Source organism: Enterobacter cloacae complex sp. 2021EL-01169 (assembly GCF_020733125.1).
Classification (GTDB): Bacteria; Pseudomonadota; Gammaproteobacteria; order Enterobacterales; family Enterobacteriaceae; genus Enterobacter; species Enterobacter roggenkampii.
Map to the genome: position 1 here is coordinate 115344 of NZ_JAJFTC010000003.1, position 56657 is coordinate 172000.

Annotated in this window: 56 protein-coding genes, 1 other RNA gene and 1 pseudogene (2 of these 58 cut by a window edge); 32 read left to right on the forward strand and 26 right to left on the reverse strand. The window is 56.1% G+C overall.

Annotated features, from left to right (window positions below; translation table 11 throughout):
* The 9 genes from infB to mtr all read left to right on the forward strand — a co-directional run.
* Positions 1 to 1436 carry the 3' portion of a translation initiation factor IF-2 gene (infB, locus tag LLF79_RS11700; RefSeq protein ID WP_063435747.1) on the forward strand. It extends 1252 nt beyond the left edge of the window, so only the last 1436 of its 2688 coding nucleotides appear in the window; the start codon falls outside the window, past its left edge; the stop codon is at positions 1434 to 1436.
* A gap of 89 nt (positions 1437 to 1525) precedes the next feature.
* Positions 1526 to 1930, forward strand: a complete 405-nt coding sequence (gene rbfA / locus LLF79_RS11705) for a 30S ribosome-binding factor RbfA (protein ID WP_003024988.1) — start codon at positions 1526 to 1528, stop codon at positions 1928 to 1930.
* On the forward strand, positions 1930 to 2880 hold the full coding sequence (gene truB, locus LLF79_RS11710; RefSeq protein WP_058655019.1) for a tRNA pseudouridine(55) synthase TruB: 951 nt from the start codon (positions 1930 to 1932) through the stop codon (positions 2878 to 2880). Before rbfA ends, truB begins: the two co-directional genes overlap by 1 nt.
* Before the next feature lie 154 nt (positions 2881 to 3034).
* Positions 3035 to 3304, forward strand: a complete 270-nt coding sequence (rpsO, locus tag LLF79_RS11715) for a 30S ribosomal protein S15 (RefSeq protein WP_003861789.1) — start codon at positions 3035 to 3037, stop codon at positions 3302 to 3304.
* Between the two features lie 242 nt (positions 3305 to 3546).
* A complete protein-coding gene (gene pnp, locus LLF79_RS11720) occupies positions 3547 to 5685 on the forward strand; it encodes a polyribonucleotide nucleotidyltransferase (protein WP_008501475.1) in 2139 nt (712 codons plus the stop codon).
* A gap of 108 nt (positions 5686 to 5793) precedes the next feature.
* Positions 5794 to 6678, forward strand: a complete 885-nt coding sequence (gene nlpI, locus LLF79_RS11725; RefSeq protein WP_008501476.1) for a lipoprotein NlpI — start codon at positions 5794 to 5796, stop codon at positions 6676 to 6678.
* A 107-nt stretch (positions 6679 to 6785) separates the two neighbouring features.
* Positions 6786 to 6866: a protein YrbN gene (gene yrbN, locus LLF79_RS27050; RefSeq protein WP_100122156.1), complete on the forward strand. Its 81-nt coding sequence runs from the start codon at positions 6786 to 6788 to the stop codon at positions 6864 to 6866.
* Entirely contained in the window at positions 6859 to 8754 is a 1896-nt protein-coding gene (locus tag LLF79_RS11735; RefSeq protein ID WP_021242253.1) for a DEAD/DEAH family ATP-dependent RNA helicase, read from the forward strand. The genes yrbN and LLF79_RS11735 overlap by 8 nt, the downstream gene beginning before the upstream one ends.
* A gap of 142 nt (positions 8755 to 8896) precedes the next feature.
* Positions 8897 to 10141 (forward strand): tryptophan permease, encoded by a 1245-nt coding sequence (gene mtr / locus LLF79_RS11740; protein WP_227879552.1) that lies wholly within the window; start codon positions 8897 to 8899, stop codon positions 10139 to 10141.
* 86 nt (positions 10142 to 10227) lie between these two features.
* Here mtr and LLF79_RS11745 read toward each other — a convergent pair whose 3' ends face one another.
* The 3 genes from LLF79_RS11745 to LLF79_RS11755 all read right to left on the reverse strand — a co-directional run bounded on the left by LLF79_RS11745 (position 10228) and on the right by LLF79_RS11755 (position 13195).
* Entirely contained in the window at positions 10228 to 11235 is a 1008-nt protein-coding gene (locus LLF79_RS11745) for a luciferase-like monooxygenase (RefSeq protein ID WP_227879553.1), read from the reverse strand.
* Between the two features lie 78 nt (positions 11236 to 11313).
* The gene (locus tag LLF79_RS11750; RefSeq protein ID WP_021242250.1) at positions 11314 to 12192 is read right to left on the reverse strand and encodes a U32 family peptidase; all 879 of its coding nucleotides are present in this window, start codon (positions 12190 to 12192) and stop codon (positions 11314 to 11316) included.
* 7 nt (positions 12193 to 12199) lie between these two features.
* A complete protein-coding gene (locus tag LLF79_RS11755) occupies positions 12200 to 13195 on the reverse strand; it encodes a peptidase U32 family protein (RefSeq protein ID WP_045415306.1) in 996 nt (331 codons plus the stop codon).
* A gap of 211 nt (positions 13196 to 13406) precedes the next feature.
* Here LLF79_RS11755 and LLF79_RS11760 point away from each other — a divergent pair, with 211 nt between their 5' ends.
* Both LLF79_RS11760 and LLF79_RS11765 read left to right on the forward strand, forming a co-directional pair.
* Positions 13407 to 13931, forward strand: coding sequence for an SCP2 domain-containing protein (locus LLF79_RS11760; protein ID WP_008501482.1), 525 nt, complete (start codon positions 13407 to 13409; stop codon positions 13929 to 13931).
* On the forward strand, positions 13925 to 14428 hold the full coding sequence (locus tag LLF79_RS11765) for a GNAT family N-acetyltransferase (protein WP_021242248.1): 504 nt from the start codon (positions 13925 to 13927) through the stop codon (positions 14426 to 14428). The genes LLF79_RS11760 and LLF79_RS11765 overlap by 7 nt, the downstream gene beginning before the upstream one ends.
* Here LLF79_RS11765 and LLF79_RS11770 read toward each other — a convergent pair.
* Positions 14415 to 14744 carry a GIY-YIG nuclease family protein gene (locus LLF79_RS11770; RefSeq protein ID WP_008501484.1) on the reverse strand — a complete coding sequence of 110 codons (330 nt, stop codon included), beginning with the start codon at positions 14742 to 14744 and terminating at the stop codon, positions 14415 to 14417. The genes LLF79_RS11765 and LLF79_RS11770 overlap by 14 nt on opposite strands.
* A 14-nt stretch (positions 14745 to 14758) precedes the next feature.
* Between LLF79_RS11770 and LLF79_RS11775 the strand changes: the two genes are divergently transcribed.
* Entirely contained in the window at positions 14759 to 15193 is a 435-nt protein-coding gene (locus LLF79_RS11775; protein WP_008501485.1) for a YhbP family protein, read from the forward strand.
* On the opposite strand, the gene LLF79_RS11780 is transcribed toward LLF79_RS11775, so the two are convergent.
* Positions 15173 to 15691, reverse strand: a complete 519-nt coding sequence (locus LLF79_RS11780; RefSeq protein WP_008501486.1) for a type 1 glutamine amidotransferase domain-containing protein — start codon at positions 15689 to 15691, stop codon at positions 15173 to 15175. The two genes, LLF79_RS11775 and LLF79_RS11780, sit on opposite strands and share 21 nt — an antisense overlap.
* Positions 15692 to 15819: 128 nt before the next feature.
* On the opposite strand from LLF79_RS11780, the gene LLF79_RS11785 reads away from it, so the two are divergent.
* Both LLF79_RS11785 and LLF79_RS11790 read left to right on the forward strand, forming a co-directional pair.
* Positions 15820 to 16464 carry an NAD(P)H-binding protein gene (locus tag LLF79_RS11785; RefSeq protein ID WP_227879554.1) on the forward strand — a complete coding sequence of 215 codons (645 nt, stop codon included), beginning with the start codon at positions 15820 to 15822 and terminating at the stop codon, positions 16462 to 16464.
* A gap of 39 nt (positions 16465 to 16503) precedes the next feature.
* Positions 16504 to 17541, forward strand: coding sequence for a permease (locus tag LLF79_RS11790; protein WP_227879555.1), 1038 nt, complete (start codon positions 16504 to 16506; stop codon positions 17539 to 17541).
* Between the two features lie 65 nt (positions 17542 to 17606).
* On the opposite strand, the gene dolP is transcribed toward LLF79_RS11790, so the two are convergent.
* From dolP to LLF79_RS11810, 4 genes are read right to left on the reverse strand one after another with little or no spacing between them, the layout of a single operon-like run.
* Positions 17607 to 18182 (reverse strand): division/outer membrane stress-associated lipid-binding lipoprotein, encoded by a 576-nt coding sequence (gene dolP, locus LLF79_RS11795; protein ID WP_008501489.1) that lies wholly within the window; start codon positions 18180 to 18182, stop codon positions 17607 to 17609.
* Positions 18183 to 18191: 9 nt separating this feature from the next.
* Positions 18192 to 18782, reverse strand: coding sequence for a DnaA initiator-associating protein DiaA (gene diaA / locus LLF79_RS11800; RefSeq protein WP_003861754.1), 591 nt, complete (start codon positions 18780 to 18782; stop codon positions 18192 to 18194).
* A 21-nt stretch (positions 18783 to 18803) separates the two neighbouring features.
* Positions 18804 to 19199, reverse strand: a complete 396-nt coding sequence (locus LLF79_RS11805) for a YraN family protein (RefSeq protein ID WP_021242244.1) — start codon at positions 19197 to 19199, stop codon at positions 18804 to 18806.
* Complete coding sequence (locus LLF79_RS11810; protein WP_227879556.1) at positions 19157 to 21322, reverse strand: penicillin-binding protein activator; 2166 nt, start codon at positions 21320 to 21322, stop codon at positions 19157 to 19159. The genes LLF79_RS11805 and LLF79_RS11810 overlap by 43 nt, the downstream gene beginning before the upstream one ends.
* A 62-nt stretch (positions 21323 to 21384) precedes the next feature.
* Between LLF79_RS11810 and rsmI the strand changes: the two genes are divergently transcribed.
* Positions 21385 to 22248 (forward strand): 16S rRNA (cytidine(1402)-2'-O)-methyltransferase, encoded by an 864-nt coding sequence (rsmI, locus tag LLF79_RS11815; protein WP_023294650.1) that lies wholly within the window; start codon positions 21385 to 21387, stop codon positions 22246 to 22248.
* 155 nt (positions 22249 to 22403) lie between these two features.
* On the opposite strand, the gene garD is transcribed toward rsmI, so the two are convergent.
* On the reverse strand, positions 22404 to 23975 hold the full coding sequence (garD, locus tag LLF79_RS11820) for a galactarate dehydratase (protein WP_227879557.1): 1572 nt from the start codon (positions 23973 to 23975) through the stop codon (positions 22404 to 22406).
* A gap of 373 nt (positions 23976 to 24348) precedes the next feature.
* Between garD and garL the strand changes: the two genes are divergently transcribed.
* The 13 genes and pseudogenes from garL (at position 24349) to LLF79_RS11885 (ending at position 39166) form a co-directional block, all read left to right on the forward strand.
* The gene (garL, locus tag LLF79_RS11825) at positions 24349 to 25119 is read left to right on the forward strand and encodes a 2-dehydro-3-deoxyglucarate aldolase (protein ID WP_023326156.1); all 771 of its coding nucleotides are present in this window, start codon (positions 24349 to 24351) and stop codon (positions 25117 to 25119) included.
* Positions 25120 to 25140: 21 nt separating this feature from the next.
* The gene (gene garR, locus LLF79_RS11830; protein ID WP_227879558.1) at positions 25141 to 26031 is read left to right on the forward strand and encodes a 2-hydroxy-3-oxopropionate reductase; all 891 of its coding nucleotides are present in this window, start codon (positions 25141 to 25143) and stop codon (positions 26029 to 26031) included.
* A 59-nt stretch (positions 26032 to 26090) separates the two neighbouring features.
* Positions 26091 to 26467: RNase P RNA component class A (gene rnpB, locus LLF79_RS11835), an RNA gene on the forward strand.
* Between the two features lie 372 nt (positions 26468 to 26839).
* Positions 26840 to 27121: pseudogene (locus LLF79_RS11840) on the forward strand (pentapeptide repeat-containing protein); the annotation flags it as partial.
* A 24-nt stretch (positions 27122 to 27145) separates the two neighbouring features.
* Entirely contained in the window at positions 27146 to 28033 is an 888-nt protein-coding gene (wcaA, locus tag LLF79_RS11845) for a colanic acid biosynthesis glycosyltransferase WcaA (RefSeq protein ID WP_227879598.1), read from the forward strand.
* A gap of 754 nt (positions 28034 to 28787) precedes the next feature.
* Positions 28788 to 29708 (forward strand): transcriptional regulator TdcA, encoded by a 921-nt coding sequence (gene tdcA, locus LLF79_RS11850; protein ID WP_008501504.1) that lies wholly within the window; start codon positions 28788 to 28790, stop codon positions 29706 to 29708.
* A 100-nt stretch (positions 29709 to 29808) separates the two neighbouring features.
* Positions 29809 to 30798, forward strand: coding sequence for a bifunctional threonine ammonia-lyase/L-serine ammonia-lyase TdcB (gene tdcB / locus LLF79_RS11855; RefSeq protein ID WP_023326154.1), 990 nt, complete (start codon positions 29809 to 29811; stop codon positions 30796 to 30798).
* Between the two features lie 9 nt (positions 30799 to 30807).
* Positions 30808 to 32139 carry a threonine/serine transporter TdcC gene (gene tdcC, locus LLF79_RS11860; protein WP_008501506.1) on the forward strand — a complete coding sequence of 444 codons (1332 nt, stop codon included), beginning with the start codon at positions 30808 to 30810 and terminating at the stop codon, positions 32137 to 32139.
* Positions 32140 to 32169: 30 nt separating this feature from the next.
* Positions 32170 to 33378, forward strand: a complete 1209-nt coding sequence (tdcD, locus tag LLF79_RS11865) for a propionate kinase (protein ID WP_227879599.1) — start codon at positions 32170 to 32172, stop codon at positions 33376 to 33378.
* Positions 33379 to 33393: 15 nt separating this feature from the next.
* Positions 33394 to 35688 carry a formate C-acetyltransferase gene (gene pflB / locus LLF79_RS11870; RefSeq protein WP_069598815.1) on the forward strand — a complete coding sequence of 765 codons (2295 nt, stop codon included), beginning with the start codon at positions 33394 to 33396 and terminating at the stop codon, positions 35686 to 35688.
* Between the two features lie 152 nt (positions 35689 to 35840).
* Positions 35841 to 36251, forward strand: coding sequence for a Spy/CpxP family protein refolding chaperone (locus LLF79_RS11875; RefSeq protein ID WP_008503131.1), 411 nt, complete (start codon positions 35841 to 35843; stop codon positions 36249 to 36251).
* A 261-nt stretch (positions 36252 to 36512) separates the two neighbouring features.
* Complete coding sequence (locus tag LLF79_RS11880) at positions 36513 to 37844, forward strand: amino acid permease (protein WP_227879559.1); 1332 nt, start codon at positions 36513 to 36515, stop codon at positions 37842 to 37844.
* A 20-nt stretch (positions 37845 to 37864) separates the two neighbouring features.
* The gene (locus LLF79_RS11885; RefSeq protein WP_227879560.1) at positions 37865 to 39166 is read left to right on the forward strand and encodes a serine dehydratase subunit alpha family protein; all 1302 of its coding nucleotides are present in this window, start codon (positions 37865 to 37867) and stop codon (positions 39164 to 39166) included.
* A gap of 61 nt (positions 39167 to 39227) precedes the next feature.
* Here the strand turns inward: LLF79_RS11885 and LLF79_RS11890 are convergent, their stop codons facing one another.
* A complete protein-coding gene (locus tag LLF79_RS11890; RefSeq protein WP_039265423.1) occupies positions 39228 to 39929 on the reverse strand; it encodes a pirin family protein in 702 nt (233 codons plus the stop codon).
* A gap of 104 nt (positions 39930 to 40033) precedes the next feature.
* On the opposite strand from LLF79_RS11890, the gene LLF79_RS11895 reads away from it, so the two are divergent.
* Entirely contained in the window at positions 40034 to 40936 is a 903-nt protein-coding gene (locus LLF79_RS11895; RefSeq protein WP_227879561.1) for a LysR family transcriptional regulator, read from the forward strand.
* Positions 40937 to 40977: 41 nt separating this feature from the next.
* Here LLF79_RS11895 and LLF79_RS11900 read toward each other — a convergent pair whose 3' ends face one another.
* The 11 genes from LLF79_RS11900 to LLF79_RS11950 all read right to left on the reverse strand — a co-directional run bounded on the left by LLF79_RS11900 (position 40978) and on the right by LLF79_RS11950 (position 48340).
* Positions 40978 to 41343 carry a DUF805 domain-containing protein gene (locus tag LLF79_RS11900; RefSeq protein ID WP_008503136.1) on the reverse strand — a complete coding sequence of 122 codons (366 nt, stop codon included), beginning with the start codon at positions 41341 to 41343 and terminating at the stop codon, positions 40978 to 40980.
* Between the two features lie 106 nt (positions 41344 to 41449).
* A complete protein-coding gene (locus LLF79_RS11905; RefSeq protein ID WP_023326148.1) occupies positions 41450 to 42436 on the reverse strand; it encodes a glutathione S-transferase family protein in 987 nt (328 codons plus the stop codon).
* A 71-nt stretch (positions 42437 to 42507) separates the two neighbouring features.
* Positions 42508 to 42900, reverse strand: coding sequence for a DoxX family protein (locus LLF79_RS11910; protein ID WP_023309292.1), 393 nt, complete (start codon positions 42898 to 42900; stop codon positions 42508 to 42510).
* Positions 42901 to 43151: 251 nt separating this feature from the next.
* Entirely contained in the window at positions 43152 to 43448 is a 297-nt protein-coding gene (locus tag LLF79_RS11915; RefSeq protein WP_045415271.1) for a YqjK-like family protein, read from the reverse strand.
* Positions 43445 to 43843, reverse strand: coding sequence for a phage holin family protein (locus LLF79_RS11920; protein ID WP_014885329.1), 399 nt, complete (start codon positions 43841 to 43843; stop codon positions 43445 to 43447). Before LLF79_RS11920 ends, LLF79_RS11915 begins: the two co-directional genes overlap by 4 nt.
* 1 nt (position 43844) lies before the next feature.
* Positions 43845 to 44150 carry a YqjD family protein gene (locus tag LLF79_RS11925; RefSeq protein WP_008503141.1) on the reverse strand — a complete coding sequence of 102 codons (306 nt, stop codon included), beginning with the start codon at positions 44148 to 44150 and terminating at the stop codon, positions 43845 to 43847.
* A gap of 29 nt (positions 44151 to 44179) precedes the next feature.
* Positions 44180 to 44548 (reverse strand): DUF1090 domain-containing protein, encoded by a 369-nt coding sequence (locus LLF79_RS11930; RefSeq protein ID WP_008503142.1) that lies wholly within the window; start codon positions 44546 to 44548, stop codon positions 44180 to 44182.
* A 143-nt stretch (positions 44549 to 44691) separates the two neighbouring features.
* On the reverse strand, positions 44692 to 45075 hold the full coding sequence (gene mzrA / locus LLF79_RS11935) for an EnvZ/OmpR regulon moderator MzrA (protein WP_023294631.1): 384 nt from the start codon (positions 45073 to 45075) through the stop codon (positions 44692 to 44694).
* A gap of 2 nt (positions 45076 to 45077) precedes the next feature.
* Positions 45078 to 45740 (reverse strand): DedA family general envelope maintenance protein YqjA, encoded by a 663-nt coding sequence (gene yqjA, locus LLF79_RS11940; RefSeq protein ID WP_008503144.1) that lies wholly within the window; start codon positions 45738 to 45740, stop codon positions 45078 to 45080.
* 344 nt (positions 45741 to 46084) lie between these two features.
* On the reverse strand, positions 46085 to 46861 hold the full coding sequence (exuR, locus tag LLF79_RS11945; RefSeq protein ID WP_008503145.1) for a transcriptional regulator ExuR: 777 nt from the start codon (positions 46859 to 46861) through the stop codon (positions 46085 to 46087).
* A 180-nt stretch (positions 46862 to 47041) separates the two neighbouring features.
* Entirely contained in the window at positions 47042 to 48340 is a 1299-nt protein-coding gene (locus LLF79_RS11950) for an MFS transporter (protein WP_008503146.1), read from the reverse strand.
* A gap of 474 nt (positions 48341 to 48814) precedes the next feature.
* On the opposite strand from LLF79_RS11950, the gene uxaC reads away from it, so the two are divergent.
* Together uxaC and LLF79_RS11960 are read left to right on the forward strand one after the other, a co-directional pair.
* The gene (uxaC, locus tag LLF79_RS11955; protein ID WP_227879562.1) at positions 48815 to 50227 is read left to right on the forward strand and encodes a glucuronate isomerase; all 1413 of its coding nucleotides are present in this window, start codon (positions 48815 to 48817) and stop codon (positions 50225 to 50227) included.
* 17 nt (positions 50228 to 50244) lie between these two features.
* Entirely contained in the window at positions 50245 to 51732 is a 1488-nt protein-coding gene (locus LLF79_RS11960) for a UxaA family hydrolase (RefSeq protein ID WP_227879563.1), read from the forward strand.
* Positions 51733 to 51818: 86 nt separating this feature from the next.
* Here LLF79_RS11960 and sstT read toward each other — a convergent pair whose 3' ends face one another.
* From sstT to LLF79_RS11980, 4 genes are all read right to left on the reverse strand, one after another.
* A complete protein-coding gene (gene sstT, locus LLF79_RS11965; protein ID WP_008503149.1) occupies positions 51819 to 53060 on the reverse strand; it encodes a serine/threonine transporter SstT in 1242 nt (413 codons plus the stop codon).
* Between the two features lie 255 nt (positions 53061 to 53315).
* Positions 53316 to 54281: a TerC family protein gene (locus LLF79_RS11970; protein WP_021242367.1), complete on the reverse strand. Its 966-nt coding sequence runs from the start codon at positions 54279 to 54281 to the stop codon at positions 53316 to 53318.
* Positions 54282 to 54532: 251 nt separating this feature from the next.
* Positions 54533 to 55531: a Gfo/Idh/MocA family protein gene (locus tag LLF79_RS11975; RefSeq protein WP_021242366.1), complete on the reverse strand. Its 999-nt coding sequence runs from the start codon at positions 55529 to 55531 to the stop codon at positions 54533 to 54535.
* A gap of 70 nt (positions 55532 to 55601) precedes the next feature.
* Positions 55602 to 56105 (reverse strand): YgjP-like metallopeptidase domain-containing protein, encoded by a 504-nt coding sequence (locus LLF79_RS11980; RefSeq protein WP_023294628.1) that lies wholly within the window; start codon positions 56103 to 56105, stop codon positions 55602 to 55604.
* Between the two features lie 83 nt (positions 56106 to 56188).
* Between LLF79_RS11980 and rlmG the strand changes: the two genes are divergently transcribed.
* Positions 56189 to 56657: the 5' portion of a 23S rRNA (guanine(1835)-N(2))-methyltransferase RlmG gene (gene rlmG / locus LLF79_RS11985; RefSeq protein WP_008503153.1), read on the forward strand. It continues 668 nt past the right edge of the window; the window shows 469 of its 1137 coding nt (coding positions 1-469); it begins with the start codon at positions 56189 to 56191; its stop codon lies off the right edge, out of view.

Sequence of the window (56657 nt, forward strand, 5' to 3'; positions counted from 1 at the left end):
CTACCAAGGTTGCCTCTGGCGAAGCGGGTGGTATTACTCAGCACATCGGTGCATACCACGTAGAAACTGACAACGGTATGATCACCTTCCTGGATACCCCAGGCCACGCCGCGTTTACCTCCATGCGTGCTCGTGGTGCTCAGGCGACGGATATCGTTGTTCTGGTTGTTGCTGCAGACGACGGCGTCATGCCGCAGACCATCGAAGCTATCCAGCACGCGAAAGCAGCGGGTGTGCCGGTTGTGGTTGCGGTGAACAAGATCGATAAGCCAGAAGCGGATCCCGATCGTGTTAAAAACGAACTTTCCCAGTACGGTATCCTGCCGGAAGAGTGGGGCGGCGAAAGCCAGTTCGTACACGTGTCTGCGAAAGCGGGTACCGGTATCGACGAACTGCTGGACGCGATCCTGCTGCAGGCCGAAGTTCTGGAGCTGAAAGCCATCCGTAACGGTATGGCGAGCGGTGCGGTTATCGAATCCTTCCTGGATAAAGGACGTGGCCCTGTTGCTACCGTTCTGGTTCGTGAAGGTACGCTGCATAAAGGCGATATCGTTCTGTGCGGTTTCGAATACGGTCGCGTTCGTGCGATGCGTAACGAACTGGGTCAGGAAGTGCTGGAAGCAGGTCCGTCCATTCCAGTGGAAATCCTGGGTCTGTCCGGCGTTCCGGCTGCTGGTGACGAAGTGACCGTTGTGCGTGACGAGAAGAAAGCGCGTGAAGTGGCACTGTATCGTCAGGGCAAATTCCGTGAAGTTAAACTGGCTCGTCAGCAGAAATCTAAACTCGAGAACATGTTTGCCAACATGACCGATGGCGAAGTTCACGAAGTGAACATCGTTCTGAAAGCCGACGTTCAGGGTTCTGTGGAAGCAATCTCCGACTCCTTGCTGAAACTGTCTACCGACGAAGTTAAAGTGAAGATCATCGGTTCTGGCGTAGGTGGTATCACCGAAACCGACGCGACCCTGGCTGCTGCCTCCAACGCTATCCTGGTTGGCTTCAACGTTCGTGCGGATGCCTCTGCGCGTAAAGTGATTGAATCCGAAAGCCTGGATCTGCGTTACTACTCCGTCATCTATAACCTGATCGATGAAGTGAAAGCAGCGATGAGCGGTATGCTGTCTCCTGAGCTGAAACAGCAGATCATCGGTCTGGCTGAAGTACGTGACGTGTTCAAATCACCGAAATTCGGTGCGATCGCGGGCTGTATGGTTACCGAAGGTAACATCAAGCGTCACAACCCAATCCGCGTACTGCGTGACAACGTGGTTATCTATGAAGGCGAGCTGGAATCCCTGCGCCGCTTCAAAGATGACGTTAACGAAGTCCGTAACGGCATGGAATGTGGTATCGGCGTGAAGAACTACAACGACGTTCGCGTTGGCGATATGATCGAGGTGTTCGAGATCATCGAAATTCAGCGTACTATCGCTTAATTTCCGATTGTAAGCCGGGATCGCCTCGCGCCACCCGGCAATAATTTCAAAAAGGGGCTTTAGCCCCTTTTTTGTCTGGAGAATTTATTATGGCGAAAGAATTTGGTCGCCCTCAGCGCGTAGCGCAGGAAATGCAGAAAGAGATCGCACTCATTCTGCAACGTGAAATCAAAGACCCGCGCGTCGGCATGATGACCACCGTTTCCGGTGTGGAAATGTCCCGCGATTTGGCCTACGCAAAAGTGTTCGTCACCTTCCTGAACGATCAGGACGAAGCCGCAGTGAAGAACGGCATTAAAGCGCTGCAGGAAGCCTCTGGTTTCATCCGCTCTCTGCTCGGCAAAGCGATGCGCCTGCGTATCGTGCCTGAACTGACCTTCTTCTACGACAACTCGCTGGTCGAAGGTATGCGTATGTCCAACCTGGTGACCAGCGTGGTGAAACATGACGATGAGCGTCGTGTTAACCCGGCGGACGACAGCAAGGAGGACTGATGAGTCGTCCTCGTCGTCGTGGTCGCGACGTGCATGGTGTGCTGCTGCTGGATAAACCCCAGGGCGCTTCCAGCAACGACGTGCTGCAAAAAGTGAAGCGTATTTTTAACGCCAACCGAGCGGGCCACACCGGCGCGCTCGATCCGCTGGCAACCGGCATGCTGCCGGTCTGTCTGGGAGAGGCGACAAAATTTTCCCAGTACCTGCTCGACTCCGATAAGCGTTACCGCGTTATCGCTAAGCTGGGCCAGCGCACGGATACCTCCGACGCGGATGGCCAGGTCGTGGAAGAGCGTCCGGTGACCTTTAGTGCGGAGCAGCTTGATGCGGCGCTGGAGAGCTTCCGTGGGGAGACGATGCAGGTGCCGTCGATGTATTCGGCGCTAAAGTATCAGGGCAAAAAACTCTACGAATATGCGCGCCAGGGTATTGACGTCCCGCGTGAAGCCCGTCCGATTACCGTGTATGAGCTGCTCTTTATTCGCCACGAAGGTGATGAGCTGGAGCTGGAAGTGCACTGTTCGAAAGGGACCTATATTCGCACCATCATTGATGACCTCGGTGAAAAGCTGGGCTGCGGCGCACATGTGATTTACCTGCGTCGCCTTGCGGTGAGCAAGTACCCGGTGGAGCGAATGGTGACCCTGGAACATCTGCGCGAGCTGGTTGAACAGGCGGAATCTCAGGGGATCGCGCCGGCAGAGCTGCTCGACCCACTGCTGATGCCGATGGACAGTCCGGCTGCGGACTTCCCGGTTGTTAATCTTCCTTTAACATCGTCCGTTTACTTTAAGAACGGCAACCCGGTTCGTACGTCAGATGCGCCGCTGGAAGGCCTGGTACGCGTGACTGAAGGTGACGAAGGGAAATTCATCGGCATGGGCGAAATGGATGGCGAAGGGCGCGTTGCGCCGCGTCGTCTGGTCGTCGAATATCCGGTCGACGCGTGACGGTAATAACGGCTCACCTTGCGATAAGCAGGGGAGACGAGTAGAATATCGCCGCTTAACGCCTGGTAAATTGTTTAACAATCTGCGGGGCGTACATGGGATTGCTGAATTAGAGATCGGCATCCTTACATTCTTTATACTTTGGAGTTTGAAAATGTCTCTAAGCGTTGAAGCTAAAGCTAAAATCGTTTCTGAGTTTGGTCGTGGTACTAACGACAGCGGTTCTACCGAAGTTCAGGTTGCACTGCTGACTGCACAGATTAACCACCTGCAGGGTCACTTTGCAGAGCACAAAAAAGATCACCACAGCCGTCGTGGTCTGCTGCGTATGGTTTCTCAGCGTCGTAAACTGCTCGACTACCTGAAACGTAAAGATGTTGCACGCTACACCGCGCTGATCGAGCGTCTGGGTCTGCGTCGCTAAGTCTTGCGAGTTTCAGAAAAGGGGGCCTGATGGCCCCTTTTTTCAAGCAGACGGCAGCAATTCACTGGAAACTATTGTATTGTTGCTATAAATGATCTTCATTGCAGAGGTTCGCGCGGCTAATGAGAGGCTTCACCCAGGGGGGTGTTGGTTGTCATTAGTCGCGAGGATGCGAAGAAGGTCGGGTCAAATCGACAGCACACCGGTGGTGTGCTGTCAAACATTTAAGAAAGGACAGAACTTTGCTGAATCCGATCGTTCGTAAATTCCAGTATGGTCAACATACCGTCACGCTGGAAACCGGCATGATGGCACGTCAGGCGACTGCTGCCGTTATGGTAAGCATGGATGACACCGCGGTATTCGTTACCGTTGTTGGCCAGAAAAAAGCTAAACCAGGTCAGGACTTCTTCCCGCTGACCGTTAACTACCAGGAGCGTACCTACGCTGCCGGTAAAATTCCGGGTGGCTTCTTCCGTCGTGAAGGCCGTCCAAGCGAAGGCGAAACCCTGATCGCGCGTCTGATTGACCGCCCGGTTCGCCCGCTGTTCCCGGAAGGCTTCGTCAACGAAGTGCAGGTTATCGCGACCGTTGTTTCCGTTAACCCACAGGTTAACCCGGACATCGTGGCGATGATCGGTGCGTCCGCTGCCCTGTCACTGTCTGGTATTCCATTCAATGGCCCAATCGGTGCCGCGCGCGTCGGTTACATCAACGACCAGTACGTGCTGAACCCAACTCAGGAAGAGCTGAAAGAAAGTAAGCTGGACCTGGTGGTTGCGGGTACCGAAGCCGCTGTGCTGATGGTTGAATCCGAAGCTGAACTGCTGAGCGAAGACCAGATGCTGGGCGCTGTGGTCTTCGGCCATGACCAGCAGCAGGTTGTTATCCAGAACATCAACGACCTGGTGAAAGAAGCCGGTAAACCACGTTGGGACTGGCAGCCAGAAGCGGCCAACGACGCGCTGAACGCACGCGTTGCTGCACTGGCAGAATCTCGTCTGAGCGATGCATACCGCATCACCGACAAACAGGAACGTTACGCTCAGGTTGATGTGATCAAATCTGAAGTAACCGCGACCCTGGTTGCTGAAGACGAAACGCTGGACGCTAACGAAATTGGCGAAATCCTGCACGCTATCGAGAAAAACGTTGTTCGTAGCCGCGTGCTGGCTGGCGAGCCGCGTATCGATGGCCGTGAAAAAGACATGATCCGTGGTCTGGATGTGCGTACTGGCGTGCTGCCACGTACTCACGGTTCTGCGCTGTTCACCCGTGGTGAAACGCAGGCGCTGGTTACCGCGACCCTGGGTACGGCACGTGACGCGCAGATCATCGACGAACTGATGGGCGAGCGCACTGACAGCTTCCTGTTCCACTACAACTTCCCTCCGTACTCCGTAGGTGAAACCGGCATGGTTGGCTCACCGAAGCGTCGTGAAATTGGTCACGGTCGTCTGGCGAAGCGCGGCGTGCTGGCAGTGATGCCAGAAGCAGACAAATTCCCGTACACCGTACGTGTGGTGTCTGAAATCACCGAATCCAACGGTTCCTCTTCCATGGCTTCCGTGTGTGGTGCCTCTCTGGCGCTGATGGATGCAGGCGTGCCAATTAAAGCCGCCGTTGCGGGTATCGCAATGGGCCTGGTGAAAGAAGGCGACAACTATGTTGTTCTGTCTGACATTCTGGGTGACGAAGACCACCTGGGCGATATGGACTTCAAAGTAGCGGGTTCCCGCGACGGTATCTCTGCGCTGCAGATGGATATCAAAATTGAAGGTATCACCAAAGAGATCATGCAGGTTGCGCTGAACCAGGCTAAAGGTGCACGTCTGCACATCCTGGGCGTGATGGAACAGGCTATCAACGCGCCACGCGGTGATATCTCTGAATTCGCACCGCGTATTCACACCATCAAGATCAATCCAGACAAGATCAAAGATGTTATCGGTAAGGGCGGTTCCGTAATCCGTGCGCTGACCGAAGAGACCGGCACCACCATCGAAATCGAAGATGACGGTACCGTGAAGATCGCAGCAACCGACGGCGAGAAAGCGAAATTCGCGATCCGTCGCATCGAAGAAATCACTGCAGAAATCGAAGTGGGCCGCGTCTATGCAGGTAAAGTGACCCGAATCGTTGACTTTGGCGCGTTCGTTGCCATCGGCGGCGGTAAAGAAGGTCTGGTTCACATCTCTCAGATCGCTGACAAGCGCGTTGAGAAAGTGACCGATTACCTGCAGATGGGTCAGGAAGTGCCGGTTAAAGTTCTGGAAGTTGATCGCCAGGGCCGTATCCGTCTGAGCATTAAAGAAGCAACCGAGCAGTCTCAGCCAGCTGCTGCGCCAGAAGCACAGGCAGCAGAACAGCAAGGCGAGTAAGTTGCCATTTGCCCTCCGCTTTGCGGAGGGCCTATTATCAGGCAGGACGCCTTGTTAAGCCGCCGGGGGACAGGACGTTCATCCAATAGTTGTCTTCGGGAGTGGGAAATGAAGCCTTTTTTGCGCTGGTGTTTCGTTGCGACAGCTTTAACGCTGGCAGGATGCAGCAACTCTGCCTGGCGTAAGAGCGAAGTCCTCGCAGTGCCATTGCAACCGACTTTGCAGCAGGAAGTGATCCTGGCACGCATGGAACAAATACTTGCCAGTCGGGCTTTAACCGATGACGAACGCGCACAGCTTTTATATGAGCGCGGAGTGTTGTATGATAGTCTCGGTCTGAGGGCATTGGCGCGAAATGATTTTTCACAAGCGCTGGCTATCCGACCTGATATGCCTGAAGTATTCAATTACTTAGGCATTTATTTAACGCAGGCAGGCAATTTTGATGCTGCCTATGAAGCGTTTGATTCTGTACTTGAGCTTGATCCAACTTACAACTACGCGCACTTGAATCGCGGTATCGCATTGTATTACGGCGGTCGTGACAAGTTAGCGCAAGATGATCTGCTGGCGTTTTATCAAGACGATCCTAATGATCCTTTCCGTAGCCTGTGGCTTTACATCGTTGAGCGGAAGCTCGATGAGAAGCAGGCAAAAGAGGCACTGAAACAGCGCTTCGATAAATCGGACAAGGAACAGTGGGGATGGAACATTGTCGAGTTCTACCTGGGCAACATTAGCGAAGCAACGCTGATGGAACGCCTCAAGGCGGACGCAACGGATAACACCTCGCTCGCTGAGCATCTCAGTGAAACCAACTTCTATTTAGGTAAGTACTACCTAAGTCTGGGGGATAAGGACAGCGCTACGGCACTGTTCAAATTAGCGGTTGCTAACAACGTACACAACTTCGTTGAGCACCGTTATGCATTGTTGGAATTATCGCTCTTGGGCCAGGAGCAAGACGACCTGGCAGAATCGGACCAGCAATAGCTGACGACATAAACATCAGCCCGTAATCTTTTGATTGCCATCACCTTAACTGGTGAGGGCGTTGTTGTTCGTCAATACACCTACTTTGAGCCGGTTCACACTTTTCAATGAAAATTGCTAATCATTTTCACGATGAGCTAAGTAGACTGGCCGCCATTGACATTGAGGCACTCGTACTACATGGCTGAATTCGAAACCACTTTTGCAGATCTGGGCCTGAAGGCTCCTATCCTTGAAGCCCTTAACGATCTGGGTTACGAAAAACCATCTCCGATCCAGGCTGAGTGTATCCCACACCTGCTTTCTGGTCGTGACGTGCTGGGCATGGCCCAGACTGGTAGCGGTAAAACTGCAGCGTTTTCGCTGCCGCTGCTGAACAACATTGATCCGGACCTGCGTGCACCGCAGATCCTCGTTCTGGCTCCAACCCGTGAACTGGCTGTTCAGGTTGCAGAAGCCATGACGGAATTCTCTAAACATATGCGCGGCGTAAACGTGGTTGCCCTGTACGGCGGCCAGCGTTATGACGTGCAGTTACGCGCCCTGCGCCAGGGCCCACAGATTGTTGTCGGTACGCCGGGCCGTCTGCTGGATCACCTGAAGCGCGGTACCCTGGACCTCTCTAAACTGAGCGGTCTGGTACTGGATGAAGCAGATGAAATGCTGCGTATGGGCTTCATCGAAGACGTTGAAACCATCATGGCGCAGATCCCGGACGGTCATCAGACCGCGCTGTTCTCTGCCACCATGCCGGAAGCGATTCGTCGTATCACCAAACGCTTCATGAAAGAACCTCAGGAAGTGCGTATTCAGTCCAGCGTAACCACTCGCCCGGACATCAGCCAGAGCTACTGGTCTGTATACGGCATGCGTAAAAACGAAGCGCTGGTACGTTTCCTGGAAGCGGAAGATTTTGATGCGGCGATTATCTTCGTTCGTACCAAAAATGCGACCCTGGAAGTGGCTGAAGCCCTGGAGCGTAGCGGCTACAACAGCGCAGCGCTGAACGGCGACATGAACCAGGCCCTGCGTGAGCAGACTCTGGAGCGTCTGAAAGACGGTCGTCTGGATATCCTGATTGCAACCGACGTGGCAGCACGTGGTCTGGACGTTGAGCGTATCAGCCTGGTTGTTAACTACGACATCCCGATGGATTCCGAGTCTTACGTTCACCGTATCGGCCGTACCGGTCGTGCGGGTCGTGCTGGCCGTGCGCTGCTGTTCGTTGAGAACCGCGAGCGTCGTCTGCTGCGTAACATCGAACGCACCATGAAGCTGACCATTCCAGAAGCGGACCTGCCAAACGCAGAGCTGCTGGGCAAACGCCGTCTGGAAAAATTCGCCGCCAAAGTACAGCAGCAGCTGGAAAGCAGCGATCTGGATCAGTACCGTGCGCTGCTGTCGCAGATTCAGCCTGTTGCTGAAGGCGAAGAGCTGGACATGGAAACCCTGGCTGCAGCACTGCTGAAAATGGCTCAGGGCGAACGTAGCCTGATCGTGCCACCAGATGCACCGATGCGTCCTAAACGTGAATTCCGTGACCGTGACGACCGCTTCGAACGTCGTGGCGATCGTAACGATCGTGGCCCACGTGGTGACCGTCCAGAGCGTGGTGGTGAAGACCGTCCTCGTCGTGAACGTCGCGACGCAGGCGATATGGAACTGTACCGCATTGAAGTGGGCCGTGATGATGGTGTTGAAGTTCGTCACATCGTTGGCGCTATCGCTAACGAAGGCGACATCAGCAGCCGTTACATTGGTAACATCAAGCTGTTCGCCTCCCACTCTACCATCGAGCTGCCGAAAGGCATGCCGGGTGAAGTACTGCAGCACTTTACGCGTACCCGCATCCTGAACAAGCCGATGAACATGCAACTGCTGGGCGATGCACAGCCACGCCCTGACCGTGGCGGCGAACGTCGTGGCGGTGGTCGCGGTTTCGGCGGCGAGCGTCGTGAAGGCGGTCGCAGCGAAGGTCGCGGTGGTGAAGGTCGTCGTTTCTCCGGCGAGCGCCGTGAAAGCCGTGGCCCGCGTCGTGAAGAAGGCACCAGCCGTCGTCGTTTCGGTGACGCGTAAGCCTTACGCTTCTGACGTAAAGTAAAATATACAGCCCCGATACATGCTATCGGGGCTTTTTTTATTCCCTTTGTACTCTTGTACTGGTACGGTGCGTCACATTAAAATGCAGAACCGCATGATTGACTGGAGAAAAGGCTGTATGGCGACACTAACCACCACCCAAACGTCACCTTCGCTGCTTGGCGGCGTGGTGATCATCGGCGGAACCATTATAGGTGCCGGGATGTTCTCCCTGCCCGTGGTCATGTCCGGTGCGTGGTTCTTCTGGTCGCTGGCCGCGCTGGTCTTTACCTGGTTCTGTATGCTCCATTCCGGGCTAATGATCCTCGAAGCCAACCTGAACTACCGCATTGGCGCGAGCTTCGACACCATCACCAAAGACCTGCTGGGCAAAGGCTGGAACCTGGTGAACGGGCTGTCCATCGCGTTTGTGCTCTATATCCTGACCTATGCGTATATTTCGGCGAGCGGCTCGATTCTGCATCACACCTTCTCGGAGATGTCGCTGAACGTACCGGCGCGTCTGGCCGGGCTGTGCTTTGCGCTGGGCGTGGCGTTTATCGTCTGGATGAGTACCAAAGCGGTGAGCCGGATGACGGCGATCGTGCTGGGCGCGAAGGTCATCACCTTCTTCCTGACCTTCGGCAGCCTGCTGGGGCACGTGACGCCTGCCACGCTGTTTAACGTTGCGGAAGTGAATACCTCCTATACGCCTTACCTGCTGATGACCCTGCCGTTCTGCCTGGCGTCGTTTGGCTACCACGGTAACGTGCCGAGCCTGATGAAGTACTACGGCAAGGATCCGCGCACGATTGTGAAGTGTCTGGTCTACGGCACGCTGCTGGCGCTGGCGCTGTACGTCATCTGGCTGCTCGGGACGATGGGCAATATCCCGCGCCCGGAGTTTATCGGTATTGCGCAGAAGGGCGGTAACATTGATGTGCTGGTGCAGGCCCTGAGCGGCGTGCTGAACAGCCGCAGCCTGGATTTACTGCTGGTGATCTTCTCTAACTTCGCGGTGGCGAGCTCTTTCCTCGGCGTGACGCTGGGCCTGTTTGACTACCTGGCGGATCTGTTTGGCTTTGATGATTCCGCGATGGGGCGCTTCAAAACCGCGCTGCTGACCTTCCTGCCGCCGATTGTGGGCGGCCTGCTGTGGCCGAACGGTTTCCTGTACGCCATCGGCTATGCCGGTCTGGCGGCAACCATCTGGGCGGCGATTGTGCCGGCGCTGTTGGCCCGCAAATCACGTAAACGCTTCGGCAGCCCGAAATTCCGCGTCTGGGGCGGCAAGCCGATGCTTGCGCTGATTCTGGTATTTGGGGTGGGTAACGCGCTGGTTCACGTGCTGTCGAGTTTTAATCTGCTGCCGGTGTACCAGTAAACATTTTGTGCCGGATGGCGGCTACGCCTTATCCGGCCTACGCGTCCCCGTAGGCCAGGTAAGCGAAGCGCCACCTGGCAAAAAGGCTACCCCACCAACTCCTCTTTCACCTGCATGGCCAAATCAAACGAGTGCAAACGCGCCTGGTGATCGAAAATCTGACCGTTAACCATAATTTCATCCGCCTGCGTTTCGCGCAGCACTGCTTCCAGCCCGTGACGCACTTTCGCTTTATCACCCACCAGCGACATGATCAGCGCCTGCTGTACACCATACTGCTCTGAAGCTGACCACAGCTGATGCATATTCTCCACCGGCGGCGGAAGCTGGCCCGTCTCACCGCGGCGCAGCTTCACAAACGCCTGCTGCATGGAGGTGAAGAGGAATTCCGCGTCGCGATTGCTGTCGGCGGCAATAATGTTGATACAGACCATCGCGTACGGTTTCTCCAGACGCTCGGACGGTTTGAAGTGCGTGCGGTAGAGATGCAGCGCCTGATGCAGCATATCCGGCGCGAAATGCGAGGCAAACGCAAACGGCAGCCCCAGCTGGGCGGCAAGCTGCGCGCTGTAGAGGCTTGAGCCCAGCAGCCAGACCGGGATCTTCTCGCCGTAACCCGGTACCGGGCGCACGTGCGGGTTCGGGTCACGCGCGTCGAACCAGTCCACCAGTTCGGCCACGTCGCGCGGGAAGTTGTCGATATCGCCGCTCATATGGCGGCGCAGGGCGCGCATGGTCGGCTGATCGCTACCCGGCGCACGGCCAATCCCTAAATCAATACGGCCCGGATAGAGGGTATTCAGCGTGCCGAACTGCTCGGCGATCACCAGCGGGGCGTGGTTCGGCAGCATCACGCCGCCGGAGCCCAGGTGCAGCGTGGTGGTATTTGCCGCCAGATAACCAATCAGTACCGAGGTGGCGGCGCTGGCAATGCCCACCATGTTGTGGTGTTCGGCCAGCCAGTAGCGGTGATAGCCACGCTTTTCGGCCAGCTGAGCCAGATCCAGAGAGTGCGAAAAGGCTTCTCTTGCCGAGGCGCCTTGTGGGATCGGCGCCAGATCCAGCACCGAAAACGGAAGGGTTTTGTCAGTCATAACAGCTCACTTTGTCGACGGTGAATCTTTAATACTGCATTAAAAAATGATAACCGTTGTTAACAAAGTGAGCCTTTTTTAGGCCTGAAGTTCCAGCCCGGCCAGACGCTTCCAGTAGCCGTTACAGTCGCTGTTTGCCGTCAGCGGCAGCGGAGCAGCGCCGTTTTCGTTAGCGCGGAAGGCGTCCAGCATCGCGAACACGCCGGTATCCAGCGGTGACAGGCGCACCATATCGACCAGCCCGTCCATCGACGCCAGCTCGTTGCCCAGGTTATAGACATAGCCGCTCATGGTCTGAATACCGTTGAGAACAAACACCTGCTGATTCTCCTGCGACAGCATGCTGCGCCCGTTCGGATACTTAATACAGCAGGTTTCGCACTCGTCTTTCGGACGGTCTTCCGAGCGTGCGGTAAAGCAGCGGGCGGAATAGGCCAGCGGCAGATGGCCGTAGCTCAGCACCTCCACTTCAAACTTGTTGCGAATGCCCAGCTCTTCACACTGCGTGAGCAGGTTTGCCAGCCAGTCGCGGGAGAGTTCCACCGGCATGCACCAGCGCGTCATCCCCTGTTTGAGCAGCAGGCGCAGGGTCACCGCGTTGTAGCAGTTCAGGGCATGACCCGCGACAAACGGCAGCTTGCGCTCGGCACACATGTTCACCACGCCGAGATCGCTCGCTTCCAGCAGGAATTCGCCGTTCTCAACGTAGCGTTTCAACTCGCCCAGTTCAGAAGAGGCCTGCACCAGCGCGAGCGTGGAAAGCACCACCTGTTTGCCGCTTCCCGCCAGGCTTTTCGCCATCTCCAGCCAGTCGCCCACTTTCGTCGCCCGGCGTTTGCTGCACACCGCTTCGCCGAGGTAAATCACATCGGCGCTGCTGGTGGCGGCCTGCTGGTAAAAATCTTCCAGCGTCTCTTTTGGCCAGTAGTAAAGCACCGGCCCTAATGAATATTTCATGATTTTCTCACTGCCATTTACGGTGATACGCGCCCAGCGTGGTTTGCGTGCCTTCGGACATCGATCCGAGCGTTTCCATCCAGGCCTGCTGCGGCGCGTAGTTCTGCGGGTCCGCCAGGCAGCGGTCGATGGCCTGACGCCACACTTTCGCCACCTGGCTCACGTACGCCGGGCTGCGCTGGCGACCTTCGATTTTCACCGAGGCAATATTGGCCGCCAGCAGCTCCGGCAGCAGCTCCAGCGTGTTAAGGCTGGTGGGCTCTTCCAGGGCATGGTAACGCTCGCCGTCGACCAGATAGCGGCCTTTACACAGGGTAGGATAACCGGCGTTTTCACCGTCCTGATAGCGGTCGATCAGCACCTCATTCAGGCGAGATTCCAGCCCCTGCGGCGTTTGCTGCCAGCGAACGAAGCGGGCAGGGGAGCAGGCCCCGACGGTATTCGGTGACTCGCCGGTCAAATAGGAGGAAAGATAGCAACGGCCTTCGGCCATAATGCACAGGCTACCAAAGGCAAAAACTTCCAGCGGCACTGGCGTGACGCGCGCGAGTTGCTTAACCTGATGAATAGAGAGTACGCGCGGCAGCACCACGCGGGCCACGTCAAAGTTTCGGTGATAAAAACGCACGGCCTCTTCGTTGGTGGCAGATGCCTGAACAGAGACGTGGCGCTCAATATGGGGATAGCGTTCTGCCGCATACTCAAGCATGGCGAGGTCGGCCAGAATCAGCGCATCGGCACCCAGCTGTGCCGCCATATCCACCGCGCGCTGCCAGCGGGCGTAGCCGTCAGGATGAGCAAAGGTATTGATGGCGATATGCAGCTTGCGGCGGTGCTGGTGAACGAAGTTAACGGCTTCCTGAAGCTTTTTCTCCGTAAAGTTGAGGCCAGCAAAATGGCGGGCATTGGTGTCATCTTTCAGCCCGATATAGACCGCATCGGCCCCATTTTCGATGGCCGCCTTAAGCGCCGGAAGGTTTCCGGCAGGGCAGAGCAGCTCCATAATTTATCCTGATGTTGTCGATCGCAAAAATGTTAACGAGCTGGGATTTTAATTAACCCATACGCGACAATTTTTGATTTAAGGCAGCTAATGGCGTATTGATGGCACCAATAATGAGGTTGTCCGGACGACGGTTTGTTGATTTACGCCGCTATGTTATGCGTCGGATATGGCAAAATAGCAGGACTATAGATATCAGGGAGTAAAGCTCGTGCTGGATAAACTGCGTTCACGTCTCGTACAATTTGGCCCATCAATGCTGAGCGTGCCGGTAAAGCTGGCGCCGTTCGCGCTTAAACGTCAGGTGCTGGAGCAGGTCCTGAGCTGGCAGTTCCGCCAGGCGCTGCAGGATGGCGAGCTGGAATTCCTGGAAGGCCGCTGGTTGAGCATTGAGGTACGTGACATCGGGCTGCGCTGGTTTACCTCCGTTGAGAATGACCAGCTGATCGTCCGCGAAACCGCCGAGGCGGACGTGAGCTTTAGCGCCAACGCCAGCGATCTGCTGATGATCGCCGCGCGCAAGCAGGATCCGGATACGCTCTTCTTCCAGCGCCGTCTGGTGATTGAAGGCGACACGGAGCTGGGCCTGTACGTTAAGAATTTAATGGATGCCATTGAGCTGGAGCAGATGCCGAAAGCGCTGCGCGTGATGTTAATGCAAATGGCAGATTTCGTTGAGGCCGGGCTGAAAACCCCGCCGGACAGTAAACACACTTCAGTAGGTGAGCCATGCTGATTCGAGTCGAAATTGGGATTGATGCACCGGGTATCGATGCGTTATTACGCCGCTCTTTTGAGAGCGATGCGGAAGCCCAACTGGTCCACGATCTCCGTGAAGACGGCCTGATCACGCTGGGGCTGGTTGCCACCGATGATGAAGGTCAGGTGGTGGGCTATGTTGCCTTCAGTCCGGTCATCGTTCAGGGCGAAGAGCTGCAGTGGGTCGGTATGGCACCGCTGGCGGTGGATGAAAACTATCGCGGGCAGGGGCTGGCGCGCCAGCTGGTCTATGAAGGGCTGGATTCGCTCAATGAGTTCGGTTATGCGGCCGTTGTAACGCTGGGCGATCCGGCATTCTATGGCCGTTTGGGCTTCGAGCAGGCCGCGCATTACGATCTGCGCTGCCGCTGGCCGGGTACGGAATCCGCTTTCCAGGTGCACCGTCTGGCGGACGACGCGCTCAACGGCGTCAATGGTCTGGTTGAATACCACGACCATTTCAATCGCTTTTAATCAGGCTCTCGCGTAGCGCCTCAAAGGAGCCGTCTCCGGTCACGAGGCGCTCTTTCTGGCGCTTCGTCAGCTGTTTGATGCGGTATTCCAGCCTGAGCGCCAGCGATCGGTCACCGACGGGCGCCGAAAAGGCGAGCTGTAATTCTCCTTTCCCCCGCAGCGCTTTTGCCCCTTTCCCCGTTTGATGTTGTAAAAAACGCCGCGCCACATCGGTGGTGATCCCGGTGTAGAGTGCGTTATCAGCGGTTCGGACAAGATAGAGAAACCAGCACACGGTAAACAGATTCAGTATGTTAAGGTGAACGCACCATAGCATGAGAGAGAACGAAAATGGAAACACTGGCCGCCATTAACCGCTGGCTGGCGAAGCAGCACGTCGTCACCTGGTGCGTCTACAGCGAGGGTGAGATGTGGTGCGCAAACGCGTTTTACTACTACGATCCGGAGCGCGTCGCATTTTACGTCATGAGCGAAGACAAAACGCGTCATGCGCAGATGACCGGCCAGCAGGCAAAAGTCGCGGGCACGGTAAATGGCCAGCCGAAAACAGTGGCGCTGATCCGTGGGGTACAGTTTAAGGGGGAAATCCGTCGCCTGGACGGAGAAGAGAGCGACGCGCGTCGCAAGCACTACACGCGCCGCTTTCCGGTCGCCGCTGCGCTAAAAGCCCCGGTGTGGGAAATCCGCCTCGATGAGCTGAAATTTACCGACAACACCCTGGGCTTTGGCAAGAAGCTGCACTGGTTACGCGCCGAGCAGGCGTAGCGCTTCGCGGTTAAACGCCGGGAGATCGTCCGGGGTCCGGCTGGTGATCAGCTGGTCTTTGTCGTTGACCACCTCCTGATCGTAAAACTCGGCCCCCGCATTTTTCAGATCGATAACGATCGGTTTCACCGCCGTGAGCTTACGCCCGCGTACAACCTCCGCGCTGATGAGCAGCTGCGGCCCGTGACAGATGGCAAAGACCGGTTTGCCGGTAGAGACAAAGTCCCGGGTGAAGGTCACGAAGCGCTCGTCTCCGCGCAGGGAATCCGGTGAATGGCCGCCGGGTAAAAGCAGGGCGTCAAAATCTGAGGGGCTCACGTTATCGATAGTCTCGTCGATGGTCACGCTGGCCTCGCCCTTATGGCCTTTCACCGTTTTGCCCGCCTCTTTCTCGATGGTGATGACCTCATGTCCCGCCTTGCGGAACGCCTCTGCAGGAGAGGTGAATTCTGAATCTTCAAACTCGTCGGTAATCAAGACTGCGATTTTCTTGCCCATGCTTCCTCCGTTGTTTTGGCTTCAGACTGATTTTTCTCCGCTTGTGGTAAATACTTACCTGTAACAGACTTCTAAGTGTGGTCGACGACGCTGAGTTCGCAAACGGACAATTCTGTAAAGGGGATACGATGAGTCAGGTACTGATTACCGGGGCTACCGGGCTAGTGGGCGATCATCTGCTGCGGTTGCTGATTCAGGATCGCCGCGTGAACTACATCGCCGCCCCGACGCGTCGACCGCTGGCGGACATCTCCGGCGTTTTTAATCCGCACGATCCCCAGCTGACGGATGCGCTGGCGCAGGTCCAGGACCCGATTGATATCGCCTTTTGCTGTCTGGGCACCACGCGGCGGGAGGCGGGGAGCAAAGAGGCATTTATCCACGCCGACTATACGCTGGTGGTGGACACCGCGCTTACGGCGAAAAAGCTGGGAGCCAGACATTTTCTGGTGGTCAGCGCGCTGGGCGCCAGTGCCGGATCGCCTTTCTTCTACAACAAGGTGAAGGGCAAGATGGAGGATGCGCTGATTGCGCAGAAATGGGAGCAGCTGACGATTGTGCGCCCCTCAATGCTGATCGGCCACCGGGACGAGCGCCGCTTTAACGAGTCGATATTTGCCCCGCTGTTTCGGATCCTGCCCGGCAACTTGAAATCTATCGAGGCGCGGGACGTCGCGCGTGCGCTGTTAAAAGAGGGACTGGCTCCGTCGAAAGCGGGCGTAAACATTATCCCTTCGGCAAAACTGCGTGAAATCGCGCAGGGCGAGGCGTAAACTCCCCCGGCTAATTACTCATACTCTCCGGGGAATGCTATGACTGGTCAGTCTTCATCTCAGGCGGCAACACCTGTTCAATGGTGGAAGCCCGCACTCTTCTTTCTCGTGGTCATCGTTGGCCTTTGGTACGTGAAATGGCAGCCGTACTACGGCAAAGCCTTCACCGCCGCCGAAACGCACAGCATCGGTAAATCTATTCTCGCTCAGGCGGATGCCAGCCCGCTTCAGGCGGCGTGGGACTATGCCATGGTCTACTTCCTTGCCGTCTGGAAGGCCGCCGTCTTAGGCGTGATCCTGGGCTCATTGATTCAGGTGCTGATCCCGCGCAACTGGCTGGTGAAAACCCTCGGACAGCCCCGTTTTCAGGGGGCGCTGCTGGGAACGATCTTCTCCCTGCCGGGCATGATGTGCTCCTGCTGCGCTGCGCCCGTGGCGGCAGGGATGCGCCGCCAGCGCGTGTCGATGGGTGGCGCGCTGGCGTTCTGGATGGGCAACCCGCTGCTCAATCCGGCGACGCTGGTGTTTATGGGCTTTGTCCTGGGCTGGCATTTCGCGTTCATTCGTCTGGTGGCCGGACTGCTGACCGTGCTGGTGGTGGCGACGCTGGTGCAGAATCTGGTGAAGGATAAGGCGCCAGAGTCCGCGTCTGTTGAGCTGGACGTCAGCGAGCCGCAGGGCGGGTTCTTTGCGCGCTGGGGCAGGGCGCTATGGCAGCTTTTCTGGAGCACCATCCCGGTCTATATCCTGGCGGTGCTGGTTCTCGGCGCGGCGCGCGTCTGGCTCTTCCCGCATGCGGATGGCGCTATCGACAACACGCTGTTGTGGGTCATTGCGATGGCCGTTGCAGGCTGCCTGTTTGTGATCCCTACCGCCGCAGAAATTCCTATTGTTCAGACCATGATGCTGGCCGGCATGGGCACCGCACCGGCACTGGCATTGCTCATCACGTTACCGGCCATCAGCCTGCCGTCGCTGATTATGCTGCGTAAGTCATTCCCGGCGAAAGCGCTGTGGCTCACCGCGGGGCTGGTGGCGTTGAGCGGGGTGATGGTGGGAAGCATTGCGCTTCTGTGAAAAACGCCCGGTGGCGCTACGCTTACCGGGCCTACAAAAAAATCCCCTCACTTGAGGGGATTTTTTTATTTAATGTAAGTAAACGCGGTGGTGACGTGCTTCACGCCGCTCACCCGGCTGGCGATATCGGCCGCCGCTTTCCCTTCACGTTCGGTCACCAGACCCAGCAGGAACACTTCACCGTTTTCCGTTGTCACCTTCACGTTGGAAGATTTCACCTGGTCCGAGCCCAGCAGCTGGGAACGTACTTTGGTGGTGATCCAGGTATCGGAAGAGGCATCACCCAAACCAATTGGCTTGCCCTGACGCACTTCGTTAAACACCTCTGTGGTCCCTTCAACGCCCATCGCAATCTGTTTCGCACGCGAGGCGAGCTCCATATTCGGCGCCTGGCCTGCCAGCAGCACTTTGCCCTGATAAGCCGTCACGTTGATACGCGCCTCTTTCTTGATCTGTTCGTCTTTCGACAGCGCACTGTTGACGCGCAGCTCCAGCGTACCGTCATCCACCTGTGTTCCCACAGTGCGCGGATCGGTTGCCGCTTTGGTGCCTACTGCGGCGGTACCCACAACGGCCGCAGCGATACATCCCTGAAGCAGTAATGCAGACATAAGGACTGCGAGGGTCGATAAAGCCTTCATAAGAACTCCTTAATCATCCTGGTGAGGGAAAAGCGTGTTATCGATCAAGTCACATAAGCAGTTCACCGTGAGCATATGCATCTCCTGTATGCGTGCGCTCCGGTGAGACGGAATGCGGATTTCCACATCCTGCGGCCCAAGCAGACCCGCAAGCTCACCCCCGTCATAGCCGGTTAAGGCCACGATTGTCATGTCGCGGGTGACGGCGGCTTCAACGGCTTTGACAATATCCCGGCTGTTGCCGCGCGTGGAGATGGCCAGCAGCACATCTCCGGCATGACCCAGGGCTCGCACCTGCTTTGCGTAAATTTCGTCATGCAGACGATCGTTAGCAATCGCCGTTAAGACCACATTATCGGTATTAAGTGCAATGGCAGGTAAACTGGGGCGTTCTGTTTCAAAACGATTGATCATGCTGGCAGCAAAATGCTGTGCGTTGGCGGCTGACGTGCCGTTGCCACAACAGAGGATTTTGTTGCCGTTTAGCAGGGATTGCACCAGCGTCATTGCGGCACGCGAGATAGCATCCGGAAGGGCTTCCGCCGCGGCAATCTGAGTCTGGATGCTTTCTGTGAAGCACACTTTAATTCTTTCGAGCACGTTATCCCTTTTAAATCTTAATTATGCGTCTTCGCCAAAAGCGTTTTTAAGCCATTCGATCTCATTTCCGGTGAAGGCTATCACATCGAACCGGCAATCCACAGTATCAAAACTCCCATTATGGCGGGCAAGCCACAAGTGGGCAGTCTGTAATAATTTATGTTGTTTGGCGAGCGTCACGCTGGCGGCAGCACCGCCAAAACGGGAGGACTGTCGAAAGCGCACTTCTACAAACACAATGACCTGACCGTCTTTCATGATCAGGTCAATTTCGCCACCACGCCCGCGGACGTTGGCGGCGATAAAACGCAGTCCTTTGCCTTCAAGCCAGCGACGCGCCTTTAACTCCCACGCATCGCCGGTTTGTTTGCGGCTTAACTGGCCGGGACGATCTGCCCCTGCTGGTATTTGAGCCATGATAACTTCCTGTTAATCACACAATCCTGGGTCGCGGTCAGATCGCCGGTGTTGCCGTTAAGCTCGAAGCCCGGCACCTGACGCATCTGGGTAAAGTGGTTCGCCAGCACCCACGCATCAACCCCCATCGCATACAGACGCGCCAGAGAGTAATCGTTACGCACCGCGCTCAGCGCCTGCTGCATCAGGGATGGATTGCTGCCGGCCAGCATCGGGATTTCGCTGTACTGCAGACCGTCCATTTCCAGACGGAAATCCGGGCCTGCGGTGCCCTGTGCGCTGCGGGAGCTGGCATAAAGCGTTGCGCCGCTCTGGCTGCCGTTACGCATCGCAATCATCGGTTTGATAAAGGCGATCTCCTGCGGCGTGGCAACGATATAGGCCGCATCCACTTTACCGCCACCGCTAATCTGCGCGTCGGTTGGCGGCGCAGGGATCGTCAGGCCGCCAATCGTCACGCCCTGCTGCTGTGGCAGGCTCGCGGTGACCGGGCTGCCGTTAAGCGCGATACCCGCCCCGCCGTTGACGCCTGCGCGCAGTTCAGAGACGGAACCGAATTTCTGCTGCAGCACCACGCCGCCGCCCAGCTTCTGCCACTCATCGGCAAAGGCATTGGCCACGCGATCGCCCAGCGTGCTGCGTGGGATGAGCAGCAGCGGAGCCTGCTTACCCTGCTCATGAATATGACGCGCCGCATCGCGGGCTTCATCTTCCGGAGAGAGCGCGAAGTAGCAGATATTGGCCCGGTTCTGAACCTGCTCTGGCTGGTTGAGCGCCAGCACGTTCAGCGTGGTATTGCTCTTCATCAGCTCTTCCACGTTGTTCTTCAGCAGCGGACCGACAACGATGCTCGCCCCGTCCTGCTGTACCTGCGCCAGCACCTGGTCAAGCGGCTGCGAGCTGGTGTCGTAGATTTTCAATTCAGCGCCCGGGTTGGCGCTGGTGGTTGCCACGGCCTGCGGCTGCGCGGCAGGTTGAGCCGCGGGTTGTGCAGGCTGCTGTTGAGGCTGTTCTGCTGTTGTGGCAGGAGCTGGCGCCGTTTGCGTCTCGGCCGGAGCCTGGGCCGCAGGTGCTGCTGTAGCCGGTGCAGCTTCAGCTGGAGGCGTCGTCGGGGCCGTCACAGGGTTTTGCATCGTGCCCTGCGCTGGCGTTTGCGCCGTGGTCAGGTCGCTGGTCTCTGCGGCGGATGGGCTGACAACATCATTATTCACATTAGCCGCCTGGGCTGCCTGTGCGGGAACGGCGCTGCCGGCTACCGACGTCGTGCCGTTTTTCGCCGCTTCAAAACCCTGCTGAATGGTACGTCCAAACACCGCCGCCTGGCCGTTGAGCGGCAGAAGCAGGGCGATTTTGCTGGTGGAAGCTGGCTTAAAGTTCTGCACGTTCACCAGCTGGGTTGGCAGCATTTTCGCGCCCGGGTTTTGCGGGTAGCGCGTCTGCCAGTCCGTAATGCCGGCTTTCAACATTTTTGGATCGCTGCGGTTGTTAAACCACATCTGCTGCAGATCCAGCCAGCCCTGCAGGACGCTTTCATCGGCGTTGATGACCAGCGCCTGCGCCTGTTCCTGCGTCATCGACGCCAGCGCTTGCCAGGTGGCATCAATATTTTTCTGCTTATCAGCACCGCCAAGCAGCGGCTCTTGCGCGACGAGCGCGCGGAGCAACGTCAGGGAAGGGCGTCCCTGCTCAGCGGTAATACCCGCCTGCCAGAAGCGCGCCTGCTGGTTTTTATCCAGCGCGCTTACGTCGATATCACCGAGGATCTTCTTCGCTGCGGCGTAATCTTTCAGCGCGACTTTCAGCTCGGCAGAGAGCAGGCTCTGCTCGCGACGCTGTGCGTCGTTAAGATCTTTTGGCAACTGGTTAAACAGTTCGGCTGCCCGCTGGGTTTTACCCTCTTTCAGCAGTGCACGAATGGCGAGTAATTGCCAGTTGGTCTTGGTATCATTTGAACTCTGCGACATTTGTTGCAGATAAAAGCCAGAATCAGCCTGAGCAGAACCCTGGAGATGGGCGGTGCTCTGGTCAGGTGCCTGGGTGCCACAGCCTGCAAAGATCAGGGCTGCCAGCAGAAGCGGCACGCTGCGCGTGGCTTTTTTTCGAAGAAACGTTAACGGTACCATACTGTATCCAGTGATTTTTTTTACGCAATGCTCAATATTAAATCGGCAATACGGACGAAACAATGAAACAACACGAAACGGCAGATAATTCTCAAGGCCAGCTTTATATTGTACCTACTCCTATCGGGAATTTGTCTGATATTACCCAACGTGCGCTCACCGTACTGCAAGCTGTTGATTTAATTGCTGCTGAAGATACCCGCCACACCGGCCTGCTGCTGCAACATTTCGCGATTAACGCCCGTTTGTTTGCGCTGCACGATCACAATGAGCAACAAAAAGCCGAAACGCTGGTGGCGAAGCTGAAAGAGGGGCAGAACATTGCTCTGGTCTCCGATGCCGGTACGCCGCTGATCAACGATCCGGGCTATCACCTGGTGCGTACCTGTCGCGAAGCCGGTATTCGCGTTGTGCCCCTGCCGGGACCGTGCGCCGCGATTGCTGCGTTAAGCGCCGCAGGTCTGCCGTCTGACCGTTTCTGCTATGAAGGCTTTCTGCCTGCTAAATCAAAAGGCCGCCGCGACGTCTTAAAAGAGCTGGAAGCGGAACCGCGCACCCTGATTTTCTACGAATCTACGCACCGCCTGCTGGAGAGCCTGGAAGATATGGTGACCGTCTGGGGGGAAGGCCGCTACGTGGTGCTGGCGCGCGAGCTGACCAAAACCTGGGAAACCATCCACGGCGCACCGGTGGGCGAGCTGCTGGCGTGGGTGAAGGAAGACGAAAACCGCCGCAAGGGTGAAATGGTGCTGATCGTCGAAGGGCACAAGGCGGAAGAAGACGCCCTTCCTGCCGACGCGCTGCGCACGCTGGCGCTGCTGCAGTCGGAACTGCCGCTGAAGAAAGCCGCTGCGCTGGCGGCAGAAATTCACGGCGTGAAGAAAAATGCGTTGTATAAGTATGCGCTGGAGCAGCAGGGGGAGTAAGGCATCCCCTGCCGGTTTTTGCCGGGTGGCGGCTACGCCTTATCCGGCCTACGGATCGTTATGTGTCTTTTAGCTAGCAGGTATCGCCTCAACCTGGAAGGTTTGCGGCGTGTCCGACGGGTTACCTAAATGCGGGATAGATGTGGGACGGAAAATCACGTCACCGGTGCCGGGTTAAACACCGCCAGCTGATTATGCAATCCCCATTGGTCCGAGAAGGTTTTCTTTCGCCCGCTGGCGACATCCAGAATGAAGTGGAACAGCTTCCAGCCCACGTCCTCAATGCTCTCTTCTCCTGTGGCGATGGTGCCCGCGTTGATATCCATTAAGTCATACCAGCGGTTTGCCAGCTCGGTGCGAGTCGCCATCTTGATCACCGGCACCGCCATCAGGCCGTACGGCGTGCCGCGCCCGGTGGTAAAGACCTGCACCGTAATGCCGGATGCCACCTGCTGCGTCCCGCACACAAAATCGCTGGCCGGCGTTGCCGCGTAGATCAGGCCGCGTTTCGTCGGGCGCTGGCCCGGAGAGAGCACTTCTGCAATGGCGCTCTGCCCGGATTTGGCAATAGAGCCGAGGGCTTTTTCCACCACGTTTGCCAGGCCGCCTTTCTTGTTGCCCGGAGACGGGTTGGCGCTGCGGTCGGTTTTGCCCATATCGAGATAGTTATCGTACCAGGCCATCTCATCAAGCAGGCGCTTGCCGACCTCTTTATTAACGGCGCGCGGCGTCAGCAGATGGATGGCGTCACGCACTTCAGTCACCTCGGAGAACATCACCGTGGCGCCGCAGCGAACAAGCAGATCGGACGCATAGCCCACCGCCGGGTTGGCCGTCACGCCGGAGAAGGCATCGCTGCCGCCGCACTGGGTTCCGACCACCAGCTCCGACGCCGGGCACGTTTCGCGCCGGCGGCGGTTGAGCCTGTCCAGATGGCGTTCTGCTACCTGCAAAATATCGTCGACCATTGAGCGGAAACCGACGTGGCGTTCGTCCTGCAGGCGCACGATGCTGGCCTCGTCTGCCGGGATGGCTTTGACATCCTCGGTACCCTGCAGCAGGCGTTCTGGCTGCAATTTTTCACAGCCGAGGCCAATGACCATCACCTCGCCGCCAAAGTTGGCGTTCAGGGCGATATTGTGGATGGTCCGGATAGGCACCACGGCAGCGGGCGCGTTAATCGCCACGCCGCAGCCGTAGAGGTGGTTCAGGCCCACCACGCCGTCGACGTTCGGGTATTTTGGCAGCAGATCGCGTTCGATGATTTTCACCACGTAATCCACGACGCCCGCCACGCAGTGCACGCTGGTGGTAATACCGAGCAGATTTTTAGTGCCGACGCTGCCGTCCGCATTGCGATAGCCTTCAAAGGTATAGCCTTCCAGCAGGGGTAGCGGTTCCGGCACGCGGGTTGCCAGCGGAAGCGTGTTCAGCGGCGGCGCTTCTGGCAGCGCCACCAGCGACTCCTCCACCCAGCTTCCCTGCGGTATCGAATGAACGGCATAGCCGATGACTTCACCGTAACGCACAATTTCGCTTTCAGCAGGAATATCCACCAGGGCGACTTTATGTCCCTGCGGAACATGCTCAGTCAGTTCCAGCCCGTCCGGGAAGCGGGTTCCTGCTTTTAAGCCATTGTCGTTGACGATAATCGCCACGTTATCGGCGTCGTGCACTTTTATATAAAACGCCGTCGGCGGTGCCTGTCGAATTTCAATGTCGGCCATTGGTCAGTATTCTCCAGCAAAATTCTGATAATAGGTTCAGCCATTTTTCTGATGGTAGAAATAAATACGCGGCTTTCAGAAATAAAGCATGTCAGCAGATTCAATATCAAAATGTGATCCCGATCGCTCGCGAGCCCGTAATCCTTGATTCTGTGCATTAGCGCCCAGTGCTTTGTGCATATGCAAAAATTTTTATCAAAAAATAGCGTAATACCTGAGCATTAAAACAATGTGCGGTCGTGGATTGCATCTTATACTGAATGACGATTTTATTACGCCAGAGTATGTCCGAATAATAAATATCATGATGGCGCGGTGTCTGAATAAATAAAATGATGCTGAAAAAGGCTGCGGAATTAAAAAGGTAAATACAATGAATAACGCTATCTTCCCGAATAAATTTAAAGCGGCTCTCGCAGCGCACCAGATTCAGATTGGCTGCTGGTCCGCGCTGGCAAACCCTATCAGCACCGAAGTGCTGGGCCTGGCCGGTTTCGACTGGCTGGTGCTGGACGGCGAACATGCGCCAAACGATATCAGCACGTTTATTCCGCAGCTGATGGCGCTGAAAGGCAGCAACAGTGCCCCGGTGGTGCGTGTCCCCACCAACGAACCGGTGATTATTAAGCGTCTGCTGGATATCGGCTTCTACAACTTCCTGATCCCGTTTGTGGAGACGGAAGAGCAAGCGGCGCTGGCCGTGGCGTCAACGCGCTATCCTCCCGAAGGGATCCGCGGCGTTTCCGTTTCGCACCGCGCCAATATGTTTGGCACCGTCCCGGACTATTTCGCGCAGTCCAACAGCAACATCACCATTCTGGTTCAGATCGAGAGCCAGCAGGGCGTCGATAACGTCGACGCGATTGCCGCCACAACCGGCGTGGACGGGATCTTCGTCGGCCCAAGCGATCTGGCTGCCGCCTTAGGCCATCTGGGTAACGCCAGCCACCCTGACGTGCAGCGCGCGATCCAGCACATCTTTGCCCGCGCCAAAGCACACGGCAAGCCGTGCGGCATTCTGGCGCCGGTTGAGGCTGACGCCCGCCGCTACCTGGAGTGGGGTGCCACGTTTGTTGCTGTCGGCAGCGACCTCGGCGTTTTCCGCTCGGCTACGCAGAAATTAGCGGACGCTTTTAAAAAATAACCATCATTGAGGAAACAGATTATGACGCTGAAAGTGGGTTTTATTGGCCTGGGGATCATGGGTAAACCAATGAGTAAGAACCTCATCAAAGCAGGTTACTCGCTGGTGGTCTCCGATCATAATCCACATGCCGTGGCTGAGGTGATAGCGGCTGGCGCAGAAGCAGCCACCACCGCGAAAGCCATTGCCGAGCAGTGCGATGTCATCATCACCATGCTGCCAAACTCCCCGCACGTCAAAGAAGTCGCGCTGGGTGAAAACGGCATTATCGACGGCGCGAAACCGGGCCTGGTGCTGATCGATATGAGCTCTATCGCACCGCTCGCGAGCCGTGAAATCAGCGAGGCGTTGAAGGCGAAGGGCGTCGATATGCTGGATGCACCGGTCAGCGGCGGCGAGCCGAAAGCCATCGACGGCACGCTGTCGGTCATGGTCGGCGGCGATAAAGCTCTTTTCGATAAATTTTACGACCTGATGAAAGCCATGGCGGGCTCCGTGGTACACACCGGGGAGATCGGGGCGGGTAACGTGACCAAGCTGGCAAACCAGGTGATTGTGGCACTCAACATTGCCGCCATGTCTGAAGCGCTGACGCTGGCGACCAAAGCGGGTGTCAATCCGGACCTGGTCTACCAGGCCATTCGCGGCGGTCTGGCGGGCAGCACCGTGCTGGATGCCAAAGCGCCCATGGTCATGGATCGCAATTTCAAACCCGGTTTCCGCATCGACCTGCATATCAAAGATCTGGCGAACGCGCTGGATACTTCCCACGGCGTGGGCGCACAGCTGCCGCTGACCGCAGCGGTCATGGAGATGATGCAGGCGCTGCGTGCCGATGGCCTGGGCACGGCCGATCACAGCGCAATTGCATGCTACTACGAAAAACTGGCGAAGGTGGAAGTGGCGCGTTAATCACGGCTTACCCACAGCCGAGGGTGACAGCGGCGCGCAAACCCTCTATACTGCGCGCCGAAGCTGACCAGACAGTCGCCGCTTCGTCGTCGTCCCTTTCGGGGGAGACGGGCGGAGGGGAGGAAAGTCCGGGCTCCATAGGGCAGGGTGCCAGGTAACGCCTGGGGGGGAAACCCACGACCAGTGCAACAGAGAGCAAACCGCCGATGGCCCGCGCAAGCGGGATCAGGTAAGGGTGAAAGGGTGCGGTAAGAGCGCACCGCGCGGCTGGTAACAGTCCGTGGCACGGTAAACTCCACCCGGAGCAAGGCCAAATAGGGGTTCACATGGTACGGCCCGTACTGAACCCGGGTAGGCTGCTTGAGCCAGTGAGCGATTGCTGGCCTAGATGAATGACTGTCCACGACAGAACCCGGCTTATCGGTCAGCTTCAACTTCTTCTAAAACAATACGTTGGTGTGTCTCAGGCTTTCCCAGGTGAAAATGTGACACAGACTGTGATACAAACGAGGCACACCAACGGCTGTTCCATCCCGACTATCCTGAAACCTTGCAACCGCTACAGCCTTCATTTCCGTCTGCCTTCAGTTTATATGTATGTCTCTGGATTGCGATTCATATTTATTTACTGACAATATTGGCTCTACAGACCTCCCTGGCTCACTACAATGTATGAGAAAAATAAATAAAACGTTAATAAATACAGTTTGTCCCTAATTAATTTCTGAAAATGAAGGGGGGCTATTGCTATAGAATGTTAAGAGCGCTTAACTCAATGCCTAATTTTCTTATCGGTATTCGGTTGAGCATGGACAGAAAAAACAAACTAAAAAAACTAATCCAATATCATAAAAATATACTTAAAAATCACCGATATCAGCCTGGTTTAGCTGGTGCAGATCTGAGGTTTATGGATCTCAGGGGGCTCTATTTACGCAATATTGATTTATCGGGATGCGATATTTCGTTTTGTGATCTTCGAGGAGCCGATTTCTCCTGTGCCAATCTTGCAGGCGCTAATCTTAGCTACTGTAAAACGGAAGGTACAATTTTTAGTCACGCTGATTGTACTTGCGTGGATTTTACTGGAAGTGATATCCATGATGTCAGGTTATTGACGGAAAATGAACAAAATGAAAGTGACACGCCACTATCCCGGCCACTCATCTCCATCTACATGCCAACCTGGAACCGCCAGGCATTTGCGATCAGAGCCATACAATCGGTACTGAATCAAGACTATGTGAACTGGGAACTCATTATCATTGACGATTTCTCATCGTCATTTGACCAACTCTTGACGTATATCTCCGAACTGAATGACCCACGCATTACCTATATTCGCAATGAATTTAACTCTGGCGCTTGTGCAGTCCGAAATCAGGCTATAAGAATGGCCCGTGGTGACCTTATTACGGGTCTGGATGATGATGATGAATGGCTGCCGACACGCCTGTCCTCTTTTCTTACCTGGCAACATAAACTTCAGTTGCACAGTTTTTTGTACGCAAATGATTATCTTTGTGACGGTACCGGATATCATCATCCTGATGAATTACAGGTGTATCCGAAACCAGCTTATAAAAAAAGCCTGTTTGATAAACGGAATATTATAGGCAACCAAATGCTGACCTTAACCAGTAGAATGCAGCAGATCCTGTTCGACGACGCCTTGCCGGCTGCTCAGGATTATGATGCTTTTTATCGGCTTGCAGAAACCTTCGGTGAACCTTTCAAACTGGATGACATCACACAGGTGCTTTATGTCAATCACGGCGAAGCCCGCATTACCTGCTCAGGACGAAAGTTTTCAGGTTATCTACGTTTTTACCGGAAACACAAAGCCAAATTAGACGTATCGAGTAAAAAATATCAGCTATTCACTCTGTACTACATTCGCAACAAAAAGATGCGCCCGCAAACCCTGATGAAACTGATGACGCTACGCAATCTGAAACGCTATCTGATGATGTATACCCGCTTCCGGAACAAAAAGTTCTGATGCGTACAAACGACAAGAGTCGTTGTGGTGTCCGGAAATAGTAGGTTAATACGGCAATCATTGTGACGAGGGGCTGGATAAGTCGCCGGGAATTACCCCGGCGGACAACCACGACGAACGGGTAAGCGCAGCGCCACCCGGCACCACACAAACGACATCAATTCTCATATTTGCGACATTAAGCACATTTCACTGTTTTTCACTCGCCGGTTCCGCCTCGGCATCTGCAGATGATCGCCATCACAAAATTTAAATCTAAAAAACCGGCGATCTGTAGTATTGATGATTTGTTATGATTGTTAGCTTAATGTTCGTAAATCTTTTCTCGTTTGATGTGCGCTTATTGAAATCAAATACATTTCCTCCGTGAATATGTGACTTATTCCACTCTTTTCCTGAAATTTGAAAATTTACGTCGTAAAAAATGACTTAAATGAAAGTATGTTTCAAACAAATGACGGTTATTTATTAGCCTTTAATTGCCTGAAATATCGTCTTTATTGTTTTTTTAAGAACGGTGAAATAAATCCGGGTTATCGCCATAAAATAAATTTATTAGCGCTATTTTTGTTGATCAATATCAGCGTTGTAGCGTATTTAATTACCTTCAATGCATTGATTTATAAGGTTTTTAATGGGTTTTTGAAGCGTGAGTTAAGGGTTGCTCAAAGCAAATTGTGAGTAACAGCACATACCCCCTGAAACATTATTGAGTAGAATTCACCCCGTCATAGGGAAATAAGCGCAGAATATTATGAACACTATTATTCTACCGAAAACACAGCACCTCGTGGTATTTCAGGAAGTCATTAAAAGTGGCTCCATAGGTTCTGCTGCAAGACAACTGGGCCTGACGCAACCCGCCGTCAGCAAAATCATCAGCGATATCGAATCTTACTTCGGTGTGGAAGTGATGGTACGTAAAAATACGGGCGTAAAACTGACGGCTGCAGGCCAGGTTCTGCTCTCGTACTCCGAGTCGATCACCCGTGAAATGAAAAACATGGTGAGCGAAATCAACAGTCTCAGTTTTAGCACCGTTATGGATGTCTCCTTTGGCTATCCGTCGCTGATTGGTTTTACCTTCCTGTCTGAGATGATCAAAAAATTCAAGGAAGTGTTCCCGAAAGCGCGCGTCTCAATGTATGAAGCTCAGCTCTCCTCTTTCCTCCCGGCCATTCGCGATGGTCGTCTGGATTTCGCTATCGGCACGCTGAGCGATGAAATGCTGCTGCAGGATCTGCACGTCGAACCGCTGTTTGAGTCTGAGTTTGTGCTGGTCGCCAGCAAAACGCGAACGTGTACCGGCCCGACGACACTGGCATCGCTTACGCACGAGCAGTGGGTGATGCCGCAAACCGATATGGGCTACTACAAAGAACTTCTGACCACTCTGCAAGACAACCACATCAGCATCGAAAACATCGTCCAGACCGATTCCGTCGTCACCATTTATAACCTTGTCCTGAATGCCGATTATCTGACGGTGATTCCCCGCGACATGATTGCCCCATTCGGTTCGGATCAATTTATTGTGCTGCCCGTGGAAGACGAATTACCCGTGGCGCGTTATGCTGCCGTGTGGTCTAAAAATTACAGGATTAAAAAATCGGCGTCAGTATTAGTTGAGCTGGCTAAACAATATTCGTCGATGAATATCGAAAGACGACGATGAATAATAAGTTTTAATTTTAAAAATACCCAGAGCTTAACGTATTAACGCTCTGATACCCTGACTTTGCCTGAAAAGAATGAATTATTATAACGAGGATATTATGCATATTACCTACGATCTCCCGGTAACCATTGAAGATATTCAGGACGCCAGAAAACGACTGGCAGGCAAGATATATAAAACCGGTATGCCGCGCTCGAATTATCTCAGCGAACGGTGTAAGGGCGAAATATTCCTTAAGTTTGAGAACATGCAGCGTACCGGTTCGTTCAAAATTCGCGGCGCGTTTAATAAATTAAGCTCGCTGACCGATGCTGAAAAGCGCAAAGGCGTGGTCGCCTGCTCTGCGGGAAACCACGCGCAGGGAGTGTCGCTCTCCTGCGCCATGCTCGGCATCGACGGTAAAGTGGTGATGCCGATGGGCGCACCAAAATCTAAAGTGGCCGCGACCCGCGACTACTCGGCGGAAGTGGTGCTCCACGGTGAGAACTTCAACGACACCATCGCTAAAGTGAGCGAAATCGTCGAGATGGAAGGGCGCATTTTTATTCCGCCTTACGATGACGCCAAAGTGATCGCCGGGCAGGGCACCATCGGCCTCGAAATTCTCGAAGATTTATACGACGTGGATAACGTCATTGTCCCTATCGGCGGCGGCGGATTAATTGCCGGGATTGCAACGGCGATTAAATCCATCAATCCGACCATTAATATTATCGGCGTACAGTCTGAAAATGTGCACGGAATGGCAGCCTCCTGGCAGGCAGGAGAAATAACCAACCATCGCGTTACCGGCACGTTAGCCGACGGCTGCGACGTCTCTCGTCCGGGTAAATTAACCTTCGAAATCGTTCGTGAACTGGTCGATGACATTGTGCTGGTGAGCGAAGACGATATTCGCAACAGCATGATTGCCCTTATTCAGCGAAATAAAGTGGTGACGGAAGGCGCCGGCGCGCTGGCCTGTGCCGCGTTATTAAGCGGCAAGCTTGACCACTATATTCAGGGCCGCAAAACCGTCTGCATTATTTCCGGCGGCAATATCGATCTCTCCCGTGTTTCCCAAATTACCGGCTTCGTTGACGCATAAAGATGACCTATGAGCAACACAGAAAGCATTATCGTTGGCCAGACAAAAACGTCCTCCTGGCGTAAGTCTGATACCACCTGGACGCTTGGCCTGTTTGGTACCGCCATTGGCGCAGGCGTGCTGTTCTTCCCCATTCGCGCAGGCTTTGGGGGCTTAATCCCTATCCTGCTGATGCTGGTTCTCGCGTTCCCGATTGCGTTTTACTGCCACCGCGCGCTGGCGCGCCTCTGCCTGTCCGGCAGCAACGTCTCCGGCAACATCACCGAAACGGTGGAAGAGCATTTCGGTAAAACCGGCGGGGTGGTGATCACGTTCCTCTACTTCTTTGCCATTTGCCCGCTGCTGTGGATTTACGGCGTCACTATTACTAACACCTTCATGACCTTCTGGGAAAACCAGCTCCAGCTGCCTGCGCTAAACCGCGGCGTGGTGGCGCTGTTCCTGCTGCTGCTGATGGCTTTTGTTATCTGGTTTGGTAAAGACCTGATGGTGAAGGTGATGAGCTTCCTGGTGTTCCCGTTTATTGCCAGTCTGGTGCTGATTTCCCTGTCGCTGATCCCTTACTGGAACTCCGCGGTGATCGACCAGGTCAACCTGAGCGATATCGCCTTCACCGGCCATGACGGCATTCTGGTCACGGTGTGGCTGGGGATCTCCATCATGGTCTTCTCCTTCAACTTCTCGCCTATCGTCTCCTCGTTTGTGGTCTCCAAGCGCGAAGAGTACGAGCCGGAGTTCGGTAAAGAATTCACCGAGCAGAAATGTTCCAAAATCATCGGTCGCGCCAGCATGCTGATGGTCGCAGTGGTGATGTTCTTCGCCTTTAGCTGCCTGTTTACGCTCTCTCCGCAGAACATGGCGGACGCCAAAGCGCAGAACATTCCGGTGCTCTCTTACCTGGCGAACCACTTTGCCTCCATGTCCGGCACTAAATCGACGTTCGCGACGGTACTGGAATATGGCGCTTCCATTATTGCCCTGGTCGCTATCTTCAAATCTTTCTTCGGTCATTACCTGGGCACGCTGGAAGGGCTGAATGGCCTGATCCTCAAGTTCGGCTACAAAGGCGATAAGAAGAAGGTCTCTGTCGGCAAACTGAACACCATCAGCATGGTGTTCATCATGGGCTCCACCTGGGTTGTCGCGTACGCCAACCCGAACATTCTCGACCTTATCGAAGCCATGGGCGCGCCAATCATCGCCTCTCTGCTGTGCCTGCTGCCGATGTACGCCATCCGCAAAGCGCCGGCCATGGCGAAATATAAGGGCAAACCCGAGAACATCTTCGTCACGGTTGTGGGCCTGCTGACCATTCTGAATATCGTTTACAAACTGTTCTAACCCATTGCTCAGGAAGAGCGGAGTCACATGATGATTGAGTTTCCGGTTGTACTGGTAATTAACTGCGGTTCGTCCTCTGTTAAGTTTTCGGTGCTCGATGCCAGCAGCTGCGACGCCCTGATGACGGGCATTGCAGACGGCATCAACATGGATAAAGCCTTTATTTCCGTGAACGGGGGTGAGCCAGCCAGACTGGCTCACCAGGACTACGAAGGGGCGCTGGCTGCCATCGCCCTGGAGCTGGAGAAGCGTGACCTGATGAGCAGCGTGGCCTTAATTGGCCACCGCATTGCGCACGGCGGTGACCTCTTCAGCGAGTCGACCCTGATTACGGAAGAGGTGATTGAGCAGATCCGCCAGGTCTCCCCGCTGGCGCCGCTGCATAACTACGCCAACCTGAGCGGCGTGGAAGCCGCAGAGCGCCTGTTTCCGGGCGTGCAGCAGGTCGCGGTATTTGATACCAGCTTCCACCAGACGCTGCCGCCGCAGGCGTACCTGTACGGTTTGCCGTACCGCTATTTTGAAGCGCTGGGCGTGCGCCGCTACGGTTTCCACGGCACCTCTCACCGCTACGTGGCCGCGCAGGCGCACGCGCTCCTCGGGCTGTCCCCCGATGACAGCGGCCTGGTGGTTGCCCACCTCGGCAACGGGGCGTCCATCTGCGCGGTGCGTAACGGCCAAAGCGTGGATACCTCGATGGGGATGACCCCCCTGGAAGGACTGATGATGGGTACGCGCTGCGGCGACGTGGATTTTGGCGCGATGGCGTGGATTGCCCAGCAGACCGGCCAGTCGTTTGAGGATCTGGAGCGCATGGTCAACAAAGAGTCCGGGTTGCTGGGGATCTCCGGCATCTCCTCCGATTTACGCGCGCTGGAGAAAGCCTGGCACGCCGGTAATGAGCGGGCGCAGCTGGCTATCCAGACCTTCGTTCACCGTATAGCGCGACATATCGCCGGGCACGCGGCGTCGCTGCACCGCCTCGATGGGGTCGTATTTACCGGCGGCATCGGCGAAAACTCAACGCTTGTCCGCGCGCTGGTGGCGGAACATCTGAAAGTGTTCGGCATCCGCCTCGACGACGCCAAAAATGCCCTGCCGGGCAGCGCGGGTGAGCGCGTCATCTCCACTGATACCTCCCGCGTGATCTGCGCGGTGATCCCTACCAACGAAGAAAAAATGATCGCGCTGGACGCCCTCCGTCTTGGGAAGGTTACCCCGGCTGCGGCTTACGCCTGATAAAGCGAGAATCTGATGAAAGTAACAATCGAAACGGGCGTCGCGCCCTACAGCGACGCATGGGCCGGGTTTCGCGGTGAAGAATGGAAAAACGCCGTCAACGTCCGCGATTTTATTCAGCATAACTACACCCCTTATGAAGGCGATGAAGCTTTCCTCGCGCAGGCGACGCCAGCAACGACGGCGCTGTGGCAGAAGGTGATGGTCGGCATTCGTCAGGAGAATGCCACCCACGCCCCGGTGGATTTTGACACCAACATTGCCACCACCATTACGGCCCACGGGCCGGGCTACATCGACCAGGATCTGGAGACGATCGTCGGCCTGCAAACCGACAAGCCGCTCAAGCGCGCCCTGCATCCGTACGGCGGGATCAACATGATCCGCAGCTCGTTTGAAGCCTATGGCCGGGAAATGGATCCGCAGTTCGAATACCTGTTTACCGACCTGCGCAAAACCCACAACCAGGGCGTGTTTGACGTCTATTCGCCAGAGATGATGCGCTGCCGCAAATCCGGCGTGCTGACCGGTTTGCCGGACGGCTACGGGCGCGGGCGCATCATCGGCGATTACCGCCGCGTGGCGCTCTACGGTATCCGCTATCTGGTGCGCGAGCGTGAGCTTCAGTTCGCCGATCTGCAGGGCAGGCTGGAACGTGGCGAAGATCTGGAGGCGACGATCCGCCTGCGCGAAGAGCTGGCGGAGCATAAGCGCGCGCTGCTGCAGATCCAGCAGATGGCGGCCAACTATGGCTTTGATATCTCACGCCCGGCGATGAACGCCCAGGAAGCAGTGCAGTGGCTCTATTTCGCCTACCTGGCGGCGGTGAAATCCCAGAACGGCGGAGCGATGTCGCTGGGGCGCACGGCCTCGTTCCTCGATATCTACATCGAACGCGACATGCAGGCGGGGCGGCTGAACGAGGTGCAGGCGCAGGAGCTGATCGACCACTTCATCATGAAGATCCGCATGGTGCGCTTCCTGCGCACGCCGGAATTCGACACGCTCTTCTCCGGCGATCCGATCTGGGCCACGGAAGTGATCGGCGGCATGGGGCTGGACGGCCGCACGCTGGTGACCAAAAACAGCTTCCGCTATCTGCACACCCTGCACACCATGGGGCCCGCGCCGGAGCCGAACCTGACGATCCTCTGGTCTGAACAGCTGCCGATCGCGTTCAAGAAATACGCCGCGCAGGTGTCGATCGTTACCTCCTCGCTGCAATACGAGAACGACGATCTGATGCGCGCCGACTTCAACAGCGACGACTACGCCATTGCCTGCTGCGTCAGCCCGATGGTGATCGGCAAGCAGATGCAGTTCTTCGGCGCACGCGCCAACCTGGCGAAAACGCTGCTGTACGCGATCAACGGCGGGGTGGACGAGAAGCTGAAGATCCAGGTGGGGCCGAAAACCGAGCCGCTGCTGGATGAGGTACTGGATTACGACACCGTAATGGCGAGCCTCGATCACTTCATGGACTGGCTGGCGGTGCAGTACATCAGCGCGCTGAATCTCATTCACTACATGCATGATAAGTACAGCTACGAAGCCTCGCTGATGGCGCTTCACGACCGGGACGTTTACCGCACCATGGCCTGCGGCATTGCCGGGTTGTCGGTAGCGGCGGATTCCCTGTCCGCCATTAAATACGCCACGGTGAAGCCGGTGCGCGATCATACCGGTCTGGCGGTCGATTTCGTGATAGAAGGGGATTACCCGCAGTACGGCAACAACGATGACCGCGTGGACAGCATCGCCTGCGACCTGGTGGAACGCTTTATGAAGAAAATTCAGGCGCTGCCAACCTACCGCAACGCGGTGCCGACTCAGTCGATCCTGACCATCACCTCCAACGTGGTTTACGGGCAGAAGACCGGGAACACGCCGGACGGACGACGCGGCGGCACGCCGTTTGCCCCAGGCGCGAACCCCATGCACGGCCGTGACAGAAAAGGGGCGGTGGCCTCGTTAACGTCGGTCGCCAAGCTGCCGTTCACCTATGCCAAAGACGGGATCTCTTACACCTTCTCCATCGTGCCGCAGGCGCTGGGCAAAGACGAGCTGGTGCGCAAAACCAACCTGGTAGGGCTGCTGGACGGGTACTTCCATCACGAAGCGTCTATTGAGGGTGGGCAGCACCTGAACGTTAACGTGATGAACCGGGAGATGCTCCTCGATGCCATTGCGCATCCGGAGAATTACCCGAACCTGACGATCCGCGTTTCGGGCTATGCGGTGCGCTTTAATGCGCTGACACGCGAGCAGCAGCAGGACGTGATTTCGAGGACGTTTACGCAGGCGATTTGACGAAAACCTACTCTCATGCCCCCTCACTGCAGGGGGCATTTTTTTGCCCGCTAAACATACAAAATTGTTTATATAATTACTCACACATATTCATCCGCTCTTGAAAAACAATGCTCCTGCTTTTTCCTATAACAGCATGTAAGGACTGTAAGATGATGAAAATGACCCGCATTGCGTTGGCTGCTGCTTCACTGGTGGTGTGCAGTTTTACGGCGCAGGCCGCGAACGTTGAGGCTGCCCCGTCACCGTCCCAGGATCCTCTGGTACAACACCTGAAGCTCAGCAATGAGCAGGTGAAAAAGATTGAAGATCTGCATAAGCAGCTGGAACAAAATGTCAGCAAGATCCCGATGACGGGCGTGAAGGACGGCGCGCTGATCGACATGTTCCAGGCGGGAAAATGGGACGAAAGCACGGTGAAAAGCCAGCTTAGTGCATTCAGCAAAATTGAAGAGCAGACCCGCTATTACCGCGTGAAATATTACTTCGACGTCAGTCAGGTATTGACGCCGGAACAGCGCAAACAGATTAGAACGGATATGGCTAACGCGCTGGCTAACTGATTTCCTGCCCGCGCACCGCGCGGGTTTTTATTTCTTGATCGGTGTCACTTTTAGAAAAATACCGTCTATCAACCCATTAACAAAGCAAAATTTCCTCTATCATTCGAAAATCCTCATAAAAGTTGTGACTTTTTTCTCCCTCGCTCCGGTTAAGATTTTCTCACATCAATAACAAGCACCTGCTGCTATCTGAATCGCCATCGCTGGCGATCGGAACCTTATAAAAACAACTGTTTACCCTACAAAATAAGCGAGTGCTCCATGGATACGGCAACAAACAGCAGTGTCATTGTGAATGATTCCCCCGCGGCAAGGCGGGCGGGAATGAGTGAAAGCGAGTGGCGAGAGGCGATCAAATTCGACAGCACCGACACGGGCTGGGTCATCATGAGTATCGGGATGGCTATCGGTGCGGGGATAGTTTTTCTCCCCGTGCAGGTCGGATTAATGGGGCTGTGGGTCTTTTTGCTCTCGTCCATTATCGGTTATCCCGCCATGTATTTATTCCAACGGTTGTTTATTAACACGCTGGCAGAATCCCCGGAATGCAAAGACTACCCGAGCGTAATTAGCGGGTATTTGGGTAAGAACTGGGGAATTTTATTAGGTGCGCTCTATTTCGTGATGCTGGTGATCTGGATGTTTGTCTATTCCACGGCCATTACCAACGACAGCGCCTCGTATTTGCACACCTTCGGCGTGACCGACGGTTTGCTCTCGGAAAATCCGTTCTACGGTTTATTCCTGATTTGCATTCTGGTCGCGATTTCTTCACGCGGCGAAAAGCTGCTGTTTAAAGTGTCCAGCCTGATGGTGCTGACCAAATTATTCGTAGTTGCCGCGCTGGGCCTGTCGATGATCGGCCTCTGGCATTTAGCCAACGTGGGCATGCTGCCGCCGCTGGGGCTGCTGATTAAAAACGCCATCATTACGCTGCCCTTTACCTTAACCTCCATTCTCTTTATTCAGACCCTCAGCCCGATGGTGATCTCTTACCGCTCGCGTGAAAAATCGGTGGAGGTGGCGCGTCATAAGGCGCTGCGGGCGATGAACATTGCTTTTGGCGTCCTGTTTGTGACGGTCTTCTTCTATGCCGTCTCTTTCACCCTGGCGATGGGGCACGATGAGGCGGTCAAAGCCTACGAGCAGAATATCTCTGCCCTGGCGATTGCGGCGCAGTTTATCAGCGGCGACGGCGCGGGTTGGGTCAAAATCGTCAGCGTGATCCTCAATATCTTCGCCGTGATGACCGCGTTCTTCGGCGTCTACCTCGGCTTCCGCGAGGCCACGCAGGGTATCGTCATGAACATCCTGCGCCGCAAAATGCCGGCAGAAAGAATCAATGAAAACGCCGTCCAGCGCGGGATTATGCTGTTCACCATTCTGCTGGCCTGGAGCGCGATAGTCCTGAACGCGCCGGTGTTGAGCTTCACCTCCATCTGTAGCCCCATCTTCGGCATGGTGGGCTGTCTGATCCCGGCATGGCTGGTCTACAAGGTACCGGCGCTGCATAAATATAAAGGCGTATCGCTGGTGATTATTGTCATCACCGGACTGCTGCTTTGTGTTTCTCCTTTCCTCGCATTCTCCTGAGGGTAATTAAGGTCGTAACGATGTCTGAGCAAACTCATCCTTTATGGAATCAATTTATTCGCGCGGTGCAGGAAGAAGTGAAGCCTGCCCTTGGGTGCACCGAACCCGTCTCTCTGGCACTGGCCTGTGCGACTGCCGCAGACCTTCTGCCGGGGGAGGTCACACGGATTGAGGCGTGGGTCTCGCCGAACCTGATGAAAAACGGGCTGGGCGTGACGGTACCGGGTACCGGCATGGTCGGATTACCGATTGCGGCGGCGCTGGGCGCAATTGGCGGTAACGCGCACGCCGGACTGGAGGTGTTGAAAGATGCCACAGCCGATGCACTGGTCCGCGCCAAAGCCCTGCTTGAGGCAGGGCAAGTGCAGGTAAAACTGCAGGAGCCCTGCGATGAGATCCTCTATTCCCGCGCCTGCGTTTATGCCGGGGAACTCTCGGCAATGGTGACCATCGCGGGCGGGCATACCCGGGTGATGGAAGTGGTTTGCCAGGGGGAAACGCGCTTTACGCTGGATAAGCCCGTGACCGAGGTGGATGACAACCCGCTGGCGGTACTGTCGCACGCTACGCTGTCGCAGATCCTGGAATTTGTCGAGCAGGTGCCGTTTGAAGCCATTCGCTTCATCCTGGAAGCAGGGCAACTGAATGATGCGCTCTCCCGCGAAGGGCTCAGCGGGAAGTGGGGGCTGCACATTGGCGCAACGCTTGAAAAGCAGCGCTCGCGCGGATGGCTGGCGCAGGATCTGGGTTCAGACATTGTTATTCGCACCAGCGCCGCCTCGGATGCCCGGATGGGGGGCGCAACGCTGCCGGCGATGAGCAATTCGGGCTCCGGTAACCAGGGGATCACCGCCACCATGCCCGTCGTTGTTGTGGCTGAGCACCTTCAGGCCGGTGACGAACGGCTGGCGCGGGCGCTAATGCTCTCGCATCTGTCGGCGATCTATATCCATTATCAGCTTCCGCGCCTGTCCGCACTGTGTGCGGCGACAACGGCGGCGATGGGCGCTGCGGCGGGCATGGCGTGGCTGATGGGTGGCCGTTATCGGACCATCGCAATGGCGATCGGCAGTATGATCGGTGACGTCAGCGGGATGATCTGCGACGGGGCGTCAAACAGCTGCGCCATGAAGGTTTCCACCAGCGTCAGCAGCGCCTGGAAAGCGGTGATGATGGCGCTGGATGAGTCGGGCGTGACGGGCAACGAGGGGATTGTCGCGCACGATGTGGAGCAGTCGATCGCGAACCTGTGCGCACTGGCGTGCCGCTCGATGCAGGCAACGGACCGGCAGATTATTGAGATCATGGCGAGTAAGGTGTAGCGAGTTCAGGGCTCTATCTGTTCCCTCTCCCTGTGGGAGAGGGTTAGGGTGAGGGCGTTCTTTAAACCGGCAAATCAATCAGCAGCGCGCGCAGCGGCGTATCCGCCACCAGGGTGATATTCGCTTCATCACGAATAAACGCACCGTCGCCGCAGGTGAGCGCTTCTTTCTGTTCCGCGTGCGTCACCGCATGCACCGTACCGTGAATCGACTGCAGATAGGCGCGCGGGCCGTGAAGCTGGAAGCTTGCCTGCTCACCTTTCTTCAGCTCGATATGGTGCAGCCACACCTGCTGACGCAGCTGCAGGCTCTCTTTACTGCCATCAGGGGATGCAATCAGCTGCTGCTTATCGCCCGTTAAATCTAACTTCTGTACCAGCGGATTTTCCCGCTCAGGGCAGGCGTCGAGCCACAGCTGCATGCGGGTCAGCGTTTTGTCTTTGCTGAGGTTATGCTCGCTATAGCTGATGCCCGGCTGCGTGGAAATTAACAGCGCTTCGCCAGCCTTTGCCTGGACATGATTGCCCTCGCTATCGCGGTATTCTGCCTCGCCTTCCAGGATCAGGTTCAGGATATCGACTTTCGGGTACGTACGCGGCTGGAAGGAGGCGCCCGGGGCGAGCACTTCCTGGTTCAACACGCGCAGTGAAGCGTAACCGAGGAGTTTAGGGTCAAAGTAGTGTCCAAAGGAAAAGGTGTAGCGGGCCTGCAGCCAACCGAAATCGGCTTGTCCGCACTGTTTAGCTGTTCTTGTCGTAATCATAAACTTGACCTCTCTTTACACTAAAACAATGGTAAAGGTATGGACGCTTCATTGTTAGCCAGATATTCTGCCTGGTATGTTCAAATTTCCTGAATGAGAACGAGATGGCTAAAGAGAGAGCATTGACGCTTGAGGCGCTTCGCGTCATGGACGCGATTGACCGGCGCGGCAGTTTTGCGGCGGCGGCCGATGAACTGGGGCGCGTTCCGTCTGCGCTGAGCTACACCATGCAGAAGCTGGAGGAAGAGCTAGACGTGGTGCTGTTTGACCGCTCCGGTCATCGAACAAAATTCACCAACGTGGGCCGAATGCTGCTGGAGCGCGGCCGCGTGCTGCTGGAAGCGGCGGATAAGCTGACGACCGACGCCGAAGCGCTGGCGCGCGGCTGGGAAACCCATCTGACGCTCGTGACCGAAGCGCTGGTGCCGACCGAAGCGCTGTTTCCGCTGGTGGACCGCCTGGCGGCGAAGGCCAATACGCAGCTGTCGATCATCACCGAGGTGCTGGCAGGGGCGTGGGAGCGCCTGGAGACGGGCAGGGCAGATATCGTTATTGCGCCGGACATGCACTTCCGTTCCTCATCGGAAATCAACTCGCGCAGGCTCTACAGCGTCATGAACGTCTACGTTGCCGCCCCCAACCATCCGATTCACCAGGAGCCGGAGCCGCTCTCTGAAGTGACGCGCGTGAAATATCGCGGCGTGGCGGTCGCGGATACCGCGCGCGAGCGTCCGGTGCTGACGGTGCAGCTGCTGGATAAACAGCCACGTCTGACGGTGACCTCACTGGAAGACAAACGGCAGGCGCTGCTGGCCGGTCTGGGCGTGGCGACGATGCCGTACCCGTTTGTGGAGAAAGATATTGCGGAAGGGCGGCTGCGGGTCGTGAGCCCGGAGTACACCAGCGAAGTGGATATCATTATGGCGTGGCGTCGCGACAGCATGGGCGAAGCCAAATCATGGTGCCTGCGCGAAATACCCAAACTCTTCGCCCACCACAATAAATAAACGAGTAGGCCCGGTAAGCGTAAGCGCCACCGGGCAGTAATTTACGCGACGATCTTAGGATCCGGACCAAAGCGGTTTTCGCCCGGCGTCCCGCTCTGACAGTTGAAGATAAGAATCACGATCCAGCCCACGATCGGGATCAACAGCAGCAATAGCCACCACGCCGAACGATCGGTATCGTGCAGCCGACGGAACAATACCGCCCACGATGGCAGCAGGACTAACAGGCCATAAATGGTGGTCAGCACGCCTTCACCGCCAGCCCGCTCCCAGCCAAGAATTTTATCCACAATACCCAGCACCATGATGAGGATGAAGTTCACCAGAACGAACATCCAGTACTCTTTGCGGCGGGCGCGGCCACCAAATCCAATGTAGTTGCGCAGTACTTTTAAATACCAGTCCATTTTCCTTGCCTCATTAGTCAGTCAATCACTTGTTTTCTAAGCGATCGAGGTAAGAATAGATGGAGATTGTGAATTAAAAAAGGGCATCTGGTGATGCCCTTAATATTTATCCAAAACGGACGTCGCGCCCGTGCGGTTCATCCAGATCCTGCCACGGCCCAATGGAGATAATACCCGTCGGGTTGATGGTCTTGTGGCTGCGGAAATAGTGGGTGCGAATATGGTCGAAGTCGACCGTCTCCGCGATGCCCGGCATCTGGTAGATGTCGCGCAGGAAACCATGCAGGTTCAGGTAGTCGCTGATGCGGTGCTTGTCGCACTTAAAGTGGGTGACATAGACCGGATCAAAGCGAACCAGCGTGGTCCACAGGCGAATGTCCGCTTCCGTCAGGCGATCGCCCGTCAGGTAGCGATGCTGGCCCAGGATCTGTTCCAGGCGTTCCAGCGATTCAAACACCTTTCCAACCGCTTCGTCATACGCTTCCTGGCTGGTGGCGAAACCGGCCTTATAGACACCGTTATTGACGTTGTCGTAAATCCAGCCGTTCAGCTCATCAATTTTCTCGCGCAGCTCCACCGGATAGTAATCTCCGGCACGGGCGCCGTGCGCGTCAAACGCGGTATTGAACATGCGGATGATTTCCGCAGACTCATTGCTGACAATCGTCTGGTTTTTCTTGTCCCACAGTACCGGCACGGTCACGCGCCCGGTGTAGTGCGGATCGGCGCGCAGATAGAGCTGGTACAGGAAATCGTGGTGATAAAGATCGTCGCCGGTTGCCGCAGGGAAATCACTGTCAAAGGTCCAGCCATTTTCCAGCATCAGCGGGTTGACCACGGAAACCGGAATGAAGGATTCGAGACCTTTAAGCTTGCGCACGATCAGCGTGCGGTGGGCCCACGGGCAGGCGAGGGAAACATAAAGATGATAACGATCTTTCTCAGCCGCGAAGCCGCCTTCGCCGCTCGGGCCTGGTGCGCCGTCGGCGGTCAGCCAGTTACGGAAGGCCGAAACAGAGCGCTTAAAGCGACCTCCGGTGGATTTGGTGTCATACCAGACATCCTGCCAGACGCCGTCTACGAGTTGTCCCATTTTTTCTCCTCCGTCAGATAGCAAAAGCGAGGAGATGTCTCCTCGCTTTGTGTTTATTCAGTATAGCGTGCTTACCATTTCTTATTCAGAACGCGGTCGATGCTGTATGCGCCCGGGCCAGTGACAGCCAGCAGCAGGAAGCCACCCGCGATGGTTAGGTTTTTCATGAACATCAGTGAGTTCACGCCTTCCGCAAAGTTGCTGTGGAAGATGAACGCTGTCAGCACGGTGAAGCCTGCGGTAAACAGCGCGGTGGTGCGGGTCAGGAAGCCGAACAGCACTGCCAGGCCGCCGCCGAACTCAAGAAGAATGGTCAGTGGCAACAGGAACCCCGGAACGCCCATGGCTTCCATATACTGCTGGGTACCCGCATAACCGGTGATTTTTCCCCAACCTGCCACGATGAACAGAATTGGCATCAGAATACGCGCGACCAGAACACCAACATCTTCTAATTTTTTCATTTTACTCTCCAGGAAACCACATCAGCGGCTGAACGTTATTTGTCTGCAATTCCGGGTAGATACCGCGTCGTTGCTGTCGATGGAGAGCATCATAAACGTGACGGTGGGCGATTGTTAGCAAGGAAAACTGTCAATCTTCTTCAAAGATATTGAGTAAGGGAGGGGGAGGATTTTGCCGGGTGGCGCTGCGCTTACCCGGCCTACGCGTGCAAGCAGGCCGGGTAAGGCGTAGCCGCCACCCGGCGAGAAGGCTAGCGAAATTGCTGCTGACGGATCGTGGCTTTCACCAGACGCCAGGCGCTCCAGGCACCAAAACCACGGCGCGCCCAGCGGATGAGCATATTTGGATGACGAACCGTCCAGATAGCCATCACGCTGCTGCCGACCAGCGCCCATGAACGCAGGCTCAGGAAGGTGTTCCAGCCCCGGTCAAACCGTCGCGTCGCGTCAATCCAGTCGCGACGGCTGGCCGACAGATCCAGCCGTTGCTGCTGGATCTGGCTTAGCAGGTACGCTTTTCGCTTTTGACGTTCGGCTTTACCGCTCACGGCTTGTCATCCTCCAGCAGGGCGCGATCGTTAGCCAGCTCCTGACGCGTATGGCGCAGGAACGTGGACTTACGCGCTTTACGCAGCGTCCATATGCCGCCAATCAGCGCCGCGACCAGCAGAACGACGGTCGTGGCAATCATGGCGTTAAGACGATACTGCGGGTCAATGGCCCAGATGATTAACACCATCAGGCTCATCAGACCAAACGCGGCGAAGAGCATGGTCAGTCCAAGCATCAGCAGCATCTGGAAGAGGTTCGCTTTCTCCTCCTCCAGTTCGACCACTGCCAGCCGGACGCGCGTTTCGGCAATCCCGACCAGCGTCGTCAAAATACGCTGGCCGATGCCGAGGACGTTGTTAGCAGGCCCTTGTGCGTGACGAGGATCTTCCATATCAACGACGCGTCAGCAGGACACCCAGTACCACACCGACTGCGGCACCAATCCCGACACCCGTCCATGGATTATCACGCACGTATTCGTCCGCACGCGCGGCCGCTTCGCGGGTCTGTTTTGCCAGCGCATCGCCGGTTTCACCCAGGCGATAGCGGCTCTCTTTCAGCGCCTGCTCCGCCTTGCTGCGCAGCTTGCTGACCTCTTCTTTTGACTTGTCAGCAGAGGAGTTCAGCACCTCTTCCAGGGTATCGGCCAGGGATTTCAGTTCAGCGCGCAGATGTTCAGACGTCGTATCTTTTGACATGATTCTCTCCTGTTGAGATTTCCGTTAACTCAATAATCGCGAGCTTCCAGCGCTTTCAGGTCGTCCTGCGCTTCTTTCAACTTCTTCTCGCGCTTAGCAATTTTTTCCGCATCCCCTTTCTCTTTCGCTTCCTGCAGGTCGCGACGGCGCTCGGCTATCTCGTCCTTCTGTTCAGCGATTTTCTTCTGGTGGTCGGCACGCAGCTTGCTGTCTGAACAGTTCGCTTTCACTTCGCTCAGCGCTTTTTTAAGACCATCAACACGGTGCTGATTGTTATGCTTTTCGGCATAACCGATCTCACGCTGAATATCCTGTTCTTTCTCCTGACAGAGAGAATTTGCGAAGGATGCTGTGCTTAAAGAAAAAAGGGCCAGAGCCAGAGTCATGCGGAATTTCATTATCGAAACCTTCCATTGTGTTGCGGCGTAAGCCGCTATCCAAAGTTATGCGGAGTACATTCGAGGGGTGCTCCGCGTACTTAAGCATAGTAAGTAAACGGGGGATTCACCAAAGTGAGTGAAAAGATTCGGAATCCTGGTAATTATCCAAACCGATGCGACGTATCGCGAATCAGCGACAGCCAGGCAGCAGGCTGGCTGTCATCTTCCTGCTGAGCGATGATATACCCGTGCGGCAGCGTACGGTCGAGAACCACTTTTGCGGCGGCACTTTGCGCACGGGAATCAAACTTGATCAGTAAAACATCGTCCTGCGGGGTGATGCTTTTAAAGCGGATCCCGTTCGCGTCCAGATGGTGCCAGACAGAAAAACCGTCAGGCACGCTGGCACCCTGGTTCACCGGGCGAATGGCCAGCGTGGATTCCTGGTGCGAAAGCGCGCTCCATGCCAGCAGCATGGCGCTGAGCACCACCAGTGTTATCACGGCGCAGGCAAAACGGCGCAGGGCGAGCGGTGAGATAGCCATCGTTAGCCTCTGGCTCCGTATTTCTTTTTCCACAGGACGACCAGCGAGCCGATCAGACCGAAGACCAGCAGCACCACAGGCAGCAGCATCAGGCAGGACATCAGCTGGTCTTCATATTTCATAAAGACTGGCGTTTTCCCCAACGCATAGCCGAGCGTCGTCAGAATCAGTACCCACAGCAGGCCGCTCATCCAGTTAAAGAACTGGAAGCGCGCGCTGCTCAGCCCCGACAGACCGGCAATGGTCGGCAACAGAGTGCGTACAAAGGCGATAAAGCGGCCAATCAGCAGCGCAGAAAGCCCGTGCTTATGGAAAAGGTGGTGCGCCCGCTGGTGATAATGTGCAGGCAGGTGCGAGAGCCAGTTCTGGACGATCCGGGTATTGCCCAGCCATCTTCCCTGGATGTAGCTGACCCAGCAGCCGAGACTCGCAGCGACAGTCAGTAACAAAATAGTTTGCGGGAATGCCATCGCCCCTTTAGCGCACAGCACGCCGACAAGCACCAGTAAACTGTCACCGGGCAGGAAAGCAGCAGGCAGCAAGCCGTTCTCAAGGAACAGGATCATAAACAAGACGAAATAGAGCATGCCAATCATGGAAGGGTTGGCCAGCGTTTCAAAATCCTGCGCCCAGAGGGCATGCAGTAGTTGGGTCAAAAGTTCCATTCAGTGTTCCTGGAAATCGGTTAACGTCATGCCTGTTATCCGGGACAAACAGCACGGCGACATGGTTGTGATTTCATTATGGTCGCTCGCGGACACATTGCGGTGTGGCCAACACTGTTCCCTGTTAATTGGCTGGTTAGCAAGCACTAACTTACAAAATAACGAAGTGAATCCAATTGTAACAAAGCCCAACGTTCTGCGTCACAGAATTTGCAGGCGTGAGTTGATTTTGGCGTAAGCCCAGAAAGTGAGCGAGGGGATTTACAAAGGCTGACACTATATATGTTTTGCTTACCCACGTTCGCCGGAAGGCGCAGCGAAGCGCCTGCCAGCGGGAAGGTCATCTATTTTGCGGCACTGGGGACCGTATCGAGATGAACAACGGGATTGTCGGCGAAAAGATAGCGGTCAGCGTTAAATTCGAAGTCGTCGCTGGTTTCATTGAACAGCATCTGCTTAGTGTTTTCCAGGTGCTGCCACATCGCCAGCTTAGCGGCGTGCGGATCTTTACGAATCAGCGCTTTAAGGATTTGATCGTGATCGTCACACCAGTTGTCGACGGTACGGGAATCGATATGGTCGTGCAGTTTTTTCCAGTACGGGTTGTGAACGCGCTGAGTCCACATTTTCTCAACGATTGCCGCCAGCGCCGTATTCTGGGTTGCCAGGGCGACCTGGACGTGGAACTGCAGATCCCACTCTGAATCGCGGAAACATTTTTCCTTGCGGGCATTCTCCTGGATTTCCATCAGCTTCATGATGTCCTGCTTGGTCACCTGCGTCGCCGCAAATTCGGCAATGTTGCTTTCAATCAGCTGGCGAGCCTGGAGCAGCTCAAACGGGCCATAGCTGGCGAATTCCAGACTTTCGTCCGCGACGGGAGAGTGTTTCGGCAGATTGGAAATGACGTGAATGCCGGAGCCTTTGCGTACCTCAACGTAGCCTTCGACTTCCAGCATGATGATCGCTTCACGCACCACGGTGCGGCTGACGCTTTTTTCATCCGCGATAAAGCGCTCGGCGGGCAGTTTATCACCGACAAGATAGACACCTTGCTCGATGCGATCTTTCAGCTCCGCAGCAAGTTGTTGATATAAACGACGTGGTTCGGTGATTTCCATATGCGCTCCAGACAGGGTACGGCAGATGATTTGTTATACCACTTTTGCGTGCCACTCTCCAGATTTTGCCATTAAAAAAGCCGCTACTGAGCGGCCTTTAAATGCCCGGCGGCGCTTCGCTTGCACGGGCCTACGGGTTTTGTAGGCCGGGTAAGCGTAGCGCCACCCGGCACAGCAATGCTAACTCTGCGTGGCCGGTTTTCCGAGTGACTCTTTTGCCAGCTCCTCTGCCGATTTGCTTTTCAGCACCGTCCAGATCACCACCGCGCCCAGCAGGTCGAAGACCGCCAGTACTGCAAACAGCGGGCTGAAGCCGATGGTATCCGCCAGCGCGCCGACGACCAGCGCGAACATCGTACTCGCGGTCCAGGCGGCCATCCCGGTCAGGCCGTTGGCGGTGGCCACTTCGTTGCGACCGAAGACGTCAGACGAGAGCGTAATCAGCGCGCCGGACAGGGACTGGTGCGCAAAACCACCGATGCACAGCAGGGCGATGGCCACGTACGGGCTGGTGAACAGGCCGATCATGCCCGGGCCAATCATCAGCAGTGCGCCCATGGTGACCACCATCTTACGGGAAACGATCAGGTTCACGCCAAACCAGCGCTGGAACAGCGGTGGCAGGTAGCCACCGACGATACAGCCCAGGTCAGCGAACAGCATCGGCATCCAGGCGAACATCGCGATCTCTTTCAGGTTAAAGCCGTAGACTTTAAACATGAACAGTGGGATCCACGCGTTGAAGGTCCCCCAGGCCGGTTCCGCCAGGAAACGCGGCAGGGCGATACCCCAGAACTGACGGGTGCCCAGGATCTGCCAGACGGTCATTTTTTTGCCGTTATTGGTCTGATGCTGCGCTTCCTGACCACCAATGATGTACTCGCGTTCTTCTTCGGAGAGTTTTTTCTGATCGCGCGGGTGCTTATAGAAAACCAGCCACGCGATTGCCCAGGCGAAGCTCAGCACGCCGGAAATGATGAAAGCCATCTGCCAGCTGTGCATCACGATAGCCCACACCACCAGCGGCGGCGCAATCATCGCCCCGATGGACGAACCCACGTTGAAGTAGCCGACAGCAATAGAGCGCTCTTTTGCCGGGAACCACTCGGAACTGGCCTTCAGTCCCGCCGGGATCATCGCGGCTTCTGCCGCACCGACCGCACCGCGCGCCAGCGCCAGGCCGCCCCAGCTGCCCGCCAGCGCGGTGGCTCCGCAGAACACCGCCCAGGCGATGGCGAAGAAGGCATAGCCGATTTTGGTACCGAGGATATCCAGCACGTAGCCTGCAACAGGCTGCATGATGGTGTACGCCGCGGAATAGGCAGCAATGATGTAGGAGTATTGCTGCGTGGAGATATGCAGCTCTTCCATTAACGTCGGCGCTGCGGCTGCGACGGTGTTACGCGTCAGGTAGCCCAGCACGGTGCCTAACGTCACCAGTGCGATCATGTACCAACGTAACCCTTTAATTTTACGCATGTAAAACCTCATCGTTATAGTATTGCCGTGCCGGGACACGGTAACCGCTCGACCGTTGCCGGGAGCCGTTCAGTAACGGGAGGGGCGTAACCGGGAAATGTCCCGGAACGGCCCGAACCTTGCCAAAAGTCATCTGCATAAGTCGGTTTCCGTACCGTTAAATCTGGTGTAACTGACACCAGGAATGCATTCCGTCGGCTTATAGTTTGCGACGGCGAAAAGATAACTTGTCATACAGCTTTAAAAGGTGAGTGACATCACAAATGTATGATTCTTTGTGGGGACATTATTCGTGTCGCTTCAAGCCAGTACTGGCGCGGCTTGTAGAAGGATTTACTCCAATTTGGGTAATGTATTTGTCTGCGTTTATTGATCTCACTCACGAAAAAAACGTCGGATGGTGGAAATTGGTGTGATAACTTTGCAGCATATGAACATACGCTTTCTGACGCTCCCGTAATGAGGAAGACGATAATGACGCCGTTTATGACCGACGATTTTCTGTTAGATACCGAATTTGCTCGCCGCCTGTACCACGACTATGCAAAAGATCAGCCGATTTTCGACTACCACTGCCATCTGCCGCCGCAGCAGGTTGCCGAAAATTACCGTTTCAAAAACCTGTATGACATCTGGCTGAAGGGTGACCATTACAAATGGCGTGCGATGCGCACCAACGGCGTGGCTGAGCGCCTGTGCACCGGCGATGCGACCGATCGCGAGAAGTTTGACGCCTGGGCGGCGACCGTCCCGCACACCATCGGTAACCCGCTCTATCACTGGACGCACCTTGAGCTGCGTCGCCCGTTTGGCATCACCGGCAAACTGCTCTCCCCAACGACCGCCGATGAAATCTGGGACCAGTGCAATGCGCTCCTGGCGCAGGAGAACTTCTCCGCGCGCGGCATCATGAAGCAGATGAACGTGAAGATGGTGGGCACCACCGACGATCCGATTGACTCCCTGGAGCATCATGCCGTTGTCGCCAAAGACACCTCTTTTGATATCAAAGTGCTGCCAAGCTGGCGCCCGGACAAAGCCTTCAACATTGAGCAGGCCACGTTCAACGACTACATGGCGAAGCTGGCGGAAGTGTCCGATACCGACATCCGTCGTTTCGCCGATCTGCAAACCGCGCTGACTAAACGTCTGGATCACTTCGCGGCGCACGGCTGTAAAGTCTCTGACCACGCGCTGGACGTGGTGCTGTTTGCGGAATCAAACGAGGCCGAGCTGGACGGTATTCTGGCGCGTCGCCTCTCCGGCGAAGCCCTGAGTGAGCACGAAGTGGCGCAGTTCAAAACGGCGGTACTGGTGTTCCTCGGTGCCGAATACGCGCGTCGCGGCTGGGTACAGCAGTACCACATCGGTGCGCTGCGCAATAACAACCAGCGCCAGTTTAAACTGCTGGGTGCGGACGTGGGCTTTGACTCCATCAACGACCGTCCGCTGGCGGAAGAGCTGTCAAAACTGCTGAGCGAACAGAACGAACAAAACCTGCTGCCGAAAACCATTCTCTACTGCCTGAACCCGCGCGATAACGAAGTGCTGGGCACGATGATCGGCAACTTCCAGGGCGAAGGGATGCCGGGCAAGATGCAGTTCGGTTCCGGCTGGTGGTTCAACGATCAGAAGGACGGCATGGAGCGTCAGATGACGCAGCTGGCGCAGCTTGGCCTGCTGAGCCGCTTTGTCGGCATGCTAACCGACAGCCGCAGCTTCCTGTCCTATACCCGTCATGAATACTTCCGCCGCATTCTGTGCCAGATGATTGGCCGCTGGGTGCACGCAGGCGAAGCGCCGGCGGATATTCAGCTGCTGGGCGACATGGTGAAAAACATCTGCTTTAACAATGCGCGTGACTACTTCGCCATTGAACTGAACTAGGGCCGTTTGAGGTTGATATGCAATACATCAAAATCCATTCGCTGGATAACGTGGCCGTCGCGCTGGCAGATTTAACCGAAGGCACGGAAGTCACCTTCGACAACCAGTCGGTGACGTTACGCCAGTCCGTTGGACGTGGACACAAGTTTGCCCTGATCCCCATTGCCAAAGGGGAGAACGTGGTGAAGTACGGTCTGCCCATCGGTCATGCGCTGGCGGATATCGCGCCGGGTGAATACATCCATTCCCACAACGCCCGCACAAATCTGAGCGATCTGGACGAGTACAGCTATCAACCTGATTTACCTGCGGCACAAGAGCAGGCGGCGGATCGTGAGGTGCAGATCTACCGCCGCGCAAACGGCGACGTGGGGATCCGCAACGAGCTGTGGATCCTCCCGACCGTCGGCTGCGTGAACGGGATTGCGCGTCAGATCCAGACGCGCTTCCTGAAAGAGACCAACGATGCCGAAGGGACTGACGGCGTGCATCTGTTCAGCCACACCTACGGCTGCTCCCAGCTGGGTGACGACCACATCAACACCCGAACCATGCTGCAAAACATGGTGCGCCACCCGAACGCGGGCGCGGTGCTGGTGATTGGCCTGGGCTGCGAGAACAATCAGGTGGACGCCTTCCGCGAGACGCTCGGTGAGTTTGACCCTGAGCGCGTGCACTTTATGGTGTGCCAGCATCAGGACGACGAAGTGGAAGCGGGCGTCGAACAGCTTCATCAGCTGTATGAGGTGATGCGCCACGACAAGCGCGAGCCGGGCAAGCTGAGCGAGCTGAAGTTTGGTCTGGAGTGCGGCGGGTCTGATGGCCTGTCCGGTATCACCGCCAACCCGATGCTGGGGCGCTTCTCGGACTATGTGATCGCCAACGGCGGCACGACGGTGTTGACCGAGGTGCCGGAGATGTTCGGTGCGGAACGTATTCTGATGAGCCACTGCCGCGACGAGGAGACGTTTGAAAAAACCGTCACCATGGTGAACGACTTCAAGCAGTACTTCATTGCCCACAATCAGCCCATTTATGAGAACCCGTCGCCGGGTAACAAAGCGGGGGGGATCACCACGCTGGAAGAGAAATCCCTCGGCTGCACCCAGAAAGCAGGCGCGAGCCAGGTGGTTGACGTTCTGCGCTACGGCGAGCGCCTGAAAACGCACGGTCTGAACCTGCTGAGCGCGCCCGGTAACGATGCGGTCGCCACCAGCGCGCTGGCGGGAGCCGGCTGCCATATGGTGCTGTTCAGCACCGGTCGCGGCACGCCGTACGGCGGTTTTGTGCCGACGGTGAAAATCGCCACCAACAGCGAGCTGGCGGCGAAGAAAAAACACTGGATTGACTTTGATGCCGGGCAGCTTATCCACGGCAAGGCGATGCCGCAGCTGCTGACGGAATTCGTGGATGCGATTGTGGAAATTGCCAACGGCAGGCAGACCTGTAACGAGAAGAACGATTTCCGCGAGCTGGCAATCTTTAAGAGCGGTGTGACGCTATAAGTACTTTGTCGGGTGGCGCTAGCGCTTACCCGACCTACTAAACCCTGTAGGCCCGGTAAGGCGTAGCCGCCACCGGGCTTTTCTTTTTAACTGCGGAGGGCGTTCTTCGCTAAACGCGCGTCTTCCGCCTGACAGGCCGCCGCGGTAAACAGCACGTCGGTAGAGGAGTTCAGCGCGGTTTCGCAGGAGTCCTGCAGCACGCCGATGATAAAGCCGACGGCAACCACCTGCATGGCGATTTCGTTCGGGATGCCGAACATATTACACGCCAGCGGGATCAGCAGCAGCGAACCGCCCGCCACGCCGGATGCGCCGCAGGCGCACAGCGATGCCACCACGCTCAGCAGCAGCGCGGTTGGCAGATCCACCGGAATACCCAGCGTATGCACCGCCGCCAGGGTCAGTACAGTGATCGTAATCGCCGCGCCCGCCATGTTCACGGTCGCACCCAGTGGGATCGACACGGAATAGGTATCGCGATCCAGGTTCAGCTTCTCCGCCAGCGCCATGTTCACCGGTATGTTCGCCGCAGAGCTGCGGGTGAAGAAGGCATACACGCCGCTCTCGCGCAGGCAGGTCAGCACCAGCGGATACGGGTTGCGGCGGATCTGCCAGAACACCAGCAGCGGGTTGATTACCAGCGCCACCAGCAGCATACAGCCGACCAGCACAACCAGCAGTTGCGCGTAGCCCCACAGCGCGTCAAAACCGGTGGTTGCCAGCGTGGAGGAGACCAGGCCGAAAATACCGATTGGCGCAAAGCGAATCACCAGCTTCACCATAAAGGTGACAGCGTTGGACAAATCGTTGACCAGGTTTTTCGTGGTCTCGTTGCCGTGACGCAGCGCGAAGCCCAGACCAATCGCCCAGACCAGGATGCCAATGTAGTTTCCGCTCATCAGCGCGGTGATGGGGTTAGAGACCATGCTCATCAGCAGACCGCGAAGGACTTCCACAATCCCGGACGGCGGCGTGATATCACCGGCCGCGCTGGTCAGGTGCAGCGTGGACGGGAACAGGAAGCTAAACACCACGGCCGTTAAGGCTGCAGAGAAGGTTCCCAGAAGATACAGGAACAGAATAGGGCGAATGTTGGTTTTTTGTCCGTGCTGGTGGTTGGCAATCGATGCCATGACCAGCATCAGAACCAGTACCGGCGCGACGGCTTTCAGGGCGCCCACAAACAGCGTCCCGAGCAGCCCCGTGGCCTCCGCAGCAGGTTTTGACACCATGGCCAGCAGAATACCTAGCACCAGTCCTACTAGAATTTGTTTAACCAGACTTCCCTGCGCCAGGCGCGCAAAAAGACCCGTCGATTGTGTGCTCATACATTATTCCTGAGTGAAATTGCGTTCCATTCCGAATGTGCTCTTAGTCACATTTATGTCCGGATGTAAGTAAATGTTTGCCTGGTCGAGTATAGGGAATGCGCGAAAGGAGGGAAGCGTAAAATGCTGGATTTTACGTGTTGCGTCATGTTTTTTAACTATTGATTAACGAAAGTGCCGGGTGGCGCTGCGCTTACCCGGCCTACGGGGTAACGTTGTAGGCCCGGTAAGCGCAGCGCCACCGGGCAAAACGCATTAAGCCTGCTGCTTCTTATCGTGCTGGCGGTTAACCCAGGTATTGATAATCAGCGTCACGATCAGAATGCCAAACACCACGCCGAGCGAAATGGCGATCGGGATATGGTAGAAATCGACGATCAGCATCTTGATACCGATAAACACCAGGATCACCGACAGGCCGTACTTCAGCATGGAGAAGCGCTCCGCCGCGCCCGCCAGCAGGAAGTACATCGCGCGCAGGCCGAGGATGGCGAACAGGTTAGAGGTCAGGACGATGAACGGGTCGGTGGTCACCGCGAAAATGGCCGGAATGCTGTCCACGGCGAAAATCACGTCGCTCAGCTCAACCAGAATCAGCACCAGCAGCAGCGGGGTGGCAAACAGCAGGCCGTTCTTGCGCACGAAGAAGTGCTCGCTCTCGATCTTGTCGGTCATGCGCAGATGGCCGCGGATCCACTTCACCAGCGGGCGATCGCCAATCGCGGAGCCGTCCTCTTTCGCCAGCGCCATTTTGACCCCGGTGAACAGCAGGAACGCGCCGAAGACGTACAGCAGCCACTCGAACTGGGTAATCAGCCAGCTGCCAGCGAAGATCATGATGGTACGCAGGATAATTGCACCCAGCACGCCGTACACCAGCACGCGACGCTGCAGAGCCGCAGGCACGGCGAAGTAGCTGAACAGCATCAGCCAGACGAAGACGTTATCAACCGCCAGGGCTTTTTCAATCAGATAGCCGGTGAGGAAGGCGAGCGCCTGAGGATCGGCCACCGCGCGGCCTTCGGTCGAGGCCAGATACCACCAGAAGGCGGCGCAGAAGAGCAGGGAGAGAGTAACCCAGACCAGCGACCAGGCGGCGGCCTGTTTCATGGTCATGCCGTGCGCGCCGCGACGGCCCTGCAAAAAGAGGTCGATCGCCAGCATGATGAGCACGACAACCGCGAATCCGCCCCACAACATTGGAGTGCCGACAGAATGCATACTATTTTCCTTACACATAAAAAACAAAAACGGCCATGGTCAGAAGACGATAGCCGTTAGCTTTTTATGCATAGACCTCGCCTTCCGGCAAGGTCTCACTTACAACCACGAGGGTTGCCCGGCGACCGGATGCGGTATTGCACGCATCGTAATGACGATCCACCGGCGAAGAAGTTACTCCCCTTTGCAGGTAACAAAATATGTCAGACCATCGGTTTCGTCAATGGTCTGCGCCGTTTCATTACACAGCTTTACGCGATAACTTCCGCGCTCACGCCGTCTGCCGGGAATACCACGCCGGTCTGACGGCGGATCTCCGTTTGCAGCTTCGCCGTGGTGCGGCTCACCGCAAGGCCTGGGTGATTCACTTCGTTGTCTTCCACCAGACGGGCGAAGACCTCTGCCTCATAGAGCATAGTGTTAATATGCTGAGGCTGCGTCAGCTCCTGCGCTTTGCCGCCGCGCGGGACAAAGCTCACCTTCTGGCACTCGGAGATCTTCTCGATAACCAGCGAGCCCGCTTCGCCCTGAATTTCGCTCGGCAGGACAGAATCGCTCACCTTGGAGTGCTGCAGCGTCACGCTGAAATCACCGTAATCCAGCACCGCGACACCGTGCGCATCCACGCCGCTCTCCAGCAGGCTGGCGGTGGCCGTGACGCCGTGCGGCTCGCCCCACAGGGCCACGGCAGAGGCCAGGCAGTAGAAACCGATATCCATAATCGAGCCGTTCGAGAAGGCCGGGTTAAAGGTGTTCGGGTTCTCGCCATCGAGATAGCGCTGGTAGCGCGACGAGTACTGGCAGTAGTTGATAAACGCTTTGCGCACTTTGCCCACCTTCGGCAGGGACTGCTGCAGCAGCAGGAAGTTCGGCAGGCTGGCGGTTTTGAACGCTTCGAACAGCACCACCTGGTTTTCGCGGGCAAGCGCGATGGCCGCTTCCACTTCTTCGATGTTCGACGCCAGCGGCTTCTCGCAAATCACATGCTTTTTATGGCTGAGGAACAGCTTCGTTTGCGGGAAGTGCAGGGCGTTCGGGCTGGCGATATAGACCGCGTCAATGGCGTCGCTTTGCGCCATGTCATCAAGCGAGGTGAATAGATGCTCGACGAGGTAATCGTTGGCAAAACTCTGCGCCTGCTCAAGGCTGCGGGAATAGACTGCGGTAAGTTTCAGTTTGCCGGTTTCGTGGGCGGCGTCGACGAACTGGCGCGTGATCCAGTTCGTTCCAATGACTGCGAAACGTATCATAAACGTTTACGTACTCCGTAGCGGGGAACCTTTAGCCACTGTAGCACGTCATCATGACAATTCGCGTGCGCTATTCCGCATTACCTTTTAACGATAAATGCGTAAGCCACAGCCGGGTATCAAACTCCAGCTGGTGGTACTGCGGCTCCATATGGCAGCACAGAGAATAGAACGCTTTGTCGTGCTCTTTCTCTTTCAGGTGTGCGAGTTCGTGCACCACAATCATCCGCAGAAAGGCTTCCGGCGCGTTACGAAAAACCGTCGCGACGCGGATCTCCGCCTTGGCCTTCAGCTTGCCGCCCTGCACGCGGGAGACGGCGGTGTGCAGGCCGAGCGCGTTTTTCAGCACGTGGATCTTGTTGTCGTACATCACCTTGTTGATCGGCGGCGCGCTCTTCAAATACCGGTTTTTCAGATCCTGCGTATACTGCCAGAGGGCTTTATCGGTCGCGAAATCGTGGGTGCCGGGGTAGCGTTTTTCCAGCACCGCGCCGAGCTTTTGCTCGGCAATCAGGGTGCGAACCTGAGAAAGTAAATGCTCCGGGTAGCCCTGGAGATAAGTAAGTTGGTTCATCAACGCCCCAAATCGACAATAAAACGGGTATACTCACGCACCCTTTTCAGGGATACGCCAAATTTTACCATTCAGGAGGGCCGATGAGCCACTTAGACAACGGTTTCCGTTCACTCAACCTTAAACGTTTCCCGGAAACGGACGACGTTAACCCGCTTCAGGCGTGGGAAGCGGCGGATGAATATCTGCTGCAGCAGTTGGATGAGACTGAAATCCGCGGCCCGGTTTTGATCCTGAATGACGCCTTCGGCGCGCTGGGCTGCGCCCTGGCGGAGCACACGCCGTACAGCATCGGCGATTCCTACTTAAGCGAGCTGGCGACGCGTGAAAACCTGCGCCATAACGACATCGACGAATCCAGCGTGAAGTTCCTCGACAGCACCGCGGACTACCCGCAGGCGCCGGGCGTGGTGCTCATCAAAGTGCCAAAAACCATGGCGCTGCTGGAGCAGCAGCTGCGCGCGCTGCGTAAGGTCGTCACGCCAGAAACCCGCATCATCGCGGGTGCCAAAGCGCGCGATATTCATACTTCGACGCTGGAGCTGTTCGAGA

Bases quoted from the DNA above. Each gene is read 5' to 3' on its own strand.
- LLF79_RS11780 (WP_008501486.1), bottom strand. From the start codon at position 15,691: ATGGGCAAGAAAATCGCAGTCTTGATTACCGACGAGTTTGAAGATTCA.
- LLF79_RS11925 (WP_008503141.1), bottom strand. From the start codon at position 44,150: ATGTCAAAAGATACGACGTCTGAACATCTGCGCGCTGAACTGAAATCC.
- LLF79_RS11905 (WP_023326148.1), bottom strand. From the start codon at position 42,436: ATGGGACAACTCGTAGACGGCGTCTGGCAGGATGTCTGGTATGACACC.
- LLF79_RS11980 (WP_023294628.1), bottom strand. From the start codon at position 56,105: ATGAACCAACTTACTTATCTCCAGGGCTACCCGGAGCATTTACTTTCT.
- uxaC (WP_227879562.1), top strand. From the start codon at position 48,815: ATGACGCCGTTTATGACCGACGATTTTCTGTTAGATACCGAATTTGCT.
- LLF79_RS11875 (WP_008503131.1), top strand. From the start codon at position 35,841: ATGATGAAAATGACCCGCATTGCGTTGGCTGCTGCTTCACTGGTGGTG.
- LLF79_RS11920 (WP_014885329.1), bottom strand. From the start codon at position 43,843: ATGGAAGATCCTCGTCACGCACAAGGGCCTGCTAACAACGTCCTCGGC.
- LLF79_RS11930 (WP_008503142.1), bottom strand. From the start codon at position 44,548: ATGAAATTCCGCATGACTCTGGCTCTGGCCCTTTTTTCTTTAAGCACA.
- yqjA (WP_008503144.1), bottom strand. From the start codon at position 45,740: ATGGAACTTTTGACCCAACTACTGCATGCCCTCTGGGCGCAGGATTTT.
- rbfA (WP_003024988.1), top strand. From the start codon at position 1,526: ATGGCGAAAGAATTTGGTCGCCCTCAGCGCGTAGCGCAGGAAATGCAG.
- nlpI (WP_008501476.1), top strand. From the start codon at position 5,794: ATGAAGCCTTTTTTGCGCTGGTGTTTCGTTGCGACAGCTTTAACGCTG.
- LLF79_RS11960 (WP_227879563.1), top strand. From the start codon at position 50,245: ATGCAATACATCAAAATCCATTCGCTGGATAACGTGGCCGTCGCGCTG.
- tdcA (WP_008501504.1), top strand. From the start codon at position 28,788: ATGAACACTATTATTCTACCGAAAACACAGCACCTCGTGGTATTTCAG.
- LLF79_RS11785 (WP_227879554.1), top strand. From the start codon at position 15,820: ATGAGTCAGGTACTGATTACCGGGGCTACCGGGCTAGTGGGCGATCAT.
- LLF79_RS11885 (WP_227879560.1), top strand. From the start codon at position 37,865: ATGTCTGAGCAAACTCATCCTTTATGGAATCAATTTATTCGCGCGGTG.
- LLF79_RS11880 (WP_227879559.1), top strand. From the start codon at position 36,513: ATGGATACGGCAACAAACAGCAGTGTCATTGTGAATGATTCCCCCGCG.
- LLF79_RS11890 (WP_039265423.1), bottom strand. From the start codon at position 39,929: ATGATTACGACAAGAACAGCTAAACAGTGCGGACAAGCCGATTTCGGT.
- LLF79_RS11910 (WP_023309292.1), bottom strand. From the start codon at position 42,900: ATGAAAAAATTAGAAGATGTTGGTGTTCTGGTCGCGCGTATTCTGATG.
- LLF79_RS11755 (WP_045415306.1), bottom strand. From the start codon at position 13,195: ATGGAGCTGCTCTGCCCTGCCGGAAACCTTCCGGCGCTTAAGGCGGCC.
- LLF79_RS11775 (WP_008501485.1), top strand. From the start codon at position 14,759: ATGGAAACACTGGCCGCCATTAACCGCTGGCTGGCGAAGCAGCACGTC.
- tdcD (WP_227879599.1), top strand. From the start codon at position 32,170: ATGATTGAGTTTCCGGTTGTACTGGTAATTAACTGCGGTTCGTCCTCT.
- tdcB (WP_023326154.1), top strand. From the start codon at position 29,809: ATGCATATTACCTACGATCTCCCGGTAACCATTGAAGATATTCAGGAC.
- LLF79_RS11970 (WP_021242367.1), bottom strand. From the start codon at position 54,281: ATGCATTCTGTCGGCACTCCAATGTTGTGGGGCGGATTCGCGGTTGTC.
- mzrA (WP_023294631.1), bottom strand. From the start codon at position 45,075: ATGGCTATCTCACCGCTCGCCCTGCGCCGTTTTGCCTGCGCCGTGATA.
- LLF79_RS11745 (WP_227879553.1), bottom strand. From the start codon at position 11,235: ATGACTGACAAAACCCTTCCGTTTTCGGTGCTGGATCTGGCGCCGATC.
- LLF79_RS11750 (WP_021242250.1), bottom strand. From the start codon at position 12,192: ATGAAATATTCATTAGGGCCGGTGCTTTACTACTGGCCAAAAGAGACG.
- LLF79_RS11735 (WP_021242253.1), top strand. From the start codon at position 6,859: ATGGCTGAATTCGAAACCACTTTTGCAGATCTGGGCCTGAAGGCTCCT.
- rsmI (WP_023294650.1), top strand. From the start codon at position 21,385: ATGAAACAACACGAAACGGCAGATAATTCTCAAGGCCAGCTTTATATT.
- dolP (WP_008501489.1), bottom strand. From the start codon at position 18,182: ATGAAGGCTTTATCGACCCTCGCAGTCCTTATGTCTGCATTACTGCTT.
- LLF79_RS11790 (WP_227879555.1), top strand. From the start codon at position 16,504: ATGACTGGTCAGTCTTCATCTCAGGCGGCAACACCTGTTCAATGGTGG.
- LLF79_RS11805 (WP_021242244.1), bottom strand. From the start codon at position 19,199: ATGGCTCAAATACCAGCAGGGGCAGATCGTCCCGGCCAGTTAAGCCGC.
- mtr (WP_227879552.1), top strand. From the start codon at position 8,897: ATGGCGACACTAACCACCACCCAAACGTCACCTTCGCTGCTTGGCGGC.
- LLF79_RS11950 (WP_008503146.1), bottom strand. From the start codon at position 48,340: ATGCGTAAAATTAAAGGGTTACGTTGGTACATGATCGCACTGGTGACG.
- LLF79_RS11770 (WP_008501484.1), bottom strand. From the start codon at position 14,744: ATGCTATGGTGCGTTCACCTTAACATACTGAATCTGTTTACCGTGTGC.
- rpsO (WP_003861789.1), top strand. From the start codon at position 3,035: ATGTCTCTAAGCGTTGAAGCTAAAGCTAAAATCGTTTCTGAGTTTGGT.
- LLF79_RS11810 (WP_227879556.1), bottom strand. From the start codon at position 21,322: ATGGTACCGTTAACGTTTCTTCGAAAAAAAGCCACGCGCAGCGTGCCG.
- exuR (WP_008503145.1), bottom strand. From the start codon at position 46,861: ATGGAAATCACCGAACCACGTCGTTTATATCAACAACTTGCTGCGGAG.
- garR (WP_227879558.1), top strand. From the start codon at position 25,141: ATGACGCTGAAAGTGGGTTTTATTGGCCTGGGGATCATGGGTAAACCA.
- LLF79_RS11895 (WP_227879561.1), top strand. From the start codon at position 40,034: ATGGCTAAAGAGAGAGCATTGACGCTTGAGGCGCTTCGCGTCATGGAC.
- garD (WP_227879557.1), bottom strand. From the start codon at position 23,975: ATGGCCGACATTGAAATTCGACAGGCACCGCCGACGGCGTTTTATATA.
- yrbN (WP_100122156.1), top strand. From the start codon at position 6,786: ATGAAAATTGCTAATCATTTTCACGATGAGCTAAGTAGACTGGCCGCC.
- sstT (WP_008503149.1), bottom strand. From the start codon at position 53,060: ATGAGCACACAATCGACGGGTCTTTTTGCGCGCCTGGCGCAGGGAAGT.
- LLF79_RS11765 (WP_021242248.1), top strand. From the start codon at position 13,925: ATGCTGATTCGAGTCGAAATTGGGATTGATGCACCGGGTATCGATGCG.
- garL (WP_023326156.1), top strand. From the start codon at position 24,349: ATGAATAACGCTATCTTCCCGAATAAATTTAAAGCGGCTCTCGCAGCG.
- tdcC (WP_008501506.1), top strand. From the start codon at position 30,808: ATGAGCAACACAGAAAGCATTATCGTTGGCCAGACAAAAACGTCCTCC.
- LLF79_RS11900 (WP_008503136.1), bottom strand. From the start codon at position 41,343: ATGGACTGGTATTTAAAAGTACTGCGCAACTACATTGGATTTGGTGGC.
- truB (WP_058655019.1), top strand. From the start codon at position 1,930: ATGAGTCGTCCTCGTCGTCGTGGTCGCGACGTGCATGGTGTGCTGCTG.
- pflB (WP_069598815.1), top strand. From the start codon at position 33,394: ATGAAAGTAACAATCGAAACGGGCGTCGCGCCCTACAGCGACGCATGG.
- LLF79_RS11975 (WP_021242366.1), bottom strand. From the start codon at position 55,531: ATGATACGTTTCGCAGTCATTGGAACGAACTGGATCACGCGCCAGTTC.